The 56,630-nt window shown below is 70.4% G+C and carries 57 protein-coding genes (1 of these 57 running past the window's edge); 28 read left to right on the top strand and 29 right to left on the bottom strand.

Features of this window, described 5'->3' with window-relative positions; genetic code table 11:
• The 5 genes in view from echA20 to BST44_RS19235 are tightly spaced (at most 41 nt apart) and all read left to right on the top strand, a layout consistent with a single transcriptional unit that may run on beyond the window.
• Nucleotides 1-339: the 3' portion of a (7aS)-7a-methyl-1,5-dioxo-2,3,5,6,7,7a-hexahydro-1H-indene-carboxyl-CoA hydrolase gene (gene echA20 / locus BST44_RS19255; RefSeq protein WP_083178700.1), read on the top strand. 420 nt of this gene lie to the left of the window's left edge; 339 of the gene's 759 nt are visible here — the last part of the coding sequence; its start codon lies off the left edge, out of view; the stop codon is at nt 337-339.
• Nucleotides 336-1,220, top strand: coding sequence for a cholesterol ring-cleaving hydrolase subunit IpdA (gene ipdA, locus BST44_RS19250; RefSeq protein WP_083178699.1), 885 nt, complete (start codon nt 336-338; stop codon nt 1,218-1,220). Before echA20 ends, ipdA begins: the two co-directional genes overlap by 4 nt.
• The gene (gene ipdB / locus BST44_RS19245; protein ID WP_083178698.1) at nt 1,217-1,960 is read left to right on the top strand and encodes a cholesterol ring-cleaving hydrolase subunit IpdB; all 744 of its coding nucleotides are present in this window, start codon (nt 1,217-1,219) and stop codon (nt 1,958-1,960) included. Before ipdA ends, ipdB begins: the two co-directional genes overlap by 4 nt.
• Nucleotides 1,957-3,030, top strand: a complete 1,074-nt coding sequence (gene ipdC / locus BST44_RS19240; RefSeq protein ID WP_083178697.1) for a (3aS,4S,5R,7aS)-5-hydroxy-7a-methyl-1-oxo-octahydro-1H-indene-4-carboxyl-CoA dehydrogenase — start codon at nt 1,957-1,959, stop codon at nt 3,028-3,030. Before ipdB ends, ipdC begins: the two co-directional genes overlap by 4 nt.
• A gap of 41 nt (nt 3,031-3,071) precedes the next feature.
• Nucleotides 3,072-3,497 carry a PNPOx family protein gene (locus tag BST44_RS19235; protein ID WP_083178696.1) on the top strand — a complete coding sequence of 142 codons (426 nt, stop codon included), beginning with the start codon at nt 3,072-3,074 and terminating at the stop codon, nt 3,495-3,497.
• Nucleotides 3,498-3,596: 99 nt separating this feature from the next.
• Here the strand turns inward: BST44_RS19235 and fadA6 are convergent, their stop codons facing one another.
• The 4 genes from fadA6 to ipdE1 are packed head-to-tail and all read right to left on the bottom strand — an operon-like array spanning nt 3,597 to nt 7,371.
• Nucleotides 3,597-4,757, bottom strand: a complete 1,161-nt coding sequence (gene fadA6, locus BST44_RS19230; protein ID WP_083178695.1) for a steroid 3-ketoacyl-CoA thiolase FadA6 — start codon at nt 4,755-4,757, stop codon at nt 3,597-3,599.
• Nucleotide 4,758: 1 nt separating this feature from the next.
• The gene (gene kstR2, locus BST44_RS19225; RefSeq protein WP_142274574.1) at nt 4,759-5,361 is read right to left on the bottom strand and encodes a TetR family transcriptional regulator KstR2; all 603 of its coding nucleotides are present in this window, start codon (nt 5,359-5,361) and stop codon (nt 4,759-4,761) included.
• A 44-nt stretch (nt 5,362-5,405) separates the two neighbouring features.
• Nucleotides 5,406-6,194: a (5R,7aS)-5-hydroxy-7a-methyl-1-oxo-2,3,5,6,7,7a-hexahydro-1H-indene-carboxyl-CoA reductase gene (ipdF, locus tag BST44_RS19220; RefSeq protein WP_083178693.1), complete on the bottom strand. Its 789-nt coding sequence runs from the start codon at nt 6,192-6,194 to the stop codon at nt 5,406-5,408.
• Between the two features lie 28 nt (nt 6,195-6,222).
• The gene (gene ipdE1 / locus BST44_RS19215) at nt 6,223-7,371 is read right to left on the bottom strand and encodes an acyl-CoA dehydrogenase IpdE1 (RefSeq protein ID WP_083178692.1); all 1,149 of its coding nucleotides are present in this window, start codon (nt 7,369-7,371) and stop codon (nt 6,223-6,225) included.
• 106 nt (nt 7,372-7,477) lie between these two features.
• On the opposite strand from ipdE1, the gene fadD3 reads away from it, so the two are divergent.
• From fadD3 to BST44_RS19190, 5 genes are read left to right on the top strand one after another with little or no spacing between them, the layout of a single operon-like run.
• Nucleotides 7,478-9,013, top strand: a complete 1,536-nt coding sequence (gene fadD3 / locus BST44_RS19210) for a 3-((3aS,4S,7aS)-7a-methyl-1,5-dioxo-octahydro-1H-inden-4-yl)propanoate--CoA ligase FadD3 (protein ID WP_083178691.1) — start codon at nt 7,478-7,480, stop codon at nt 9,011-9,013.
• A 1-nt stretch (nt 9,014) separates the two neighbouring features.
• Entirely contained in the window at nt 9,015-10,160 is a 1,146-nt protein-coding gene (locus BST44_RS19205; RefSeq protein ID WP_083178690.1) for an acyl-CoA dehydrogenase family protein, read from the top strand.
• The gene (locus tag BST44_RS19200) at nt 10,157-11,101 is read left to right on the top strand and encodes an acyl-CoA dehydrogenase family protein (protein WP_083178689.1); all 945 of its coding nucleotides are present in this window, start codon (nt 10,157-10,159) and stop codon (nt 11,099-11,101) included. Before BST44_RS19205 ends, BST44_RS19200 begins: the two co-directional genes overlap by 4 nt.
• Nucleotides 11,098-12,048 (top strand): acyl-CoA dehydrogenase IpdE2, encoded by a 951-nt coding sequence (gene ipdE2 / locus BST44_RS19195; protein WP_083178688.1) that lies wholly within the window; start codon nt 11,098-11,100, stop codon nt 12,046-12,048. The genes BST44_RS19200 and ipdE2 overlap by 4 nt, the downstream gene beginning before the upstream one ends.
• Nucleotides 12,045-13,202, top strand: coding sequence for a pyridoxal phosphate-dependent aminotransferase (locus BST44_RS19190; protein ID WP_083178687.1), 1,158 nt, complete (start codon nt 12,045-12,047; stop codon nt 13,200-13,202). The genes ipdE2 and BST44_RS19190 overlap by 4 nt, the downstream gene beginning before the upstream one ends.
• Here the strand turns inward: BST44_RS19190 and BST44_RS19185 are convergent.
• Nucleotides 13,199-14,029 (bottom strand): arylamine N-acetyltransferase family protein, encoded by an 831-nt coding sequence (locus BST44_RS19185; RefSeq protein ID WP_083178686.1) that lies wholly within the window; start codon nt 14,027-14,029, stop codon nt 13,199-13,201. The two genes, BST44_RS19190 and BST44_RS19185, sit on opposite strands and share 4 nt — an antisense overlap.
• 91 nt (nt 14,030-14,120) lie before the next feature.
• Here BST44_RS19185 and BST44_RS19180 point away from each other — a divergent pair, with 91 nt between their 5' ends.
• Nucleotides 14,121-14,723: a mycothiol-dependent nitroreductase Rv2466c family protein gene (locus tag BST44_RS19180; RefSeq protein WP_083178685.1), complete on the top strand. Its 603-nt coding sequence runs from the start codon at nt 14,121-14,123 to the stop codon at nt 14,721-14,723.
• A 148-nt stretch (nt 14,724-14,871) separates the two neighbouring features.
• Nucleotides 14,872-18,021: a serine/threonine-protein kinase gene (locus BST44_RS19175; protein WP_083178684.1), complete on the top strand. Its 3,150-nt coding sequence runs from the start codon at nt 14,872-14,874 to the stop codon at nt 18,019-18,021.
• A 20-nt stretch (nt 18,022-18,041) separates the two neighbouring features.
• On the opposite strand, the gene BST44_RS19170 is transcribed toward BST44_RS19175, so the two are convergent.
• From BST44_RS19170 to hsaA, 5 genes are all read right to left on the bottom strand, one after another.
• Entirely contained in the window at nt 18,042-18,455 is a 414-nt protein-coding gene (locus BST44_RS19170; protein WP_244184871.1) for a DUF732 domain-containing protein, read from the bottom strand.
• Between the two features lie 137 nt (nt 18,456-18,592).
• On the bottom strand, nt 18,593-19,156 hold the full coding sequence (gene hsaB, locus BST44_RS19165) for a 3-hydroxy-9,10-secoandrosta-1,3,5(10)-triene-9,17-dione monooxygenase reductase subunit (RefSeq protein ID WP_083178682.1): 564 nt from the start codon (nt 19,154-19,156) through the stop codon (nt 18,593-18,595).
• Nucleotides 19,157-19,158: 2 nt separating this feature from the next.
• A complete protein-coding gene (hsaC, locus tag BST44_RS19160) occupies nt 19,159-20,073 on the bottom strand; it encodes an iron-dependent extradiol dioxygenase HsaC (protein ID WP_083178681.1) in 915 nt (304 codons plus the stop codon).
• Nucleotides 20,073-20,945 (bottom strand): 4,5:9,10-diseco-3-hydroxy-5,9,17-trioxoandrosta-1(10),2-diene-4-oate hydrolase, encoded by an 873-nt coding sequence (gene hsaD, locus BST44_RS19155; protein ID WP_083178680.1) that lies wholly within the window; start codon nt 20,943-20,945, stop codon nt 20,073-20,075. Before hsaD ends, hsaC begins: the two co-directional genes overlap by 1 nt.
• Before the next feature lie 3 nt (nt 20,946-20,948).
• Nucleotides 20,949-22,133 (bottom strand): 3-hydroxy-9,10-secoandrosta-1,3,5(10)-triene-9,17-dione monooxygenase oxygenase subunit, encoded by a 1,185-nt coding sequence (hsaA, locus tag BST44_RS19150; RefSeq protein ID WP_083178679.1) that lies wholly within the window; start codon nt 22,131-22,133, stop codon nt 20,949-20,951.
• Between the two features lie 156 nt (nt 22,134-22,289).
• On the opposite strand from hsaA, the gene BST44_RS19145 reads away from it, so the two are divergent.
• Nucleotides 22,290-23,372 carry a ferredoxin--NADP reductase gene (locus BST44_RS19145; protein WP_083178678.1) on the top strand — a complete coding sequence of 361 codons (1,083 nt, stop codon included), beginning with the start codon at nt 22,290-22,292 and terminating at the stop codon, nt 23,370-23,372.
• Nucleotides 23,373-23,422: 50 nt separating this feature from the next.
• The gene (locus tag BST44_RS19140; RefSeq protein ID WP_083178677.1) at nt 23,423-23,956 is read left to right on the top strand and encodes a hypothetical protein; all 534 of its coding nucleotides are present in this window, start codon (nt 23,423-23,425) and stop codon (nt 23,954-23,956) included.
• 73 nt (nt 23,957-24,029) lie between these two features.
• Here BST44_RS19140 and BST44_RS19135 read toward each other — a convergent pair whose 3' ends face one another.
• Together BST44_RS19135 and BST44_RS19130 are read right to left on the bottom strand one after the other, a co-directional pair.
• Nucleotides 24,030-24,905: a type IV toxin-antitoxin system AbiEi family antitoxin gene (locus BST44_RS19135; protein WP_083178676.1), complete on the bottom strand. Its 876-nt coding sequence runs from the start codon at nt 24,903-24,905 to the stop codon at nt 24,030-24,032.
• 105 nt (nt 24,906-25,010) lie between these two features.
• On the bottom strand, nt 25,011-27,131 hold the full coding sequence (locus BST44_RS19130) for an acyl-CoA dehydrogenase family protein (protein ID WP_083178675.1): 2,121 nt from the start codon (nt 27,129-27,131) through the stop codon (nt 25,011-25,013).
• Nucleotides 27,132-27,454: 323 nt separating this feature from the next.
• Here BST44_RS19130 and kstR point away from each other — a divergent pair, with 323 nt between their 5' ends.
• A complete protein-coding gene (kstR, locus tag BST44_RS19125; RefSeq protein ID WP_040621610.1) occupies nt 27,455-28,054 on the top strand; it encodes a cholesterol catabolism transcriptional regulator KstR in 600 nt (199 codons plus the stop codon).
• Here the strand turns inward: kstR and BST44_RS19120 are convergent.
• On the bottom strand, nt 28,051-29,130 hold the full coding sequence (locus BST44_RS19120; RefSeq protein WP_083178674.1) for an Rv3575c family transcriptional regulator: 1,080 nt from the start codon (nt 29,128-29,130) through the stop codon (nt 28,051-28,053). The genes kstR and BST44_RS19120 overlap by 4 nt on opposite strands.
• 130 nt (nt 29,131-29,260) lie before the next feature.
• On the opposite strand from BST44_RS19120, the gene BST44_RS19115 reads away from it, so the two are divergent.
• The 7 genes from BST44_RS19115 to BST44_RS19085 are packed head-to-tail and all read left to right on the top strand — an operon-like array spanning nt 29,261 to nt 35,623.
• Nucleotides 29,261-30,202 carry a metal ABC transporter solute-binding protein, Zn/Mn family gene (locus BST44_RS19115; protein WP_083178673.1) on the top strand — a complete coding sequence of 314 codons (942 nt, stop codon included), beginning with the start codon at nt 29,261-29,263 and terminating at the stop codon, nt 30,200-30,202.
• Entirely contained in the window at nt 30,199-31,023 is an 825-nt protein-coding gene (locus BST44_RS19110) for a metal ABC transporter ATP-binding protein (RefSeq protein ID WP_083178672.1), read from the top strand. Before BST44_RS19115 ends, BST44_RS19110 begins: the two co-directional genes overlap by 4 nt.
• Nucleotides 31,020-31,880 (top strand): metal ABC transporter permease, encoded by an 861-nt coding sequence (locus BST44_RS19105; RefSeq protein ID WP_083178671.1) that lies wholly within the window; start codon nt 31,020-31,022, stop codon nt 31,878-31,880. The genes BST44_RS19110 and BST44_RS19105 overlap by 4 nt, the downstream gene beginning before the upstream one ends.
• Before the next feature lie 37 nt (nt 31,881-31,917).
• Nucleotides 31,918-32,631: a sensor domain-containing protein gene (locus BST44_RS19100; protein WP_083178717.1), complete on the top strand. Its 714-nt coding sequence runs from the start codon at nt 31,918-31,920 to the stop codon at nt 32,629-32,631.
• 59 nt (nt 32,632-32,690) lie between these two features.
• Complete coding sequence (locus tag BST44_RS19095; protein WP_083178670.1) at nt 32,691-33,449, top strand: LamB/YcsF family protein; 759 nt, start codon at nt 32,691-32,693, stop codon at nt 33,447-33,449.
• Complete coding sequence (locus BST44_RS19090; protein ID WP_083178669.1) at nt 33,449-34,366, top strand: MBL fold metallo-hydrolase; 918 nt, start codon at nt 33,449-33,451, stop codon at nt 34,364-34,366. The genes BST44_RS19095 and BST44_RS19090 overlap by 1 nt, the downstream gene beginning before the upstream one ends.
• A gap of 15 nt (nt 34,367-34,381) precedes the next feature.
• On the top strand, nt 34,382-35,623 hold the full coding sequence (locus BST44_RS19085) for an SLC13 family permease (RefSeq protein WP_083178668.1): 1,242 nt from the start codon (nt 34,382-34,384) through the stop codon (nt 35,621-35,623).
• Here BST44_RS19085 and BST44_RS19080 read toward each other — a convergent pair.
• From BST44_RS19080 to carD, 6 genes are read right to left on the bottom strand one after another with little or no spacing between them, the layout of a single operon-like run.
• Nucleotides 35,620-36,525 carry a glycerophosphodiester phosphodiesterase gene (locus tag BST44_RS19080; RefSeq protein WP_083178716.1) on the bottom strand — a complete coding sequence of 302 codons (906 nt, stop codon included), beginning with the start codon at nt 36,523-36,525 and terminating at the stop codon, nt 35,620-35,622. The two genes, BST44_RS19085 and BST44_RS19080, sit on opposite strands and share 4 nt — an antisense overlap.
• 32 nt (nt 36,526-36,557) lie before the next feature.
• Entirely contained in the window at nt 36,558-37,490 is a 933-nt protein-coding gene (gene rlmB / locus BST44_RS19075) for a 23S rRNA (guanosine(2251)-2'-O)-methyltransferase RlmB (RefSeq protein ID WP_083178667.1), read from the bottom strand.
• Entirely contained in the window at nt 37,491-38,900 is a 1,410-nt protein-coding gene (cysS, locus tag BST44_RS19070) for a cysteine--tRNA ligase (protein ID WP_083178666.1), read from the bottom strand. It abuts the gene before it with no gap.
• Between the two features lie 50 nt (nt 38,901-38,950).
• Nucleotides 38,951-39,430 (bottom strand): 2-C-methyl-D-erythritol 2,4-cyclodiphosphate synthase, encoded by a 480-nt coding sequence (gene ispF, locus BST44_RS19065; protein ID WP_083178665.1) that lies wholly within the window; start codon nt 39,428-39,430, stop codon nt 38,951-38,953.
• The gene (gene ispD, locus BST44_RS19060) at nt 39,427-40,113 is read right to left on the bottom strand and encodes a 2-C-methyl-D-erythritol 4-phosphate cytidylyltransferase (RefSeq protein ID WP_083178664.1); all 687 of its coding nucleotides are present in this window, start codon (nt 40,111-40,113) and stop codon (nt 39,427-39,429) included. Before ispD ends, ispF begins: the two co-directional genes overlap by 4 nt.
• Nucleotides 40,114-40,129: 16 nt before the next feature.
• On the bottom strand, nt 40,130-40,618 hold the full coding sequence (gene carD, locus BST44_RS19055) for an RNA polymerase-binding transcription factor CarD (RefSeq protein ID WP_065132069.1): 489 nt from the start codon (nt 40,616-40,618) through the stop codon (nt 40,130-40,132).
• 299 nt (nt 40,619-40,917) lie between these two features.
• Here carD and BST44_RS19050 point away from each other — a divergent pair, with 299 nt between their 5' ends.
• Genes BST44_RS19050 through disA form a run of 3 tightly spaced genes read left to right on the top strand, consistent with a single transcriptional unit; the run spans nt 40,918 to nt 44,011 of the window.
• Nucleotides 40,918-41,448, top strand: coding sequence for a copper chaperone PCu(A)C domain-containing protein (locus BST44_RS19050; protein WP_083178663.1), 531 nt, complete (start codon nt 40,918-40,920; stop codon nt 41,446-41,448).
• A 59-nt stretch (nt 41,449-41,507) separates the two neighbouring features.
• A complete protein-coding gene (gene radA / locus BST44_RS19045) occupies nt 41,508-42,941 on the top strand; it encodes a DNA repair protein RadA (protein ID WP_083178662.1) in 1,434 nt (477 codons plus the stop codon).
• Nucleotides 42,938-44,011 carry a DNA integrity scanning diadenylate cyclase DisA gene (gene disA, locus BST44_RS19040; protein WP_083178661.1) on the top strand — a complete coding sequence of 358 codons (1,074 nt, stop codon included), beginning with the start codon at nt 42,938-42,940 and terminating at the stop codon, nt 44,009-44,011. Before radA ends, disA begins: the two co-directional genes overlap by 4 nt.
• Here the strand turns inward: disA and BST44_RS19035 are convergent.
• Entirely contained in the window at nt 44,008-44,817 is an 810-nt protein-coding gene (locus BST44_RS19035; protein ID WP_142274573.1) for a hypothetical protein, read from the bottom strand. The two genes, disA and BST44_RS19035, sit on opposite strands and share 4 nt — an antisense overlap.
• A gap of 123 nt (nt 44,818-44,940) precedes the next feature.
• Nucleotides 44,941-45,558, bottom strand: a complete 618-nt coding sequence (locus BST44_RS19030) for a carbonic anhydrase (RefSeq protein WP_083178659.1) — start codon at nt 45,556-45,558, stop codon at nt 44,941-44,943.
• On the opposite strand from BST44_RS19030, the gene BST44_RS19025 reads away from it, so the two are divergent.
• Entirely contained in the window at nt 45,557-46,468 is a 912-nt protein-coding gene (locus tag BST44_RS19025; RefSeq protein ID WP_083178658.1) for an iron-sulfur binding domain-containing protein, read from the top strand. The genes BST44_RS19030 and BST44_RS19025 overlap by 2 nt on opposite strands.
• Nucleotides 46,469-46,477: 9 nt before the next feature.
• Here the strand turns inward: BST44_RS19025 and BST44_RS19020 are convergent, their stop codons facing one another.
• The 8 genes from BST44_RS19020 to BST44_RS18985 all read right to left on the bottom strand — a co-directional run bounded on the left by BST44_RS19020 (nt 46,478) and on the right by BST44_RS18985 (nt 54,699).
• Nucleotides 46,478-47,929, bottom strand: coding sequence for a hydrogenase large subunit (locus tag BST44_RS19020; RefSeq protein WP_083178715.1), 1,452 nt, complete (start codon nt 47,927-47,929; stop codon nt 46,478-46,480).
• A 23-nt stretch (nt 47,930-47,952) separates the two neighbouring features.
• Nucleotides 47,953-49,419: a proton-conducting transporter transmembrane domain-containing protein gene (locus tag BST44_RS19015; protein WP_083178657.1), complete on the bottom strand. Its 1,467-nt coding sequence runs from the start codon at nt 49,417-49,419 to the stop codon at nt 47,953-47,955.
• On the bottom strand, nt 49,419-50,081 hold the full coding sequence (locus BST44_RS19010) for a hypothetical protein (protein WP_083178656.1): 663 nt from the start codon (nt 50,079-50,081) through the stop codon (nt 49,419-49,421). Before BST44_RS19010 ends, BST44_RS19015 begins: the two co-directional genes overlap by 1 nt.
• The gene (locus BST44_RS19005; RefSeq protein WP_083178714.1) at nt 50,078-51,028 is read right to left on the bottom strand and encodes a respiratory chain complex I subunit 1 family protein; all 951 of its coding nucleotides are present in this window, start codon (nt 51,026-51,028) and stop codon (nt 50,078-50,080) included. Before BST44_RS19005 ends, BST44_RS19010 begins: the two co-directional genes overlap by 4 nt.
• Nucleotides 51,029-51,033: 5 nt before the next feature.
• Complete coding sequence (locus BST44_RS19000; protein ID WP_439330739.1) at nt 51,034-52,926, bottom strand: proton-conducting transporter transmembrane domain-containing protein; 1,893 nt, start codon at nt 52,924-52,926, stop codon at nt 51,034-51,036.
• Nucleotides 52,927-53,006: 80 nt separating this feature from the next.
• A complete protein-coding gene (locus BST44_RS18995) occupies nt 53,007-53,486 on the bottom strand; it encodes an NADH-quinone oxidoreductase subunit B family protein (RefSeq protein ID WP_083178654.1) in 480 nt (159 codons plus the stop codon).
• A 6-nt stretch (nt 53,487-53,492) separates the two neighbouring features.
• The gene (locus tag BST44_RS18990; protein WP_083178653.1) at nt 53,493-53,828 is read right to left on the bottom strand and encodes a lsr2/espR transcriptional regulator; all 336 of its coding nucleotides are present in this window, start codon (nt 53,826-53,828) and stop codon (nt 53,493-53,495) included.
• Between the two features lie 100 nt (nt 53,829-53,928).
• Entirely contained in the window at nt 53,929-54,699 is a 771-nt protein-coding gene (locus tag BST44_RS18985) for an alpha/beta fold hydrolase (RefSeq protein WP_083178652.1), read from the bottom strand.
• Between the two features lie 63 nt (nt 54,700-54,762).
• Here BST44_RS18985 and mhuD point away from each other — a divergent pair, with 63 nt between their 5' ends.
• Both mhuD and BST44_RS18975 read left to right on the top strand, forming a co-directional pair.
• Complete coding sequence (gene mhuD / locus BST44_RS18980; protein ID WP_065445811.1) at nt 54,763-55,083, top strand: mycobilin-forming heme oxygenase MhuD; 321 nt, start codon at nt 54,763-54,765, stop codon at nt 55,081-55,083.
• On the top strand, nt 55,058-56,422 hold the full coding sequence (locus BST44_RS18975; protein WP_083178651.1) for a serine hydrolase: 1,365 nt from the start codon (nt 55,058-55,060) through the stop codon (nt 56,420-56,422). Before mhuD ends, BST44_RS18975 begins: the two co-directional genes overlap by 26 nt.
• Nucleotides 56,423-56,630: the final 208 nt, after the last annotated feature.

Raw genomic sequence — 56,630 nt, 5'->3', positions numbered from 1 at the left:
ACCCACCTGTCCCGGCTGGTGCCTCAGCACCTGATGCGGCGGCTGTTCTTCACCGCCGCCACCGTGGACGCCGCCACCCTGCACCACTTCGGTTCGGTGCACGAGGTGGTGCCGCGCGACCAACTCGACGAGGCCGCGTTGCGAGTTGCCCGCGACATCGCCGCCAAGGACACCCGCGTCATCCGCGCGGCCAAGGAAGCGCTCAACCTCATCGACGTGCAGCGGGTCAACTCGAGTTACCGCATGGAACAAGGCTTTACGTTCGAACTCAATCTGGCCGGTGTCGCCGACGAGCACCGCGACGCGTTCGCGGGTACGACGAAGGGTGAGAAGTCTTGACCGACAAGCGAACCACCCTCGACGAGGCCGTCGCGCAGCTTCGCAGCGGCATGACGATCGGCATCGGCGGTTGGGGTTCGCGCCGCAAGCCGATGGCGTTCGTGCGAGCCATGCTGCGCACCGACGTCAAGGATTTGACGGTGGTCACCTACGGCGGGCCGGACCTGGGACTGCTGTGCTCGGCCGGCAAGGTCAAGCGGGTCTACTACGGCTTCGTCTCGCTGGACTCCCCGCCGTTTTATGACCCCTGGTTCGCCAAGGCGCGCACCAGCGGCGCGATCGAGGCGCGCGAGATGGACGAGGGCATGCTGCGCTGCGGCCTGCAAGCCGCCGCGCAACGCCTGCCGTTCCTGCCGATCCGGGCCGGGCTGGGCAGTTCGGTGCCCGACTTCTGGGAGGGCGAGCTGCGGACGGTGACCAGCCCCTACCCCGCACCCGGCGGCGGTCACGAAACTCTGGTCGCGATGCCGGCCCTGCGCCTGGACGCCGCCTTCGTGCACCTCAATCTCGGTGACTGCCGGGGCAATGCCGCTTACACCGGGATCGATCCCTACTTCGACGACCTGTTCCTGATGGCCGCCGAGCGGCGCTACCTGTCCGTGGAGCGCGTCGTCTCCACCGAGGAGCTGGTCAAGGCCGTTCCCCCGCAGGCGTTGCTGGTGAACCGGATGATGGTCGACTCCGTGGTGGAGGCGCCGGGCGGCGCCCACTTCACTACGGCCGCGCCGGATTACGGCCGGGACGAGAAGTTTCAGCGGCATTACGCCGAGGCGGCGTCCACCGAAGAGGGCTGGCGGCAGTTCGTCGCGACCTACCTGTCCGGCGGCGAGGACGACTACCAGGCCGCGGTTCGCGCGTTCGCAGAGGAGGCCGCCAAGTGAGCAGCACCCGCGCCGAAGTGTGCGCAGTCGCCTGCGCCGAATTGTTCCGGGACGCGGGCGAAATCATGATCAGCCCGATGACCAACATGGCCTCGGTCGGGGCCCGGCTGGCGCGGTTGACCTTCTCCCCCGACATCGTGCTCACCGACGGCGAGGCGCAGCTGCTGGCCGACACCCCCGCGCTGGGCAAAGCCGGACCCGTCGAGGGCTGGATGCCGTTCGGCCGGGTGTTCGAGACGCTGGCGTGGGGGCGGCGACACGTGGTGATGGGCGCCAACCAGGTTGACCGCTTCGGCAATCAGAACATCTCGGCGTTCGGCCCGCTGCAACGCCCGACCCGGCAGATGTTCGGGCTGCGCGGCGCGCCCGGCAACGCCATCAATCACGCCACCAGCTACTGGGTGGGCAACCACTCGAAGCGGGTGTTCTGCGAGGCCGTCGACGTGGTCTGCGGCATCGGCTGGGACAAGATCGACCCGGACAACCCGGCGTTCCGGTTCGCCAACCCCTACCGGGTCGTCTCCAACCTGGGTGTGTTCGACTTCGGCGGCCCCGACCACACGATGCGCGCGCTGTCGCTGCATCCCGGGGTGGCGCCCGACGACGTCCGCGAGGCCACCTCGTTCGAGGTGCACGGCGTGGACGACGCCGTCGAGACCCGGCTGCCGTCCGACGAGGAACTCCGCCTGATGCGCGAGGTGATCGATCCGAAGTCGTTGCGCGACAGGGAGATACGGTGAAGCTGCGCACGCCGCTGACCGAGCTGGTCGGCGTCGAGCATCCGGTGGTGCAAACCGGGATGGGCTGGGTGGCCGGCGCCCGCCTGGTGGCCGCCACCGCCAACGCGGGCGGGCTGGGCATCCTGGCCTCGGCCACCATGACGCTCGACGAGCTGGCGACGGCCATCGGCAAGGTCAAGGCCGCCACCGACAAGCCGTTCGGCGTGAACATCCGCGCCGACGCCGCGGACGCCGGCGACCGCGTCGACCTGATGATCCGCGAGGGCGTGAAGGTGGCGTCGTTCGCCCTGGCGCCCAAGCAGGAGCTGATCGCGAGGCTGAAAGAGGCTGGCGCCGTGGTCATCCCGTCGATCGGCGCCGCCAAGCACGCGCGCAAGGTCGCGGCCTGGGGCGCCGACGCGATGATCGTGCAGGGCGGCGAGGGCGGCGGCCACACCGGCCCGGTCGCCACGACGCTGCTGCTGCCGTCGGTGCTGGACGCCGTGGCGGGCACCGGCATCCCGGTGATCGCGGCGGGCGGGTTCTTCGACGGGCGCGGGCTCGCGGCCGCGTTGAGCTACGGTGCCGCCGGCGTGGCGATGGGCACGCGCTTCCTGCTGACCTCCGATTCGACCGTGCCCGACTCGGTCAAGCGGCGCTACCTGGACGCGGCGCTGGACGGCACCGTGGTCACCACGCGCGTCGACGGGATGCCGCACCGCGTGCTGCGCACCGGGCTGGTCGAGCGACTGGAAAGCGGATCGCCGGTAAGGGGTCTCACCGCGGCCGTGCGTAATGCGGCGAAGTTCAAGCACATGTCGCAGATGACGTGGCGGTCGATGATCCGCGACGGCATGGCCATGCGCCACGGCAAGGAGCTGACCTGGTCGCAGGTGGTCATGGCGGCCAACACCCCGATGCTGTTGAAGGCCGGGCTGGTCGAGGGCAACACCGAGGCCGGGGTGCTCGCGTCGGGCCAGGTGGCCGGCATCCTGGAGGACCTGCCGTCGTGCGCCGAGCTGATCGATGCGATCGTCCGTGACGCGATCACGCACCTGCGGTCGGCGTCGGCCTTGGTCGAAGGCGACTAAAGACCCTGGCTTCGGCGCGGGCCCGCGGTCATCGTGGAGTCATGAGTGCGCTACTACCCGAAGCGTGGCCGAAGCCGTTGCTCGGCGCGATCCGTGTCTCCAACAGATACCTGCTCAACCCCCTGATGCTGCGCCTGGCCGGGCACAAACACTGGTACGCATCGGTCATTCGCCACACCGGGCGACGGTCGGGCAAGCAATACGCCACGCCGGTCGTCGCCGACCGGACGGCCGACGGGTTCCTCATACCGCTGCCGTACGGCACCGGAGTGGACTGGTTGCAGAACGTCCTCGCCGCGGGACAAGCGAACGTTTCCGCCCAGGGCGAGAGTTACGACGTCGCGCAGCCCGAGGTGATCGACGCCGAGGCGGCCTTGCCGATGCTCTCAGCCGACCGGAAACGCACCTTCGCCCGACTCGGCATCGCGCACTACCTCAGGGTCCGGGACGCTTCGCCGCCGAATTGAGTGCGGCGCCGTTCGTCGAGATATAAACGACGCGCATCTTTTTCGGCGTGTCGTCTCCGTAGGTTATGTGTCGTGGGACAGCAGACCGGGCCGCTTGTCCTACAGCCGCTCGATGATGGTGACGTTGGCGGTGCCGCCGCCCTCGCACATCGTCTGCAGGCCGTAGCGGCCGCCGACGCGCTCGAGTTCGTTGAGCATGGTGGTGAACAGCTTCGCTCCGGTGGCGCCCAGTGGATGCCCGAGGGCGATCGCGCCGCCGTTCGGGTTGACCTTCTCGGGGTCGGCCTTGATCTCCTTGAGCCAGGCCATGACCACCGGGGCGAACGCCTCGTTGATCTCGACGGTGTCGATGTCGTCGATGGACAGGCCGGCCTTGTCCAGCGCGTAGCGGGTGGCCGGGATCGGGCCGGTCAGCATGAACACCGGGTCGGCGGCGCGGGCACTGATGTGGTGGATGCGAGCGCGCGGGGTCAGCTTGTGGTCCTTGACCGCCTGCTCCGAGGCGAGCAGCACCGCGCTGGCGCCGTCGGAGATCTGGCTGGCCATCGCCGCCGTCAACCGGCCGCCCTCGACGAGCGTCTTCAGCCCGGCCATCTTCTCCAGCGACGACTCACGTGGCCCCTCGTCGACCCGGAACGGCCCGGACTCCGTTTCGACGGTGAGGATTTCGTTGTCGAAGTGACCGCCGCGGATCGCGGCGAACGCGCGCTCGTGGCTGGCGAGCGCGTACCGCTCCATCTCCTCGCGGGACAGGTTCCATTTCTCGGCGATCAGCTCCGAGCCGCGGAACTGGGAGATCTCCTGGTCGCCGTAGCGGTGCAGCCACTGCTTGGACTCGTTGGTCGGCGAGGTGAACCCGAATTGCTCGCCGACGGTCATGGCCGACGAGATCGGGATCTGGCTCATGTTCTGCACGCCGCCGGCCACGATGAGATCCGCGGTGCCGGCCATGATCGCCTGTGCCCCAAACGAAATCGCCTGCTGGCTAGACCCGCACTGCCGGTCCACGGTGACGCCGGGGACCTCTTCGGGGTAGCCCGCGGCCAGCCACGAAAGCCGGGCGATGTTTCCCGCCTGCCCCCCGATGGCGTCCACACAGCCGGCGATCACGTCGTCGACGGCGGCCGGGTCGACGTCGACCCGGTCGAGCAATCCGCGCCACGCGTAGGCGCCGAGGTCGACGGGATGCACCCCGGCCAGCGATCCGTTGCGCTTGCCCACCGCGGTACGCACAGCGTCGATGACGTACGCCTCCGGCATTTCAGACTCCTTCTTTGGTGATCCCGCCCAACACGATGGCGAGGTATTGCTGACCCACTTGCTGTGCCGTGAGGGGGCCGCCGGGCTGATACCAGCGGACCGACACCCACGTGGTGTCACGAATGAAACGGTAGACGAGATCGACGTTGAGGTCGGGCTGGAAGTAGCCCTCGTCGATGCCCTGGTTGATCACCTCGACCCACATCTTGCGCTGCTGGCGGTTCATGTCCTCGATGTAGGAGAACCGGGGCTGCGACAACAGCCGTTGCGCCTCGTCCTGGTAGATGACGACCTGCGCGTGCCGATGCTCGATCGCCTCGAACGAGGCCATGAACAGCCCCTTGAGCCGCTCCAGCGGATTCGCCTCGCTCTGCACGATCTCGCGGTAACGGGCGAACAACCAGTCCAGGAAGCTGCGCAGCAATTCGTCGACCATCTGCTCCTTGGAGGAGAAATGATGATAGAGGCTGCCGGACAGGATGCCGGCGCCGTCGGCGATGTCGCGCACGGTGGTGGCCCGCAATCCGCGGTCCGCGAACATGGTCGCGGCGAGCTCCAACAACTCGTCGCGGCGGCTGTTTGCCTGACCGGCCACTCGGTCCACCGGATCAGGATATCAACCAAGCGCTTGCTTGGCCAGCCAGTGGCTTACGGATGCTGACTGGAGACCGAGATGACTTCGCCGGTCAGGTAGCTGGAGTACTCGCTGGCCAGGAACGCGATGGTGGCCGCCACCTCCCAGGGCTCGGCGGCCCGCCCGAACGCCTCGCCGGCGGACAGCCGGTCCAGCAGGTCGGCCGAGGTGGTCTTGTCCAGGAACCTGTGCCGGGCGATGCTCGGGGACACCGCGTTGATCCGCACCCCGTATTCGACGGCTTCGATTGCGCTGCAACGGGTCAACGCCATCACGCCGGCCTTGGCGGCCGCATAGTGCGACTGCGAGTGCTGCGCCCGCCAGCCCAGGACGCTGGCGTTGTTGACGATCACGCCGCCGTGGCCGGCCTCGCGGAAGTAGCGCAGCGCCGCGCGGGTGGCCCGGAACACCGACGACAGCGTCACGTTCAGGACACGGTCCCACTCGTCGTAGGTCATGTCGACCACCGGGGTCTGGCCGCCGAGTCCGGCGTTGTTGACCAAGACGTCGAGCCGGCCCATCCGGGCGGTGGTCGACGCGATCAGCGCGTCCACCTGCGCGGTGGATGTCACGTCGCAAAGCACGCTCTCGACCCGGCCCAAGCCCAGCGCGGACAGCTCGTCGGCGGTCTCCCCCAGCCGCCGTTCGTGGTGGTCGGACACCACCACGTCGGCACCCTCCATCAGGGCCCGGCGCGCCGTCGCGGAGCCGATCCCGGTGCCCGCCGCCGCGGTGACGACGACCACCTTTCCTTGCAGAAGCCCGTGCCCGGCAACCTCTTTCGGAGCTTCGGACAGGCTCATGCTTCCTCCTCCGTCTTCGCGCAAGCGCTCATCCTCGACCTTCCCGGGGCAGGCCGAGCACCCGCTCGGCGATGATGTTGCGCTGGATCTCGTTCGAGCCGCCATAGATGGTGTCGGCGCGGGTGAACAGAAAAAGCCGCTGCCATTCGTCGAATTCGCCGTCCGAAAGGGTCAGGGCCGGCTTGCCGATCACGTCCATCGCCAGCTCCCCCAGATCGCGATGCCAGTTGGCCCACAACAACTTTGACACGTTGTCCTGGCCGGGCTGTTCAACGTCCATGGTGGCCAGCGCGTACGAACGCATGGCCCGCAACCCCGTCCACGCCCGGGCCAGCCGCTCCCGGATGAAGGGGTCGTCGGCGGCGCCGTTGCGCCGCGCGAGGTCGGCCAGATTGGATAGCTCACGGGCATAACGGATCTGCTGCCCGAGCGTTGAGACGCCGCGCTCGAAGGTCAGCGTGCCCATGGCGACCCGCCAACCGTCGCCGGGCTCGCCCACCACCAGTCCGGCCTCGGTGCGCGCGTCGTCGAAGAAAACCTCGTTGAATTCCGAGTCGCCGGTCAGCTGGATGATCGGGCGGACCTGCACCCCGGGCTGATCCAGCGGCACCAGCAGGTAGGACAGCCCGGCATGCCGCTTGGAGCCCTTCTCGGTGCGGGCCACCACGAAGCACCACTGCGCCCAGTGCGCCAACGAGGTCCACACCTTCTGGCCGTTGATCACCCACTCGTCGCCGTCCAGCTCGGCGGTGGTCGACACGTTGGCCAGGTCGCTGCCGGCGCCGGGTTCGGAGTAGCCCTGGCACCACAGCTCGGTGACGTCGAGGATCTTGGGCAGGAAGCGCTGCTGCTGCTCGGGCGTCCCGAAGGCGATCAGCGTGGGGCCGAGCAACTCCTCGCCGAAGTGGTTGACCTTGTCCGGGGCGTCGGCGCGGGCGTACTCCTCGTAGAAGGCCACCCGGTGCGCGGTGGACAGCCCGCGGCCGCCGTGTTCGACCGGCCAGCCCAGGCAGGTCAGTCCGGCCTTGGCGAGATGCTGGTTCCACGCCCGGCGCTCTTCGAACGCCTCGTGCTCGCGCCCCGGCCCGCCAAGGCCCTTGAGGGCCGCGAATTCGCCGACCAGATTGTCGGCGAGCCAACCGCGGACCTCCGCCCGGAACTCCTCGACGTCCTGCATGCCCTGTAGGCTAACCTACCAAGCACTTGCTTTGTCAGCTCGGTGACGATGCGCGCCGCGCAACGGCGTGAGGAGGAACCGAGCAATTCAGGTAGGAGCGTCGCCGATGACCCACGATCCGCGCACCGTAACCGCGGCGCTCGATCGGTTGGTGCGGCAACTGCCCGGTCACGACGCGTTGATCACCGACGAACGGTCGTTCACCTCGGCCGCCCTGCGCGACGAGGTGCACCGCGCCGCCGCCGCCCTGATCGACCTCGGCGTCGCCGCCGGGGACCGGGTGGCGATCTGGTCGCCGAACACCTGGCACTGGGTCATCGCCTGCCTGGCGATCCACCACGCCGGGGCGGCGATGGTCCCCCTGAACACCCGCTACACCGCCGAGGAGGCCGGTGACATCCTGGCCCGCACCGGTGCGCCCGTGCTGTTCGGGATGGGCCGGTTCCTCGGCCACGACCGCGTCGCCGATCTGGCTCGGGAAGCCCTGCCCGCGCTGAGGCACATCGTGCGCATCCCCGTCGAGGCCGACGACGGAAGCTGGGACGACTTCATCTTGCGCGGCACCGATCTCGACGCGGTCGAAGCCCGTGCCGCCGCCGTGACGGCCGACGACGTCAGCGACATCCTGTTCACGTCGGGCACCACCGGCCGAAGCAAAGGCGTGCTGTGCGCGCACCGGCAGTCGCTGTCGGCCTCGGCGTCGTGGGCCGCCAACGGCAAGATCACCAGCGACGACCGCTACCTGTGCATCAACCCGTTCTTCCACAACTTCGGCTACAAGGCCGGGATCCTGGCCTGCCTGCAGACCGGCGCGACGCTGATACCGCACCTGACCTTCGACCCGCTGTGCGCGCTGCAGGCGATCGAGCGGCACCGCATCACCGTGTTGCCCGGACCACCCACCATCTACCAGACCCTGCTGGACCATCCGCAACGCAAGGACTACGACCTGAGCTCGCTGCGGTTCGCGGTGACCGGGGCGGCCACCGTGCCCGTCGTGCTGGTCGAGCGCATGCAATCCGAACTCGACATCGACATCGTGCTGACCGCCTACGGGCTGACCGAGGCCAACGGCATGGGAACCATGTGCCGCGCCGACGACGACGCGGTCACCGTGGCCACGACCTGCGGTCGCCCGTTCGCCGACTTCGAATTGCGCATCGACGCAAGCACTCCCGACGAAGCCGGCGAGGTGCTGCTGCGCGGGCCGAACGTGATGCTGGGCTACCTCGACGACCCGGCCGCCACCGCGGCGGCCATCGATGCCGACGGTTGGCTGCACACCGGCGACATCGGCGCCGTCGACGCGGCCGGCAACCTGCGCATCACCGACCGGCTCAAGGACATGTACATCTGCGGCGGCTTCAACGTGTACCCCGCCGAGGTCGAGCAGGTGCTGGCCCGCATGCCGGGGATCGCCGACGCCGCGGTGATCGGCGTCCCCGACGAGCGCCTCGGCGAGGTCGGCCGGGCGTTCGTGGTCACCCGGCCCGGCGCCGACCTCGACGAACAATCGGTGATCGCTTACACCCGTGAACATCTGGCGAACTTCAAGGCACCGCGGTCGGTGCGGTTCGTCGACGCGTTGCCGCGCAATCCGGGCGGCAAGGTGGTCAAGCCACAACTGCGAGAGTGGACCTGAAGTGGATCTGCAACTGGACGAAGAGACCCTGGCGTTCGCGGCCGAGGTGCGGGACTTCTTGTCGGCCAACGCCGAATCGATCCCGACGAAGTCCTATGACAACGCCGAGGGCTTCGCCCAGCACCGGCACTGGGACCGCGTGTTGTTCGACGCCGGGCTGTCGGTGATCACCTGGCCGAAGAAGTACGGCGGCCGTGACGCCCCGCTGCTGCACTGGGTGGTGTTCGAGGAGGAGTACTTCCGCGCCGGGGCCCCGGGCCGGGCCAGCGCCAACGGCACCTCGATGCTGGCGCCGACGCTGTTCGCGCACGGCACCCCCGAGCAGCTGGACCGCATCCTGCCGAAGATGGCCAGCGGCGAACAGATCTGGGCGCAGGCGTGGTCGGAACCGGAGTCCGGCAGTGACCTGGCGTCGCTGCGGTCCACCGCGACCAGGACCGAGGGCGGCTGGCTGCTCAACGGGCAGAAGATCTGGAGCTCGCGGGCGCCGTTCGCCGAGATGGGTTTCGGGCTGTTCCGGTCGGACCCGCAAGCCGAGCGGCACAACGGCCTGACGTACTTCATGTTCGACCTGTTGGCCAAGGGCGTCACCGTGCGGCCCATCGTCCAACTGGGCGGTGACACCGGCTTCGGCGAGATCTTCCTCGACGATGTGTTCGTTCCAGACCACGACGTGATCGGCACCCCGAACGAGGGCTGGCGGGCCGCCATGAGCACGTCGAGCAACGAGCGCGGCATGTCGCTGCGCAGCCCGGCCCGCTTCCTGGCGACCGCCGAGCGCCTGGTGCAACTGTGGAAGGACAGCGGCTCGCCCCCGGCGTTCGCCGACCGGGTCGCCGATGGCTGGATCAAGGCGCAGGCCTACCGGCTGCAGACCTTCGGCACCGTGACCAGGCTGGCCGAGGGCGGTGAGCTGGGCGCCGAATCCTCGGTGACCAAGGTGTTCTGGTCCGACCTCGACGTCGAGTTGCACCAGACCGCGCTCGACGTCCTCGGCGCCGACGGTGAGCTTGCCGACCGATGGACCGATGGCCTGCTGTTCGCGCTGGGCGGGCCGATCTACGCCGGTACCAACGAGATTCAGCGCAACATCATCTCGGAGCGGCTGCTCGGGCTGCCGCGAGAAAAGTCCGGGGGCAAGAAGTGAAATTTGCGCTAGACGAACAGCAGCGCGACTTCGCGGCCAGCATCGACGCCGCGCTCGGCGCGGCCGACCTGCCCGGCGCGATCCGCGCCTGGGCCGCGGGCGACACCGCGCCCGGCCGCAAGGTGTGGGGGCAGCTGGCCGACCTCGGGGTCACCGCGCTGGCGGTGCCGGAGAAATTCGACGGCATCGGGGCGGACCCGGTCGACCTGGTGGTCGCGCTCGAACGCGTGGGGCGCTGGTGCGTGCCCGGGCCGGTGGCCGAATCCATCGCCGTCGCACCGGTTTTGCTGGCCTCCGACGATGAGGCCGACCGTTGTGCCGCGCTGGCCTCCGGCGAGCTGATCGCCACCGTCGCCCTGCCGCCGCAGGCGCCGCGCGCGGTGGATGCCGAGACGGCCGGCCTGGTGCTGTTGGCCACCGACGAGGGTGTGAGCGAGGCGACCCCGGGCGACCGGCACCAGTCGGTCGACCCGAGCCGGCCCCTCTCCGACGTGAGCGCCACCGGACCGGTTTGGCAGGCGGACGTCCGGCGCGCCTACGAGTTCGGGGCGCTTGCCACCGCCGCGCAACTGGTGGGCGCGGCCGAGGCGCTGCTGCGCGACACCGTCGAATACGCCAAGCAGCGCGCGCAATTCGGCCGGGTGATCGGTTCGTATCAGGCGATCAAGCACAAGCTCGCCGACGTGCACATCGCGATCGAGCTGGCCCGGCCGCTGCTCTACGGCGCGGCCCTGTCGCTGGAGCCCCGCGACGTCAGTGCGGCCAAGGCGGCGGCGTCCGACGCGGGCCTGCTCGCGGCGCGCTCGGCGCTGCAGACCCACGGCGCGATCGGGTTCACCCAGGAGCACGACCTGTCCCTGTGGTTGCTGCGGGTGCAGGCGTTGCGTTCGGCCTGGGGTACTCCCGAGGCGCATCGGCGGCGACTGCTGGAGGCACTGTGACTGAAGAACGGGAGATGCTGCGCGAGACCGTCGCGGCCCTGGTGGCCAAGCACGCCAACCCGGCGGCGGTGCGCGCGGCGATGGAGTCCGACCGCGGCTACGACGAATCGTTGTGGCAGCTGCTGTGCGAGCAGGTGGGCGCCGCCGCGCTGGTCGTCCCCGAGGAGCTGGGCGGCGCCGGTGGCGAACTGGCCGATGCCGCAACGGTCTTGCAGGAGCTGGGCCGCGCCCTGGTCCCCTCCCCGCTGCTGGGCAGCACGCTGGCCGAGCTCGCCCTGCTGGCCGCGCCCGAGCCCGACGCCGAGGCGCTGGAGAAACTCGCCGAGGGGGCGTCGATCGGCGCGCTGGTGCTCGACCGCGACTACGTGGTCAACGGCGACATCGCTGACGTGGTGGTCGCCGCCGGGGACGGTCAGCTGAGCAGGTGGACCCGCTTCAGCGCGCAGTCCGTCGTCACCATGGACCCGACCCGTCGGCTGGCGCGGGTGGCACCGGCGCAGACCGAGGCGATCGGCGCCGATCCCGGCATCGCCGAGGCCGCGGCCATCCTGCTGGCCGCCGAGCAGATCGGCGCCGCCGAACGCTGCCTGGAGCTGACCGTCGAATACGCGAAGAACAGAGTGCAATTCGGCCGGCCGATCGGCAGCTTCCAGGCGCTCAAACACCGGATGGCCGACCTGTACGTCATGATCGCCGCGGCGAAGGCCGTCGTGGCGGACGCATGCAACGCCCCCGGCCCGGCCACCGCGGCCACCGCGCGCCTCGCCGCCACCGAGGCGCTGTGCGCCGCGGCCGCCGAGGGGATCCAGCTGCACGGCGGGATCGCGATCACCTGGGAACACGACATGCACCTGTATTTCAAACGCGCCCACGGCAGCGCCCACCTGCTGGACACCCCGCAAGAACTGCTCGCGCGACTGGAAGCCGAGGTGCTCGAACCGTCGTGAACGACCACGTCGCGGGCCGCGCCGCCATCCCGCCGTTCTATGTGATGGACGTGTGGCTGGCGGCCGCCGAGCGCCAGCGCAGCCATGGCGACCTGGTGAACCTGTCGGCGGGCCAGCCCAGCGTGGGAGCCCCCGAGCCGGTGCGCGCGGCCGCTGCCTCCGCCCTGCACCTCAACGAGTTGGGGTACACCGTGACGCTGGGCACGCCTGAGCTGCGCGCCGCGATAGCGGCGGATTACCAACGCCAGCACGGGCTTTCGGTCGAACCCGACGACGTCGTGGTCACCACGGGTTCCTCCGGCGGGTTTCTGCTCGCGTTCCTGGCGTGCTTCGACGCGGGTGACCGGGTGGCGCTGGCCAGCCCCGGCTATCCGTGCTACCGAAACATCCTGTCCGCCTTGGGATGTGAGGTGGTCGAGATCCCCTGCGGGCCGGACACCCGCTTCCAGCCCACCGTGCAGATGCTCGCCGCGCTCGACCCGCCGGTGCACGGGGTGATCGTGGCCAGCCCGGCCAATCCCACCGGGACCGTGATCGCGCCGGCCGAGCTGGCCGCCATCGCGTCGTGGTGCGGGACGTCCGGGGTGCGGCTGATCAGCGACGAGGTCTACCACGGCCTGGTGTACGAGGGGGCGCCGCAGACCAGCTGCGCCTGGCAGACGTCTCGGGACGCGGTGGTGGTCAACAGCTTCTCGAAGTACTGGGCGATGACGGGCTGGCGGCTGGGCTGGATGCTGGTGCCGCCGGCGCTGCTGCGCGCGGTGGACCGCCTGACCGGCAACTTCACCATCTGCCCGCCGGTGCTCTCGCAGCTCGCCGGGGTGGCGGCCTTCACGCCCGAGGCGATCGCCGAGGCCGACGGCAACCTGCACCACTACGCGACCAACCGCGCGCTGCTGCTGGACGGCCTGCGCCGGATCGGCATCGACCGGTTGGCGCCCACCGACGGCGCGTTCTACGTCTACGCCGACGTCTCGGAGCGCACCGACGACTCGCGCGCGTTCTGCTCGAAGCTGTTGGCGGACACCGGGGTTGCCATCGCACCGGGCATCGATTTCGACACCGCGCACGGCGACTCGTTCGTCCGGCTGTCGTTCGCCGGGCCGACGGCCGACATCGAAGAGGCGCTGCGCCGGATCGGGCCCTGGCTCTAGGCGTCCAGGATCTTGTCGAGCCGGGCTTCGAGCGCGGCGCGGCCGCCCAGGTCGGCCACGTTGACGCCGAACCGGTCGGCGAGGGTGTCGACCACCGCCGCCGCGTCGTCCAGGCGGATCTTCTCGCTGGCGTCGGCCCGATGGATGGCCAGGTTTCGGCCGGCCAGGTTCAACCGGGCGTCGTCGGTGACGCGCGCGGCCGTCAGCCCGGTCACGAAGTGCGACGACGGGTTGGTGGAGACGAACCAGCTGCCCACCAACAGGTCGATGTCCGGCGCGGTCCGGGTGCCGAATTCGTAGAGCGGCTGCCACTCGCCGCGCACCCGGGCCGCCAGGACGAGGCCGTCGCCGCGGTCGTCCAGCCGGTAGGGCTCGTGGGTCGTCTGCTGGACGGTGCCGGTCTCGATGCGCAGTGGCGACGTCGGTGTCTGCCCGCCGAAGCCCACGTCCACCAGGTAGGCGCCGTGGGAGCCGGGAAACGTCACCGCCAACACGGTGTGCGTCTGCGCCGGCACCGGCGCGTCGGGCGGCCGCATCCACACCACCCGCCCGGCCAGGCGCCGCACCCGGAAGCCCAGTTCGGCCAGCACGTAGCCCATCAAGCCGTTCTGCTCGTAGCAATAGCCGCCGCGGCCGCGGCGCACCAGCTTGCCGGCGAGGACGCCCGGGCTCAGGTCGTCGACGGGCACTCCCGTCAGCGGATCGAGGTTCTCGAACGGGATCGCCTTGGTGTGCGAGCTCACCAAGGCCTGCAGCACCTCGAGGGTGGGCGCCGCGGCGCCGCCATAGCCGATCCGATCGAAGTACTCGCCCAGGTTCAGCGTCATAGGGCCATTCTGCTGCCAACGCCATCGCAGGCGTGCGACGGCCGCCAACGGGTATGCGTTCTTCGACCAAGCCCTAGCGAAGGAGGAGCCCATGGCTGCCGTCGACCTCTACCTCGACCCCGTCTGTCCGTTCTCCTGGGTGACCGCACACTGGCTGCTCGACGCCGCGCAGTCGACGCAGACGCCGGTCACCCTGCGCCAGATGAGCCTGGCGGTGCTCAACGAGGGCAAGGACGCCCACGCCGAACAGCAGCCCATGATGGAGCGGTCGACGCGGCTGGGCCGCCTGTTCGCCGCGGCCGTCGACGAGCGGGGGACGGACGCGTTCGCCGGTCTCTACGAGTCGGTCGGTCGCCGGCTCCACGTGCGCGGGGAGGACCTCACCGACGCCGCGATCCACGAGGCCCTCACCGAGAACGGCCTCCCGGAAACCCTGGCCGGCGCGCTCGACGACAGGGGCTTCGACGAAGCGGTCAGGCGCGCCCACCAGGCCAGCCAGGACGCCCTGGGTGACGAGGCCGGCAGCCCCATCATCGCGATCGACGGCCGCGCGTTCTCCGGGCCGGTCCTGACCCGATCGCCGGACGCGAAGGACGGTGTCCGGCTGCTCGATGCCGTGCTCGCCATGGCCGCCGTGCCGGAATTCGCCGCGCTGCAACGGCCGTACCAGGGTCCGCCGACCATCGAGGGCTGACCGCCGCCGACGGCGTCGTGGGCTAACTTCGCCCGACCCACCCCGGGGCCCGGCGAACGAAGGTTGCCGAAAGGCCCACCCGCGAGATTCTGAGCGCTAATCTTGAGCTCGCCAATCACATATTTCGCGGAGGGTTGAGCGCCAGCAAATGCCTGAAGAGCCCCGGCCCGACAGTGTCGCACCGGTACCGAGCGGCATCGCCGCGGAGCTGGCGGCCGCGGGTTTCGAGGACGCACGCCAAGTCGCCCGGGGCGGCGCCGGGGTCATCTACTGCTGCTACGAGACCGCGCTCGGCCGCAGCGTCGCGGTGAAGGTGCTGCCGTCGCACATCGACGACGACAGCCGGGAACGGTTCCTTCGCGAGGGTTACGCGATGGGCGGGCTTTCGGGGCATCCGAACATCGTCAACATCCTGCGGGTCGGCGTCACGCCGAGCGGCAAGCCCTACATCGTGATGCCGTACCACTCGGCCGATTCGCTGGCGGTGCGGCTGCGCCGGGAGGGGCCGGTCGCCTGGCCGGAGGCCTTGCACATCGGCGTAAAGCTTTGCGGTGCATTGGAAACCGCGCACCGCACCGGCACCTTGCACCGCGACATCAAGCCGGCCAACATCCTGGTGAACGACTACGGCGAGCCGCAACTGAGTGATTTCGGGATCGCCCACATCGAGGGCGGGTACGAGACGGCGACCGGGTTCTTCTCCGGCACCATCGACTTCACCGCGCCCGAGGTGATGACGGGCAACCCCGCGACGGTGGCCTCCGACATGTATTCGCTGGGCGCCACGCTGTACGCGCTCATCGCGGGCAACGCCGCGCACGAGCGCAAGAAGGGCGAGGACCTGATCGCGCAGTACCTGCGGATCAGCACGACCGGCATCCCGGACATGCGTCCGGACGGCATCCCGGACGCGGTGTGCTCGGCGATCGAGAGGGCGATGTCCATCGACCCGGCCGAGCGGCCCGCCTCGGCCGAAGAGTTCGGCCGCGAGCTGCAGGCCGCCCAGCGCCGCAACGGTCTCAAACCCGACGCGATGGCGATCACCGGACGGCCCTCCGCCGTCGCGGCGGACGTCCCGCATGCCGCGCCCGTCCCTCCCGCCAACCTCAGCGAGGTGGCGCGGCCGTCAGCCCTGAACACGTCGAGCATGCCCGCGCCGCCGCGGGGTGGGCACGACGACCCGACCTCCGCGATCAGCGCCCCGATCGAGCAGGACCACGCGCTACAGACCGCGGCTTTCGCGCAGTCGCCCGCCGAGCTGTCGGAGGCGGCCAGCCTGCTGCGCGCCGGGCACGGGGCGGCGACGCAACCGAAGGTGCGCCCGCCCAAGGCCTCCGCGCCGGCCGGCCCGAACGGCGGCGGCCAGGGCCCGCCGCGCGCCCCCCGGGAACGGGTGGCCGCGTGGTTCGCGGAGCCCGGGAGAAAGCGCAACCGCATCGCGCTGACCGCGGGGGCGCTCGCCGCGGTCCTGCTGCTGGTCGTCGCCGGTGTCTATTTCGCCCTCTCGCCCGACAACAAACCGGGGTCGACGGGCGCGTCGGGGCAATCGACTGCCCAGCCGCCCATGCAGTGGAAACCGATCACCAACGCCCGCATCTCGCGGGACGCGGCGGCCACCACGCAGGCCGACGGCACGATCTGGATCTTCGGCGGCATCCGCAGCGACGGCGCCCTCACCGGGCTGCAGGAGGGCTATGACCCCGTCATCGACAGCTGGAAGGGCGGCGACGACCTACCGGTCCCCGTCTCGCACGCGATGGCGGTCACCTGGCAGGGCAACCCCGTCGTACTCGGCGGCTGGAAATCCGAGGGCGGCAAACCCGTTGCCACCGACCAGGTTTGGCGGGTCGTCAACAGCCGCTGGGTGGAGCTTCCACACCTGCTGCAGCCCCGGGCGGCCGCCGCGGCGGCCGTGGTGGGCGACCGCCTGGTCGTCACGGGCGGAGTGGACGCCGGCGGCGCGCTGCTGAACACCACCGAGGTGTTCGACGGCAACGCCTGGACCCTGGCCGCGCCCATCCCGACCCCGCGCCAGCTGCTGGCCGCGGCCTCGGACGGGAAGCTGGTGTACACCGTGGGCGGGACCAACGGCACCGCGGACCTGGCGGCGGTCGAGGCCTACGACCCGGCCGCGAAGACCTGGACGCCGTTGCCGGCGCTGAGCCAGCCGCGCAGCGACCTCGGCGTGGCGATCGTCGACGGCCGCCTGGTCGCGGTCGGGGGCGTCTCGGCGGGGCAAGTGCTCAAGAGCGTCTCCGCGCTCGACCTGATGACGAAGGCGTGGTCCGGGCTGCCGGACATGACGACCGCGCGGCACGGCGTGGCCGTCGACGCGGTGGAGAAGTCGGTGTACGCGATCGGCGGGTCGACCGCCGTCGGCGACGGCCAGCTCACTTCGTCGGCGGAGGCGCTGAAGCTCCCGGCCCGCAGGATCCAGCCGGCGTCGCAGTGGCGCACGCTGCCGGACGCGCCGACGGCCCGGCTGATGACCGCGTGGGCCGTCGTCGGCGACAAGATCTGGATCGTGGGCGGCCTGCGCAACGGCGTCGCGCTGCAGACCGTCGAGAGCTACGACCCGCGCACCGGCGCCTGGCAGACGGGGCCGCCGCTGCCCATCCCGCTGCATCATGCCGCGGCGGCGGCCTACCGCGGCGAGGTGGTGGTGCTGGGCGGCACGAGCGACCAACTCGCCGACGCGTCCAACAAGGTGTTCGCGCTGCGCGGCGGGAACTGGGTCGAGCTGCCACAGCTGAAGCACGCCCGCGCGGCGCCGGCCGCGGCGGTGGTGGGTGACAAGCTCGTCGCCGTCGGCGGCCAGAACGCCAAACAGGTCGTTCCGCAGACCGAGGTCTTCGACGGCAGTTCGTGGCAGGACGCCGCCGACATGCCGACCCCCCGCGAACACCTCGCGGCGGTTTCGGATGGCACCTACGTGTACGCGATCGGCGGAAGGTTCCTCTCCGCCGACAAGAACTCCGCGGCCAACGAGCGGTTCGACCCGCAATCGGGCACCTGGACGAAGCTGGTGGGCATGCCGACGCCGCGCGGGAGTTACGGCGCGACCTACATCGACGGCCGGATCGTGGTGGTCGGCGGCGAGGAGCCCACGATGGTGCTCAACGTCGTGGAGATGTACGACATCGCCGACGCGAAGTGGAGCACCCTGCCCCCGATGCCCACCGCGCGCCACGCCGAGGTGGTGGCGACGGTCGGGAACACGGTCTACTGCATCGGCGGCGCGAACCGGCCGACCCATGAGGGGCCGATCGCGACGGTGGAGGCGCTCGACTTCATGTAGCGGCGGTGACCGCGCTCGGCTCAGTCGACCGGCGCGGGTGACGCGCTCGGCATTGCGCGCACGTCGGGGCAATAGGTGGAATGGGCGAGGCTCACCATGGATGCGACCTCTTTGAGCGATACCTTCCGCGAATCCACATTGGGGTGGATGGCCTGGGCGATCTGGTCGTACGAGTAGCCCCAGGCGATGTCGTCGCAGATGAGACGCCCCATCGTGGTGAGCGGGACGTCGTGATCGGCCGGCCAGGTGAGACCGAGGTTGTGCAGCCGGGCCAGGTAGGCGTCGTCGGCGGTGTCGGCGGTCGCCATGCCCGGGTTCGTCAACAGCACGGCCCCGGCCAGCACGGGGACGGTCAGCCCGGCGAGCCGGCGCGGTGAGAACATCTCTTTACCGCGGGATGCGGCAACAGCGTCGCGCGCGGGTAAAACTGCCATGCTTAGCAAACTAGATCAGGCGGTTGCGCGTGTCAGCGTTCGCAGCATTTGTATTCGATATGTGTTGAGCTCAGGGCATACACGTCCCCGAGCCGCGGGCAGGGCAGATTCCCTCCGGCGGCGCCGGCAATCGGCCCTCAGAGCCAGGTGTCCTGCGTGGTGGCGGTGAGGAACGCCTCCAGGTCGTCGCGCCACTGCGCGGGAGTGGTCTTGTCCGGTTCGATCCCGGTGTATTCGCCGCGGTAGAACAGCAGCGGCCGCGGCTTGATCTTGGGCGCCTCCGACAACGATCGGACGGCGCCGAACACCACGAAGTGGTCGCCGCCGTCGTGCACGGAAGCCACCGTGCAGTCGATGTAGGCCAGCGACCCGTCGATGATCGGTGATCCGAGTTCCGAAGCGTGCCAGTCGATTCCGGCGAACTTGTCGGGTTCCTTCGACCCGAAGCGCGCGGACACGTGCTTCTGCTTCTCGGTCAGCACGTTGACGCAGAACCGGCCGCTGGCCTCGATGGCCTTCCAGGACCGGGACACCTTGGTGGGGCAGAACAACACCAGCGGCGGGTCCAACGACAGCGCCGCGAAGGACTGGCAGGCGAAGCCGACCGGTGCGTCGTCGTGCACCGTGGTGATGATGGTGATGCCGGTGCAGAACTGGCCGAGCACCTGCCGGAAGGAACGCGGATCGATCGGTGCCGACATGGTCAGCCGCGGGCGCCGACCGTGAAGTCGTGGCCCCACAAACTCACGGCGGTGCTTTCCCGGGCGATCCAGCCGTTGTCTTCCACTTGCCTTCCCTCGCAGCCGAATTCGACGTCGAACCCGCCCGGTGTCTTCATGTAGAACGACAGCATCAGGTCGTTGACGTGCCGGCCGAGGGTGGCCGACATGGGCACCTTGCGGCGCAGCGCGCGGTCCAGGCACAGCCCCACGTCGTCGGCGTTCTCGACCTCGATCATCAGGTGCACGATGCCGCTGGGCGTCGGCAGCGGCAGGAAGGCCAGGCTGTGGTGGCGCGGGTTGCAGCCGAAGAACCGCAGCCACGCGGGCGCCCCGTCCGCGGGCCGGCCCACCACCTGCGGCGGCATCCGCATCGAGTCGCGCAGCTTGAAGCCGAGCACGTCGCGGTAGAAGTGCAGGGCCTCGTCGTCGTCGCGGGTGGACAGCACCACGTGCCCCAGCCCCTGCTCGCCGGTGACGAACTTGTGCCCGTACGGGCTGACCACGCGGCGGTGCTCGAGTGCCACCCCGTGGAACACCTCGAGGCAGTTGCCGGACGGGTCGGCGAACCGGATCATCTCGACGACCCGCCGGTCCGCCAGTTCGGTGGCGGTGGCCTCCTTGTAGGGCACGCCCTCGACGTCGAGCCGGTTTCGGATCTCTTGCAGCCCTTCGGCGTTGGCGCACTCCCAGCCGGCCTCCATCAGGTGGTCGCGCTCGCCGGGCACGATCACCAGCCGGGCCGGGAAATCGTCCATCCGCAGGTACAGCGCGCCCTCGGTGTTGCCTCCCGAAGCTGGGGAGCCCTCCACCATGCCGAGCACCTTCAGGCCGTATTCACGCCAGGCCGCCATGTCGGTGGCCTCGATGCGCAGGTAGCCCAGCGATCGGATGCTCATCACGCACCTCCCAGGAAATCGACGGTCAACTTGTTGAACTCGTCGAACTTCTCCACCTGCGCCCAGTGCCCACATTGCCCGAAGACGTGGAGCTGCGCACGCGGAATGGTCTTCAGCGCGACCAGCGCGCCGTCCAGCGGGTTGACCCGGTCCTCGCGGCCCCAGATCAGCAGGACGGGCTGGCGCAGCCGGTGCACCTCGCGCCACATCATGCCGAGCTCGAAATCGGCTCCCGCGAACGACATTCCCATCGCGCGGGTCGCCGCCAGCGACTCCGGCGTGCTGGCCAGCGCGAACCGCTCGTCGATCAGCTCGGGCGTGATCAGCTTCTGGTCGTAGACCATGACGCGCAGGAACGCCTCGAGGTTTTCCCGGGTGGGTTCGGCGGAGAACTTGCCGAGCCGTTTGACGCCCTCGGTCGGGTCGGGGGCGAACAGGTTGATGCTCAGCCCTCCGGGGCCCATCAACACCAGCCGGCCGGCCCGGTCGGGATAGTCGAGGGCGAACCGCACCGCGGTGCCCCCGCCCAGCGAATTGCCCACCAGCGGAACACGTCCCAGGCCGAGCTGGTCGAAGAGGCCCCTGAGCGCCCGCGCGGCGTAGCGGTTGAACTGGCCGTGCTCGGCGCGCTTGTCGGAGAGCCCGTAGCCGGGCTGGTCGACGGCCAGCACGTGAAACCGCTGCGCCAGCACCGGGATGTTGCGCGAGAAGTTCGTCCAACTCGCCGCGCCGGGACCGCCGCCGTGCAGCAGCACCACGGTCTGGTCGTTGCCGGCCCCGGCCTCGTGGTAGTGCAGCTTCAGCGGTCCGTCGACGTCGACTTCGGCAAAGCGCGAGGTGGACTCGAACGTCAGTTCCTCGGTAGCCGTCATGGCCTAAACCATGGTGTCGCCCGGCGGCAACCCGAACTCGTTGTTCCCGAAGATCTGGTAGGCCCGCTCGGGGTCGTTGGCCGCGTGCACCCGGCCGGCGTGCGCGTCGCGCCAAAAACGTTGCACCGGTTGGTCGTTGCCCAGCGCGGTGGCACCGGAAGCCTCGAACAGCCGGTCGATCGAGGCGATCGCGCGCCCGGTCGCCCGGACCTGGTCGCGGCGGGCGCGGGCGCGCAGCTCGAACGGGATCTCCTTGCCGGCGGACAGCAGCGCGTACTCGTCGGCGACGTTTCCGCTCAGCTGGCGCCAGGCCGCGTCGATGTCGCTGGCCGCCTCCGCGATGCGCACCTTGGCGAACGGGTCGTCCTTGGCCTTCTCGCCGGCGAACGCCGCGCGCACCCGCTTGCCCTGGTGCTCAACGTGCGCGTCGTACGCGCCGTAGGCCATGCCGACGATCGGTGCCGAGATGGTGGTGGGATGCATTGTGCCCCAGGGCATCTTGTACACCGGGGCGGTGTTCGTCCGGTATCCGCCGGCGGTGCCGTCGTTCATCGCCTTGTAGGACAGGAACCGGTGCCTGGGCACGAAGACGTCCTTGACCACCACCGTGTTGCTGCCCGTGCCGCGCAGGCCGACCACATGCCACACGTCGTCGATGCGGTATTCGCTGCGCGGGATCAGGAAGCTGCCGAAGTCGACCGGGCGGCCGTCCTTGATCACCGGACCGCCGAGGAAGGCCCACGTGGCGTGGTCACATCCGGAGGACCAGTTCCAGGAGCCGTTGACCAGGTATCCGCCGTCGGTCACCACGCCCGCGCCCATCGGCGCGTACGACGACGACACCCGCACGTTGCGGTCGTCGCCCCAGACCTCCTCCTGGGCCTGCTGGTCGAACAGCGCCAGATGCCAGTTGTGCACGCCGATGATGGAGCTCACCCAGCCGGTGGAACCGCACGCGCTGGCCAGCCGCCGCACCGCCTCGTAGAACAGGCCCGGATCGCATTGCAGCCCGCCCCACTGCTCGGGCTGCAGCAGGGTGAAGAAGCCGACGTCCTGCAGGTCCTGAACGGTCTCGTCGGGCAGCCGGCGCAAATCCTCCGTGGCCTGAGCGCGCTCGGAGATCCGCGGCAGTAGGTCGTCGATGCCGGCCAACACCGACTGCGCGTCACGCTGTTGAATGGACGTCACTAGGTTTGCCTCCTGGGCCAAACTTACTCAGTGGACTTACACCAGAGACTAGAACACGTTCCGATTTGTGTCGAGCAGGGTATTCCTGCGGCTGGTAGCGATACGGATCCACTTTTCTGTAACATGTTCTAGTTGCAACGAGAGGGAGGATGGGTCTTGGTCGAGGCCAATCTCGACGAGCCGCTCGGTGACCACGTCCTTGAACTGCAGATCGCCGAGGTCGTCGCCGAGACGGACGACGCGCGGTCGCTGGTCTTCGCGGTGCCCGACGAGCCGGGCGACCCCGGCATCCCGCCCGAACGCCTGCGCTACGCGCCCGGCCAGTTCCTGACGCTGCGCGTGCCCAGCGAGCGCACCGGTTCGGTGGCCCGCTGCTACTCGCTGTGCAGCTCGCCGTTCACCGACGACGCGCTGACCGTGACGGTCAAGCGGACCGCGGACGGGTACGCGTCGAACTGGTTGTGCGAGCACGCGCGGGCGGGCATGCGGATCCACGTGCTGGCCCCCTCGGGCAACTTCGTCCCGAAAACGCTCGACGACGACTTCCTGCTGATGGCCGCGGGCAGCGGGATCACCCCGATCATGTCGATCTGCAAGTCCGCGCTCGCCGAGGGCGGCGGGCAGGTGACCCTGCTCTACGCCAATCGCGACGAGAAGTCGGTGATCTTCGCCGACGCGCTGCGCGAACTGTGCGCCAAGTATCCGGACCGGCTCACCGTGGTGCACTGGCTGGAATCGTTGCAGGGGATGCCGAGCGTGGCCGCGCTGGCCAAGCTCGCCGCGCCCTATACCGACCGGCCCGTCTACATCTGCGGGCCCGGCCCCTTCATGGACGCCGCCCGCGAGGCGCTGGACTCGCTGAAAGTGCCTGCGCCGCAAGTGCACATCGAGGTGTTCAAGTCGCTGGACTCCGACCCCTTCGCGGCGGTCAAGATCGAGGACACCGCCCCGGGCGATCAGCCGCCCGCCACCGCGGTGGTCCAGCTGGACGGTGAGACCCACACCGTGTCGTGGCCGCGCAATGCCAAGTTGCTCGACGTCCTGCTGGCCAAGGGCCTCGACGCGCCGTTCTCCTGCCGCGAGGGCCACTGCGGCGCGTGCGCGTGCACCCTGAAAAGCGGCAAGGTGAGCATGGAGGTCAACGACGTGCTCGAGCAGCAGGACCTCGACGACGGCCTGATCCTGGCCTGTCAATCTCACCCGGAATCTGATTCGGTGGAAGTCACCTACGACGAGTAGTCGCGGGGCTAGGTTCACCTCAGGGTTGGCCGGACCGAAAGGGGAGCGGGATGAAGCGGCTGATAACGGTGTTCGCCGTCGCCGGATCGGCGTTGACGTTTCTGCCCGCCCCGGCCGCCGGCGCGGCCAGCAACACCGCCACCACGTTGTTCCCGCTGGACGGGCCCAACCAGCTGGAGACCCGCACCATCCTGAATTGCTTCAAGTCCGACGGCCACTGCGACTTCACCGCCGGCGCGGACATGCTGACGCCCGGCGGCGTGACCGGCTTCCCCAACGGCCTCTGGGCCCGGCAGACCACCGAGATCCGATCGTCGAACCGGCTGGCCTACCTCGACGCGCACGCCACCGGCCAGTACGAGCGGGTGATGAAGTCCATGGGGTCCGACGAGATCACCACCGTCTACATGGGTGAGGGCCCACCGGACAAGTACCAGACGACCGGCCGCATCGACTCCACCGACTGGCAGACGGGCCAGCCCAAGACCGACAACAACGTCATCGTCTGCACCCACATCCAGGTGGTCTATCCCGGGATCAACACGACCTCGCCCAGCACCTGCGCCCAGACCACGTTTTCTTAGCGCCGCCCGCTCGCCGAGCCGGTAGATCTGCAGACAAAGTGCGAGTGCTGGCCTGCTCGACGGGCATTTAGGGTTAGCCGGCCAAGGGGACTCCGAGATGTCCGTCGAGTCGGCAACCTCTGGCGATCAGCGCCCCCCTGACGCGCTCGATGATGTCTTGAGGCTTGTCCTCGGCGATCACCCGGATCACGACCCAGCCGAGTTCCGCGAGTCTTCGCAGCCGCCACTGATCCTTGACATACTGACGCCGATCGCTGCGATGATGGTCGCCGTCATACTCGGCGGCCACACCGAACTCCCGCCAGCCCATGTCGAGCATGGCCAGCAAACGGTAGCCCTCGACTACCGGAATCTGGGTGGTGAGGGCGGGCAAGCCCGCATCGTGAAGCAGCAGTCTCAGCCAGGTTTCCTTGGGCGAGGCAGCGCCACCGTCGATAAGGGGCAGTATTGACCGCAGCCGGCGCGTCCCTCGCGCGCCGGGGTATCGCTCGGCCAGCAGCGACACGTCCTCGATGGTGAACGGCGTCGCCCGCATCAATGCGTCGAGGCGCGCGACCGCCTGCTCACGCGGAAGGAATCGAGCCAAATCGTACGCCGTTCGCACGGGCGTGGTGACCGGTAGTCCTGCCACGCAAGCGATTTCGTCGTCGGCCAGCAACTGCTCACGCGCCACGATTCCCCGCGGTGGCCGCGTATTCGACCAGACCAACTCGATGGGGACGTCGTCGTCAACCCACCGAGCGCCGTGCAACGCCGAAGCCGCGACACCTGCGATCGTCGCCCTGCGACGAGACCACAACCACGCGCCTTCGGTTCGATGACGAAGCGAAAGCGGCTGATTCCGTGCGGCATACACTCCCGGGAAGATCGGCCTATGCCAGCGTTGCAGTTCATGCCGCGTCACGATGCCCCGCGCAACGGCTTCGCCACCGATCAACACCCCGGCCATGGGCCGAATAGTGGTCCGGGGCACCGACAACCCGCCGAGCCTGTAGATCTGCAGACAAAGTGCGAGTGCGGGCCTGCAGAATTACAGGCTCGACGGGGAGCCCCGTTAGCGCGGCAGCCCCAGCAGCCGCTCGGCGGCCACGGTGAGCAGGATCTGCTCGGTGCCGCCGGCGATGGTGAGGCAGCGCGTGTTCAGGAAGTCGTACACCGCGTGGTTGCGGACCAGCCCGCCGCCCTCGGAGACGTCCATCATGTACTCGGCCAGCGCCTGCCGGTAGCGCACCCCGATGAGCTTGCGAACGCTGGACTGCGCGCCCGGGTCCTGCCCGCCCACGGCGAGCTGGGCGATCCGCTGGTCGAGCAGCGCGCCGGTTTGGGCGATGGCGATCAACCGGCCGAGCCGATCCTGCTGCGCGGCATCGAGATCCAGCTCCGCGAGCACCTTGAGCAGCTCCTCCATCGGGTTGCCCAGCGCGGTGCCGCTGGCCATCGCGATCCGCTCGTTGGCCAGCGTGGTGCGCGCCAGCCGCCACCCGTCGTTCACGCCGCCGACCACCATCTCGTCGGGAACGAACACGTTGTCCAGGAAGACCTCGTTGAACAGCGAGTCGCCGGTGATCTCGCGCAGCGGCCGGATCTCGATGCCCGGCGCCTTCATGTCGACCATGAAGTAGGTGATGCCCTTGTGCTTCGGGGCGTCGGGGTCGGTGCGCGCCAGGCACACGCCCCATCGCGCCTTGTGCGCCGCCGACGTCCAGACCTTCTGGCCGGTGAGCAACCATCCGCCTTCACCCCGCACGGCCTTGGTGCGCAGCGACGCCAGGTCCGACCCGGCCCCCGGCTCGGAAAACAGCTGGCACCAGAGGAATTCGCCGCGCAACGTGCCCGGCACGAAGCGCTCGATCTGCTCCGGCGTGCCGTGCTCGAGGATGGTCGGCGCGGCCCACCAGCCGATCACCAGGTCCGGGCGGGCCACCCCGGCCGCCGCCAGCTCCTGGTCGATCAACAGTTGCTCCGCCGGGGACGCGCCGCGCCCGTGCGGCGCCGGCCAGTGCGGCGCCTGCAGCCCGGCCTCGGCCAGGGCCGGCTGCCGCTTGTCCTCGGGCAGCGCGGCGATCTCCGCGACCGTCGCGGCGATGTCCGCGCGCTGGTCCTCGACGTCGGTGAGGTCGATGCCCAGGCGCCGGCGCACGCCCGACTGGGTCAGTTCGGTGATGCGGCGCAGCCAGCGTTCGGCGCCGCCGAGGAACCGGCCGATGGCGTGCGCCCGCCGCAAGTACAGGTGCGCGTCGTGCTCCCACGTGCAGCCGATGCCGCCGAGCACCTGGATGCAGTCCTTGACGTTGGCCTTCGCGGCGGCGACGCCGATGCCGGCGGCCAGGGCGGCCGCGATCGAAAGCTGGTCGGCGTCGCTGTCCGCCGCGGCGCGGGCGGCGTCGGCCGCGGCCACCTCGGCCTGCTCGGCGCGGCACAGCATCTCCGCGCACAGGTGCTTGACGGCCTGGAAGCTGCCGATCGGCTTGCCGAACTGCTCGCGGACCTTGGCGTAGTCGACGGCGGTGTCCAGTGACCATCGGGTCACGCCGGCCGCCTCGGCGGCCAGCACGGTCGCCGCCAATTCCTCGACGCGCTCGGGGGATTCGACGACGCTGGCCGGCGCCGACGTCAGCTCCACCCGGGCCAGCGGGCGGGAGAAGTCGGTGGCCGGTAGCGGCTCGATCCGCACGCCGTCGCTCTCGGTGTCGACCAAAAGCCACTGTCCGTCGGCCGGCACGAGGACCACACCGCCGTCGGCCGCGCCGAGCGCCAGCGGCAGCGTGCCCGACGCCCGGGAGGTTTCGGCATCGAACCGGACGTCGCCCTCCAGCGCCACCCCGGCGAAGCGTTCGCCGGCGGCCAGCGCCGCCGACAGATCGGGGTCGGTGACGACGAGCGTCGCCAGGGCGGTGGTGGCCACCGGCCCGGGTACCAGCGCCTTGGCCGCCTCCTCGACCATCGCGCACAGGTCCTCGACGGTGCCGCCGGCCCCGCCGTGCTCCTCCGGGATGGCGACGCCGAAGATGCCCAGCTCCGCCAGCCGCGCGAACACCGGGCGCCATGCGTCCGCGTCGCCCTGCTCCACCGCGCGGATCGCCGCCGTCCCGCCCGGACCGGACGTCGAGTTGCGGGCCCAGTCGCGCACCAGGGCGCGCGCGGCGAACTGCTCGTCTGTGACGGTCGCAACCACTCTTGGGACCTCCGCGTCCTCGATTCGGCGTGACGTGGGGCCTACGACCCCTAGCTCTCGATTCTCCTGCTTGCCTCGGGTCGCTGCGCAACCCGCCTCGTCGCAGACTAGAACGTGTTCTAATAGTGCCAGCGATCGACCGTCAAGTCGAACGGCGTTACAGCAGCACACGCGGCTGTCCCGGCGGTACGGAGGTGGGAAATTCACACTCAGCGTGCGTATCGTTTGCAAGCGAGCCGCCAGGAACAGGAGCAACCCGTCACATGCCAGCCAGTGCCAACTCGAGCCGCGCTTCTGACTCGCAGCCGCGCGAGGTGGTGAACGTGGCGGTTTTGGCGGAGTCCGAGCTCGGCTCGGAGGCTCAGCGGGAACGCCGCAAGCGCATCCTGGACGCCACGATGGCCATCGCGTCCAAGGGCGGCTACGAAGCGGTTCAGATGCGTGCGGTGGCGGATCGCGCCGACGTGGCGGTGGGCACGCTGTACCGGTATTTCCCGTCGAAGGTGCACCTGCTGGTGTCGGCCCTGGGCCGCGAATTCAGCCGCATCGACGCCAAGACCGACCGCTCGTCGGTCGCCGGGGGCACGCCGTTTCAGCGGCTGAACTTCATGGTCGGCAAGCTCAACCGGGCGATGCAGCGCAATCCCCTGCTCACCGAGGCCATGACCCGCGCCTACGTCTTCGCCGATGCGTCGGCGGCCAGCGAGGTCGATCAGGTCGAGAAGCTGATCGATTCCATGTTCGCTCGGGCGATGGCCGACGGCGAACCGACCGAGGACCAGTACCACATCGCCCGGGTCATCTCCGACGTCTGGCTGTCCAACCTGCTGGCCTGGCTCACCCGGCGCGCCTCGGCGACCGACGTCAGCAAGCGGTTGGACCTGGCGGTGCGGTTGCTGATCGGCGACCAGAACGGCGGCTAGCCCGGCGGGCCCGCGGTGCGGCCGCGGATCAACTCGGTGTTCAACACCTCGACGACCGGCAGGCCCGACCGCGGCGGGCTCAACAGCAGCTCGCCCGCGCGGCGGCCCTTCTGCAGGCTCGGCTGCGACACCGTGGTCAACCCACGGCCGATCGCGTCGGGCACCCCGTCGAAACCCGTCACCGTCATCTGCCCGGGCACGTAAATGCCATGTGCGCGAAGGTAATCCATCGCTGACAGCGCCAAGATGTCGGCCGTGCACATCAGCGCGGTGATCCGCGGATTGGCCTCCAGCGCCGCCTTGGCGGCGGCGCCACCGGAGTCCGGCAGGTGCTCGTAGCTCTCCACCACGGTCAGCGCGTCGAGGTCGACGCCGGCCGCCCTCATCGCCTCCCACACCCCGACGATGCGTTCGCGCTGCACGTCGAAGGCCGGCGACCGCAACCGGTCGGCGTCCACCAGCCCCTGCCGGCGGTCGCGGCCCAGCCGCATGGTCAACAGTCCGATCTCGCGATGCCCCAGGCCGAGCACGTAGTCCGCCAGCTCGCGCATCGCCGCCCGGTCGTCGATGCCGACCCGGGAGACCCCGGCGAGCCCCTTCGGCTGGTCGACGACCACGACCGGCAGCCGGCGCTGCAAGACGACCTGCAGATACGGGTCCTCTTCGCAGACCGAATACACCACGAAGCCGTCCACGCCGGCGCCCAGCACCGCACCCATCCCGTCCTGGATGCTGCGACCGGGCCCGACGGCCACCAGTAGCAGTCCCTGGCCGAGCTCTTCGCAGGACTGGGCGACCCCGGCGACGAAATCCCGCGCGGCCGGGTCGCTGAAGAAGTAGGTCAGCGGTTCGGCCATCACCAGCCCGACCGCACCCGCCTTGCGGGTGCGCAGCGAGCGCGCCACCGGGTCGGGGCCCGGGTACCCCAGCCGCTTGGCCGTCGCGAGCACCCGTTCGCGTAGGTCGGCGGAGAGCTGATCCGGCCTGTTGAAGGCGTTCGAGATCGTGGTGCGCGAGACCTTCAGTTCGTCCGCCAACGATGCCAGAGTCGCACGCCGGCGCGATGCGGGACTCACGTTCGGTGACGCTACAACGAATCCGCATCGGCGCCTAAGCGGTGGCCACCCGCGGCTTTGTAGATGGAAACGATTTTCATTAGTATTGTGGGTCGGCCGGTCGGCCAGCGAGAGGAAATCGGACGTGCGCATGGCGCTCAAGCGGGGACGACGCGCGGTGGCCAGTCCGCTGCACGCGCTGCCCGCCGCGCTGGTCCTGCTGGCCGCCGCCGTCGCGCCCACCGGCTGCGCCAGCCCGGCGCATCCGCACGCGGCCGCCGTCGTGGCCTCCACCGGCGTCTGGGGCAGCGTGGCGAGCGCCGTCGCCGGCGGTCACATCGCGGTCAACTCCATCCTGACCGGGGGTGACACCGACCCGCACTCGTATGCGGCCAGCCCGGCGGACGCCGCCGCCATCGCCGACGCCACCCTGGTCGTCTACAACGGCGGCGGATACGACCCCTGGGCGGAACAGGTGCTCGCCGGGCACCCCGGCGTGAAATCGATCGGCGCCTATTCGTACCTGAGACCGGCCGTCCCCGGCGGGCAGCCGGCCAACGAGCACGTGTTCTACGACCTCGAGGTCGCCAAGTCGGTCGCATTCGCGATCGCCGAGCGCTTGTCCGCGATCGACCCGGCCCACACCGCCGACTACCGGGCGAACGCCGCCGAGTTCTGCCGCGGCGCGGACGCCGTCGCCATCTCCGAACACGCCATCGCCAGCGCCTATCCCGGCACCGGGGTGATCGCGACCGAACCGGTCGGCTACTACCTGCTGGCGGCGACCGGCCTCGTCAACCGCACGCCGTCGACCTTCACCGCCGCCAACGAGAACGAGACGGATCCCTCGCCGTCCGACATGGCGTTCGTCCTCGACCTGATCGGCCACCGTCAGGTGGCGGCGCTGCTGGTCAACCCCCAGACGTCCACCGCCGCGATCAACGCCGTGCGGGACGCCGCGCGGGACGCGGGCGTGCCCGTGACGAACGTGAGCGAAACGCTGCCCGACGGAAGCGACTACCTGACCTGGCAGCGCAGCACCGTCAACCAGCTGCTGGCCGCGCTGCAGTCCGGCCGGTCGGTACAACCGTGAGCCTCGACGCGGTACCCGCCCTCGACCGCTACCCCGACACCGTGTCGCTGCGCGGCGCCCGGCTGGCGTTCGGTGACCGCGTGCTGTGGGACCACCTCGACCTGTCGGTCTCGCGCGGCGAGTTCATCGCGGTCCTCGGCCCGAACGGCAGCGGCAAGACGTCGCTGCTGAAGGTGCTGCTGGGTCAGCTGTCGCTGTCCGCCGGGGTCGCGCTGGTGGACGGGAAGCCGATGGGCTCGGGCGGCGGCCGCGTCGGCTACGTGCCGCAACACCGGCCGATGGGCCACGACGTGATGCTTCGGGGGCGCGACCTGGTGCGGCTGGGCGTCGACGGGCATCGCTGGGGCGGCCTGCCACTGAGATCGGCCGACCGGGCCCGCCGGCGCGCGGCCGTGGCCGACGCGCTGCGACAGGTCAACGCCGAACACCTCGCCGATGTCCCGGTGGGCGTGATGTCGGGCGGCGAGCTGCAGCGCATGCGCGTCGCGCAGGCCCTGGTCAGCGACCCGATGCTGCTGCTGTGCGACGAGCCGCTGCTGGCCCTGGACCCGGCGAACGCGAGGCTGGTCTCCGCGCTGATCGAGCGCCGCCGCCGGGACGCCGGGACCACCGTCATCGTCGTCACCCACGACCTGAACGCGATGCTGCCGTACGTGGACCGGCTGGTCTACCTGGTCGACGGGCGGTTCCGGGTCGGCACCGTGGAAGACGTGATGACCACCGAGACGCTCTCCATGCTGTACCGGGCCGACATCCAGGTGGTGAAGGTCAAGGACCGCTACGTGGTGGTGGGCGACACGACCGACGGCGCCCACCCGTGAACCACCGGCTCACCGACGTCCTGGCTCATCTGCTCGACTTCGACATCACCGCCCACCTGCTGGGCCACCACTTCGTCCAGCAGGCGTTGCTGGCGGCCGCGTTGCTGGGGCTGGTGGCCGGGTTGATCGGGCCGTTCATCGTGATGCGTCAGATGTCGTTCGCCGTGCACGGGTCCAGCGAATTGTCCCTGACCGGTGCGGCTTTCGCGCTGCTGGTCGGCGCCGAGGTGGGGGTGGGCGCGCTGGTGGGCAGCGCTCTGGCGGCCGCGCTGTTCGGCGTCCTGGGGCGGCGGGCCCACGAACGCGATTCCGTCATCGGCGTGGTGCTGGCCTTCGGCCTGGGCCTGGCCGTGCTGTTCATCTACCTGTACCCGGGCCGGACCGCGACCAGCTTCGCGTTGCTCACCGGGCAGATCGTCGGCGTCGGCTACACCGGGCTGGCCATGCTGGCGCTGGTGTGCGTGCTGGTCATCGCCGTCATCGCGGCCTGCTACCGCCCGCTGCTGTTCGCCACCGTCGATCCCGACGTCGCCGCGGCCCGCGGCGTGCCCGTGCGCGCGCTCGGCATCGTGTTCGCGGCGCTGGTCGGCGTGGTGGCCGCCCAGGCCGTGCAGATCGTCGGGGCGCTGCTGGTGATGTCGCTGCTGATCACGCCGGCGGCCGCCGCCGCCCGCGTGGTGGCCTCCCCGGCGGCGGCGATGGTCGCCTCGATCGTCTTCGCCGAGGTTTCCGCCGTCGGCGGCATCGTGCTGTCGCTGGCGCCCGGCGTCCCGGTGTCGGTCTTCGTCGCGGGGATTTCGTTCCTGATCTACCTGTTCTGCTGGTTGCTCGGGCGCCGGCAGGGGGCCGCCGCCTAAGCTGGTCGGCACAGATCTGCCCGGCGTGCGAAAGGCTCTGGTGCGTAGGCGATTCCCGATCCTCCTGCAGGCGGCGGCGTGCGCCCTCACGGCCGGCTGCACCACCGTCGTCGGCGGTAGCGCCGCGCCCGCGGACACCCGCGGTCCGCTGACGCGGGCCCCGGTGCCCGTCACCGCGATGGACGGGTTGCTGCTCGACGACAGGAAGATCGACGACATCGTGGGCTTGGGAATGCGGGTCCGGTATCGCACACAGGAGATGTGGGACTCCAGCCAGACGTTCAGCGAGACGAGTTGCCTCGCGATGGCCGGGCCCGCCCAGCAGGCCGTGTATGCGGACACCGGCTGGATCGCGGTGCGCGGCGAGCGACTGGACGACAGCTTCGACGACCCCACGGTGCGCAACTACTCCGCCAACCAGGCCGTGATCGCCTACCCCACGGCCCGGCAGGCCAACGCGTTCTACGACGCATCGGTCCGGAGGTGGTCCGCCTGCGCCAACCGCCGGTTCGTCGACCGTCCACCGGGCCGGCCCGAGATCGCCTGGGCGGTGGCCGATTCCCACAAAGTCGGCGGCACGCTCAGCACGTCCGAAGAACAGGAAGGCAGCGAGGACAACTGGCGGTGCCAGCGCGCGCTCACCTCGCGCAACAACATCGTCATCGACGTGTCCACCTGCGGCTCCTTCCTGTCCGGTGGGTCCGCGGTCGACGTCGCCCAACAGATCGCGGCCGCGGTCGTCACCCGGTAGCGAAGCGGAAGGCGACGCCTCCGAAGGAGGGCGCCGGCGCCGCCCCATAAGCTGGGCGGGTGGCCCGCATCGACCTCAACGCCGACCTGGGCGAGGGCTTCGGCGTCTGGCGCCTCGGGGACGACGACGCCATGCTGCGGATCGTCACCAGCGCCAACGTGGCGTGCGGTTTCCACGCGGGCGATCCCGCCGGATTGTCACGGGTCTGCCGGTCGGCCGCCGAGCGCGGCGTCCGCGTCGGGGCGCAGGTGAGCTATCGAGACCTGGCCGGGTTCGGCAGGCGCTTCATCGACGTCGCCGCCGACGACCTGGCCGCGGATCTGGTGTATCAGATCGGCGCTTTGCAGGCGATCGCGCGGGCCGCCGGTTCCGCGGTGTCCTACGTCAAACCCCATGGCGCCCTGTACAACACGATCGTGACCCACCGCGAGCAGGCGGCGGCGGTCGCCGAGGCTGTGGCGATGGTGGACCCGGCGCTGCCGGTGCTGGGCATGGCGGGCTCGGCGTTTTTCGACGAGGCCGCCCGCCGCGGCCTGCGCACGGTGGCGGAGGCCTTCGCCGACCGTGCCTACCAGCCGGACGGCCGGTTGCTGTCCCGCCGCGAGCCCGGCGCGGTGCTGGGAGACCCGGCGGAGATCGCCGACCGCGTCGTCGGCATGGTGACCGCCGGCCGGGTCACCGCCGTCGACGGCACGCAGATCCCGGTCGACGTCGAATCGGTTTGCGTGCACGGCGATTCGCCCGGTGCGGTGCAGATCGCGACCGCCGTCCGCGATCGCCTCGCGGCCGCCGGCGTCGAGATCGGGGCGTTCAGCTGATGCGGCTGAAACCCTGTCGGCCCGACCTCGGGGGGTACGCGGACCGGTTCGACGCGCCCGCCGCCGAGCCGGGATCCCTGTCGGTGCTGTGGATGGGCGTGGCGACGCTGCTGATCGACGACGGGTCGTCGGCGCTGCTGACCGACGGCTACTTCTCCCGGCCGAGCCTGGCCCGGGTGGCCGCCGGCAAAGTGGCGCCGTCGCCGGCCCGCGTCGACGGCTGCCTGGCCCGGGCCAAGGTGTCCCGCCTGGAGGCCGTCGTCCCGGTGCACACCCACATCGACCACGCGCTGGATTCCGCCCTGGTTGCCGACCGCACCGGTGCGCGCCTGGTCGGCGGTGAGTCGGCGGCCAACGTCGGGCGCGGACACGGCCTGACCGAGGACCGACTCGTGGTGGCCGCCGGCGGCGAAACGATTGCGCTGGGCGCCTACGACCTGACCCTGATCGAATCGCAGCACTGCCCGCCGGACCGGTTCCCGGGCACGATCGACGCGCCGCTCACCCCGCCGGTCAGGGCGTCCGCCTACCGCTGCGGCGAGGCCTGGTCGGCGCTGGTGCACCACCGGGCGTCGGACCGGCGGCTGTTGATCCAGGGCAGCGCCGGTTTCGTCGAGGGCGCGCTGGCCGGCCGGCGCGCCGACGCGGTCTACCTGTCCGTCGGCCAGCTGGGGCTGCGGCCGAGGTCATACCTGGTCGACTACTGGACTGAGACCGTGCGCGCGGTGGGTGCGCGCCGGGTGACCCTGATCCACTGGGACGACTTCTTCCGGCCACTGTCAAAGCCGCTGCGCGCCTTGCCCTATGCGGGCGACGACCTGGACTCCTCCATCCGCATCCTCGACGAGTTGGCCGCACGGGACGGTGTCGCGCTGCACCTGCCGACGGTGTGGCGGCGCGAGAACCCCTGGGCGTGAAGCGGTTCTAGAACATTGACCCTGACCCTTGCGCTGGTGCTGCTCGCCGCCGTCCTGGCCTTCGCCGTCGTGCGTCCGCGGGGCTGGCCGGAGGCGGTGGCGGCGGTTCCCGCCGCGCTGATCCTGATCGCGGTCGGCGCCATATCGGTGCGTCAGGCGGCGGAGGAGGTCGCCGGGCTTTCCGGAGTGGTCGGGTTTCTGGGCGCGGTGCTGGTGCTGGCCAAGCTGTGCGACGACGAGGGCCTTTTCGAGGCGGCGGGCGCGGCGATCGCGCGGGGACGCGTCGGGTCGGGTCCACTGCTGCGGCGGGTGTTCGTCATCGCCTCGCTGATCACCGCCGTGCTCAGCCTGGACACCGCGGTGGTGTTGCTGACCCCGGTGGTGCTGGCGGCCGTCCGCCGGTTGCGGACCCCGGTGCGGCCGTACGCGTATGCCACCGCGCACCTGGCCAACGGGGCATCGCTGCTGCTGCCCGTGTCGAATCTGACCAACCTGCTGGCGTTTCACGCCGCCAACCTTTCGTTCACGCGGTTCACGCTGCTGATGGCGTTGCCGTGGGTGGGGGTGGTGGTCACGCTCTACGCGATATTCCGCTGGTTTTTTGCCAAGGACCTGCGCGTGCAGCCCCGCCCGGAGGAGCCCGGGCCCCCGCCGCGCCCCCCGGTGTTCGTGTTGGTGGTCATGGGGCTGACGCTGGCCGGGTTCGCGGTGGGCCAGACGGTCGGGGTGGCCCCGGCCTGGGTGGCCCTCGCCGGCGCCGTGGTGCTGGCCGCGCGCAGCCTGAGCCGCGGGCACACCTCGGTGGTCGACGTCGCCCGTTCGGCCCACGTGTCGTTCCTGGTCTTCGTGCTGGCGCTGGGCGTCGTGGTCCGGGCGGTCATGCTCAACGGCATGGACAGGGCCATGTCGGCAGTGCTGCCGTCCGGCGCGACGCTGCCCGCGCTGCTCGCCATCGCCGCCGTGGCGGCCGTGCTGGCCAACGTCGTGAACAACCTGCCCGCCACGCTGGTGCTGCTGCCCCTGGTCGCGCCGAGCGGACCGGTCGCCATCCTGGCCGTCCTGCTCGGGGTCAACATCGGGCCCAACCTGACCTATGTCGGTTCGCTGTCGAACCTGTTGTGGCGGCGGGTGCTCCGCCAGCACGACGTCGACGCCGGGGTGGGCGAATACACCCGCCTCGGGCTGTGTACCGTGCCGGCTTCTCTGCTCCTCGCGGTGCTCGCGCTGTGGGCGTCGGCGCGGCTGCTCGGTGTCTAGCCGCGGCGGTAGGCCGGCGGCAGCGGCATGCCGAGTTGTCCCAGCACGGCGCGCAACAGCGTCGGGTAGTCGGTGATGAGTCCGTCGACCCCGTCGGCGATCTGTTCACGCATGGTGTCGGCGTCGTCGACCGTCCACGGGATCACCTTGAGCCCCAGCGCATGCGCGCGATCGACGTACGGTTTGCCCGTGACCAACTGGTAGCTGGGCGCGACGACGTTCGCGCCCACCAGCTTCGCCCCGACCATCGGGTCGCCTCCGGTGTCCTCGTTGTACAACGCCACCAACGGAATCGACGGCTCGTCCCGGTGAACCAACGGCAGCGTCCGCCAGTCGAAGCTCTCGATCTCCACCACGCCGACCTTGCCGGCCGCCCTGACCGCGGCCAGTATCACGTCGACGAACTGGCGGGGATCGGCCGAAGTGCCGGGGTGGTCGGTCGCCACCTTGGTTTCGATGTTGTAGCGCACCGCGGCGTGATAGGAATCGGCGAGCGCGAACACCTCCGGCAGGATGGCTATCTTGTTGCCGCGCACCACCTCGGCATCGGGAAACTCGGCCAGCCGCCGTCCGCAGTCGAGCGTGCGGATCTGCGGCAGGGTGAGCTCGTGTACCAGCTTTCCGACGTAGGGGTACTGCGGATCCCCGGCGAACGCGGGGCCGGTGTCGGCGCACTTCTCGGGGTGGATCGCCGGGTCGTGCCACACCAGCGGTTGCCCGTCCCGGGTGATGTTGATGTCGAGTTCGAGTGTGCTGACGCCCAATTCGAGGGATTTCGCGAAGGCACGCAGCGACTCCTCGGTGGTCTCCCCGCGCCCGCCGCGATGGGCCTGCAGGTCGAACTCCGGGGCTTGGGCGGCCGCCGCGGGCGACGCCAGCACACCGACGACGGCCAGCGCCACACCGAGGCGCGCGGGCCAGCGGCGCACCGGGGTCACGTCCTGCGCTGGCGGGCGATCTCGGCGAGCACCACCCCGGCGGCCACCGAGGCGTTCAGCGATTCGGCGTGCCCGGCCATCGGGATGGACACCACCTCGTCGCAGTTCTGCCGCACGAGTCGCGACAGCCCTTTGCCTTCGGACCCGACGACCACCACCAGCGGGTCGGCGCCGTCCAGGTCGTCGACCACGGTGTCGCCGTCGGCGTCCAGCCCGATCACCCGGATTCCGCGGTCGGCCCAATCCTTCAGCGTCCGGGTGAGATTGGTGGCCCGGGCGACCGGGATGCGGGCCGCGGCGCCGGCGCTGGTGCGCCAGGCCACGGCCGTCACCGACGCCGAACGCCGCTGCGGGATCAGCACACCGTGGCCGCCGAAGGCCGCGACCGAACGCACGATCGCGCCAAGGTTGCGGGGATCGGAGATGTTGTCCAGCGCGACCAACAGCGGGGGCGGGGAGTCCAGGGCGGTCGCCAGCAAGTCGTCGGGGTGGGCGTAGTTGTACGGCGGGACCTGCAACGCGATGCCCTGATGCAGGTGGTTGCTGGTCATCCGGTCCAGGTCGGCACGCGGCACCTCGAGGATCGAGATGCCCGAATCCGCGGCGCGGGCAACGGATTCGGTGACCCGCTCGTCGGCGTCGGTGCCCAGCGCCACGTAGAGCGCCGTCGCCGGGACACCGGCGCGCAGGCACTCCAGCACCGGGTTGCGGCCGAGCACCGTTTCCGTCTCGTCGGTGGGCCGCTTGGCGGGCCGGCGCGGCGGGGACTGCGCGCGCTTGGCGGCGGGATGGTTGGGTCGCAGATGCGCCGGTGGCGTGGGACCGCGCCCCTCCAGCGCGCGTCGGCGCTGCCCGCCCGAGCCCACGGTGGGCCCCTTCTTGGTGCCCGCCTTGCGTATTGCGCCGCGGCGGCGCGAATTGCCGGCCATCTACTGGGTCTGACCGGCCTGCAGGGACCACTGCGGCCCGTCGGCTGTGTCGGTGACCTCGATGCCGGCGATCTTCAGCCGATCCCGGATCTCGTCGGCAAGCGCCCAATTGCGTTGCTCGCGGGCCTTTTCCCGGTTTTCCAGTTCGGCGCGCACCAACACCTCGACGGCCGCCAGCGCGGCCGAGGTCTCGTCGCGGGTTTCCCAGCGCTCGTCGAGCGGGTCGCAACCCAGGATCCCCATCATGGCGCGGATCGCCCGGGCGTGCTGCAGGGCGCCTTCGTGGTCGCCGGAGTCGAGGGCGCGGTTGCCCTCGGCCCGGGCGTGGTGCACCTCGGCCAGCGCGGCCGGGACCGCCAGGTCGTCGTCGAGCGCCTCGGCGAACCGCGAAGTCCACTCGCCCGGCTCGACCCCGCCGACGCGGACGCGGACGCGGTGCAGGAATTCCTCAACGCCCACATAGGCTTTCACCGCATCCTGCAGGGCGTTGTCGGAGAATTCCAGCATCGAGCGGTAGTGCGCGCTGCCCAGGTAGTAGCGCAGCTCCGCCGGCCGCACCCGCTGCAGCAACGCGGGGATGGCCAGCACGTTGCCCAGCGACTTGCTCATCTTCTCGCCGCCCATGGTGACCCAGCCGTTGTGCAACCAGTAACGGGCGAATCCGTCGCCGGCGGCGCGGCTCTGCGCGATCTCGTTCTCGTGGTGCGGGAAGACCAGGTCCATCCCGCCGCAATGGATGTCGAACTCCGGCCCCAGGTAGGTACGCGCCATCGCCGAGCACTCCAGGTGCCAGCCGGGGCGCCCGCGGCCCCATGGGGTGGGCCAGGACGGCTCGCCGGGCTTGGCGGCCTTCCACAGGGTGAAGTCGCGCTGGTCGCGCTTGCAGGTCGCGACGCCCTCACCCTGGTGGACGTCGTCGATCTTGTGCCCGGACAGCTGGCCGTACTCCGGATAGCTGAGCACGTCGAAGTACACGTCGCCGCCCGCCGGATACGCGTGGCCGGTTTCGATCAGCCGTTCCATCAACTCGACCATCTGGGTGATGTGCCCGGTGGCCCGGGGCTCGGCCGACGGCGGCAGCACGTCCAGGGCGTCGTAGGCGGCACTGAACGCGCGTTCGTAGGTGGCCGCCCACTCCCACCACGGGCGGTCGGCCGCCGCGGCCTTGTTGAGGATCTTGTCGTCGATGTCGGTGACGTTGCGGATGAACGCGACGTCGCAGCCGCGCGCCATCAGCCACCGGCGCAGGATGTCGAAGGCCACGCCGCTGCGGACGTGCCCGATGTGCGGCAGTCCCTGGACGGTGGCGCCACACAGGTAGATGGAGACGTGGCCCTCGCGTAATGGAACGAAATCGCGCACGGCGCCGGCCGCCGTGTCGTGTAGCCGCAAGCGGGCGCGATCGGTCACGACGTGCCAGCTTACCGGGTGGTTCCCAGTTGCCCGGCGCTGCGCGGGCCTCAGCCGGCGGGGAAGACCAATGCGGTGGCGATGGCGGCGCGGCCCTCGCCGCGACCGGTCAGGCCCAACCCGTCGGTCGTCGTCGCCGACACCGAGACCGGAGCCCCCACCAATTCGGAGAGCACGCGCTGGGCCTCGGCGCGGCGCGGACCGACCCTGGGCTGGTTGCCGATCAGCTGCACCGCGGCGTTTCCGACCCGAAGGCCCTCGCGTGCCACCAGCTCGCCGACGTGGCGCAGCATGTCGGCGCCGCTGACGCCCTTCCAGCGGGGGTCGTCGACGCCGAAGACCGCGCCGATGTCGCCCAGCCCCGCGGCCGACAGCAGCGCGTCGCACAGCGCGTGGGCGCCGACGTCGCCGTCGGAGTGACCGGCGCAGCCGTCGGCGCCGGGAAACAGCAGGCCCACCAGCCAGCAGGGTCGCCCGGGCTCGATCGGATGCACGTCGACGCCCAGGCCGACGCGGGGCGGCCCGCTCACGGGCGCACGATCGCTTCGGCCAGCAGCAGGTCGAGCCGGGTGGTGATCTTGAACGCCAGCGGGTCGCCGTCGACCACCTGGACCTGGCCGCCGACATGCTCGACCAGCGAGGCGTCGTCGGTGAAATCGGCCGTGCCCGCGCGCTGGTAGGCCCGCAGCAGCAAGTCCCGGGCGAAGCCCTGCGGTGTCTGTACGGCGCGCAGTCCGGCCCGCTCGGGCGTGCCCAGCACCACGCCGTTGGCGTCCACGGCCTTGATGGTGTCATGCAGGGGCAGCGCGGGGACCACGGCGTTGTGCCCGGCCCGCAATGCGTCCACCACCCGCACGATCAGGGCGGGGGGCGTCAGGGCGCGGGCGGCGTCGTGCACCAGTACGAACTGGGGGTCACCGGCGAGCGCGGCCAACGCGAGGCTGACCGATGTGGTGCGGTCGGCCCCGCCGGCGACGACGGTCGCGCGCTCCCCCAGGGCCCGCTTGGCCCCATCGAGCCGGGCCGCCGGAACGGCGACCACGACGTGGTCGACGACTCCGGATTGCAGCAAACCGTCGACCGCGCGGTCCAGCAGGGTGCGCCCGTCGACCTCGCAGAATGCCTTCGGGATGCCCGCGCCGAGCCGCTCGCCGGACCCCGCGGCCGGGACCACCGCGACAACCGTGCCCGAGGAGACCGTCCCCGTGACCACCGAAGTGTCAGGGCCTTCAGGAAGCGGCGGCCAGGACCTCGTCGAGGATGGTGTCCGCCTTGGCTTCGTCGGTGCTCTCGGCGAGCGCCAATTCGCCGACCAGGATCTGGCGGGCCTTGGCCAGCATGCGCTTCTCGCCGGCGGACAGGCCCCGTTCCTGGTCGCGACGCCACAGGTCGCGAACTACCTCGGCCACCTTGTTGACATCGCCGGAGGCCAGCTTTTCCAGGTTGGCCTTGTAGCGGCGCGACCAGTTGGTCGGCTCTTCGGTGTGCGGAGCCCGCAGCACCTGGAACACCTTGTCGAGGCCTTCTTGCCCGACGACGTCGCGGACGCCGACGTATTCGGCGTTGTCAGCGGGTACTCGAACGGTCAGGTCTCCCTGCGCCACCTTCAAGACGAGATATTCCTTTTGTTCCCCTTTGATGGTGCGGGTTTCAATCGCCTCGACTAACGCAGCACCGTGATGCGGGTAAACAACGGTGTCGCCGACCTTGAAGATCATCTGATTCGAGCCCCTTTCGTTACTTCAGTCTAACACGGCCGCCCAATCACGTGTGGAGCAACGATGCAGGTCAGGGGCACAACACGCGCAGATTAGGGGTTGACAGGGGGAGCAGAACGTGCAGTGACGCACATTACCAACGCCCTGACCTGGCGCCGAGGGCGGCCCCGCGGCCGCCATGGCGGGCCCCGCGGGAGGGCGCCCGGGCTGGTCTTACGCCCCGCGCTACCGCGCGCTGAGCCTTCCTACTACTGTGCATAGTTGCATCCCCGTCGAACCGGCCCAGCAGGAGGCAGTGAGTGAACCTCGTCAAGCGCGCCGCACTCATCGGCTTCGCCGCAGTGGTCGCGATTCTGCTCAGCGGCTGCGGGGCCGGCCAGGTCTCACAGATGGCCGTTCAGGAGCCCGCCATCAACGGCAACAAGGTCACGATCAAGAACGTGGCGCTGCGCAACATCCACATCCGGGCCGCGCAGACCGGTGACTTCGTGCAGCCGGGCCGAACGGTGGACCTGGTGCTGGTGGCCACCAACCAGTCGCCGGACATGCCGGACCGGTTGGTCAGCATCACCAGCGACGTCGGCTCGGTGGCCGTGAGCGGCGACGGGCGGCTGCCCGCCGGCGGCATGCTCTTGATCGGTACGCCGGAGGGCCAGAAGGTGGCGCCCGGCCCGGTGGGGTCAAGCAATGCGGCCAAGGCGACGGTCACGCTGGCCAAGCCGATCACCAACGGCCTGCTGTACAACTTCACCTTCACCTTCGAGAAGGCCGGCCAGGCCACCGTGCTGGTGCCGGTCTCGGCCGGGCTGGAACCGCCGCAGCAAAGCTAGCCGGGCCCAACCGCCTGTCATAGCGGGGATTTGTCGTACCGTCTCGATACCGTCATGGCGTGGCAAATCCGCGCTCCCAATACCGCTGCTCCGAATGCCAGCACGTCACCGCCAAATGGGTGGGCCGCTGCCTGGAGTGCGGCACCTGGGGCACCGTGGACGAAGCGCCGGTGCTGGCCGCGGTGGGCGGCCGTCGGACGGCCTCGGCGACGGCCTCCCCGGCGGTCCCGATCACGTCCGTCGAACCGAACGCCAGCAGGCACCGCTCGACCGGCATCGGAGAGCTCGACCGGGTGCTCGGGGGCGGTGTCGTGCCCGGTTCGGTCACGCTGCTGGCCGGTGATCCCGGCGTGGGTAAGTCGACGCTGCTACTCAAGGTGGCGCACCGCTGGGCGCTGACGGGCCGGCGCGCGCTCTACATCTCCGGTGAGGAGTCCGCCGGCCAGATCCGGCTGCGCGCCGACCGGATCGGCTGCGGCGGCAAGGATGCGCAGGACGTCTACCTGGCCGCCGAATCCGACGTGCACACGGTGCTGACCCACATCGCGACGGTGCGGCCCGCGCTGGTGATCGTGGACTCGGTGCAAACCATGTCCACCACGGAGGCCGACGGGGTGGCCGGCGGGGTGACGCAGGTGCGCGCGGTCACCGCCGCGTTGACCGCGGCGGCGAAGGCCGACGGTGTCGCACTGATCCTGGTCGGTCACGTCACCAAGGACGGGGCCATCGCCGGGCCCCGCTCGCTGGAACACCTGGTGGACGTGGTGCTGCACTTCGAGGGCGACCGCAACGGGTCGCTGCGGATGGTCCGCGGTATCAAGAACCGGTTCGGCGCGGCCGACGAGGTCGGCTGTTTCCTGCTGCACGACACCGGGATCGAGGACGTGTCCGACCCGTCGAACCTCTTCCTCGATCAGCGTCCGGCGCCGGTCGCCGGGACCGCCATCACTGTGACGCTGGACGGCAAGCGGCCGCTCATCGGGGAGGTCCAGGCCCTGCTCGCCACCCCCGGCGGCGGCTCGCCGCGCCGCGCCGTCAGTGGGATCGACCACTCCCGGGCCGCGATGATCGGCGCCGTGCTGGAGAAGCACGGCCGGCTGTCCATCGGCGTCAACGACATCTACCTGTCCACCGTCGGCGGCATGCGGCTGACCGATCCCTCCTCGGACCTGGCCGTCGCGATGGCGCTGGCCTCGGCCTACTCCGGTCTGCCGTTGCCGACCACGGCGGTGATGATCGGCGAGGTCGGGCTGGCGGGCGACCTGCGGCGGGTGAGCGGCATGGAGCGGCGGCTGGGTGAGGCCGCCCGTCAGGGATTCAGCATCGCGCTCATCCCGGACGGCGACGATCCCCGGCGCGAGATCGTGCCCGACGGGATGCGGGCGCTGCGGGCGCCGACGATCGTCGCGGCGCTGCAGCACATGAAAGCCATCGCCGAGCCCCGCGATGGCTGGACGCACAATGCGCTGGGGCCGCACAATGACACGCTGTGACTCGTCCGACACTGCGTGAGACCGTCGCCCGCCTGGCGCCGGGCACCGGGCTGCGCGACGGCCTGGAGCGCATCCTGCGCGGCCGCACCGGTGCGCTGATCGTCCTCGGCAACGACGAAAACGTCGAGGCGATCTGTGACGGCGGTTTTGCCCTCGACGTCCGGTATGCGCCGACCCGGCTGCGCGAGCTGGCGAAGATGGACGGCGCGGTGGTGTTGTCCACCGACGGCAGCCGCATCGTTCGGGCCAACGTGCAGCTGGTGCCGGACCCGTCCATCCCCACCGACGAATCCGGGACGCGCCACCGCTCGGCGGAGCGAGCCGCGATTCAGACCGGCTACCCGGTGATCTCGGTGAGCCACTCGATGAACATCGTCACCGTGTACGTCGGCGGGGAACGCCACGTGGTGGCCGACTCGGCGACCATCCTGTCCCGGGCCAACCAGGCGATCGCGACCCTGGAGCGGTACAAGACCCGGCTCGACGAGGTCAGCAGGCAACTGTCGCTCGCGGAGATCGAGGACTTCGTCACGCTGCGCGACGTCATGACGGTGGTGCAGCGGCTCGAGCTGGTCCGGCGAATCGGCCTGGTGATCGACGACGACGTCGTCGAGCTGGGCACCGACGGACGCCAGCTGCGGCTGCAGCTCGACGAGCTGCTGGGCGGCAACGACATCGCCCGGGAGCTGACGGTGCGCGACTACCACGCCAGCCCGGAGCCGCTGTCCAAGGCGCAGATGACGGCGACGCTCGACGAGCTGGACGCCCTCTCGGACACCGAGCTGCTCGAACTGACCGCGCTGGCAAAGGTTTTCGGCTATCCGACGACGGCGGAGGCGCAGGACTCGGCGGTCAGCCCGCGCGGTTACCGCGCCCTGGCCAGCATCCCGCGCCTGCAGTTCGCCCACTCCGACCTGTTGGTCCGGTCGTTCGGGACGCTGCAGGGCTTGCTCGCGGCCAGCGCCGGAGACCTGCAGTCGGTCGAGGGCATCGGCGCGATGTGGGCCCGCCACGTGCGGGAGGGTCTGTCGCAGCTCGCCGAGTCGACCATCTCCGACCCGCTGAGTTAGCCGGCGGGGACGGGTCCCGGCGCCGGCGCCTCGGGCGGCGGGGCGACGACCGGCTGGCCCGGCCCCGGCACCGGCCCCGGCGGCGGGGGCGGCTGGTTCATGATGAACGGCACCGGCTGCGAGCGCAGATTGCCCAGCTGCACGACCAGGTTGTAGGTGCCCGGTCCGATCGCCGGCCGCGGCAGCGGGCAGTGCGGCGCCGAACCCATCCCCGTCCACGTCACCGCGGTCGTCACCTGCTCGCCCGGGGTGAAGGTCTTGATCAGCGTCTCGTTGGACGGCGCGCAGTCCAGGTTCGACCACAGCCGTTTGTTGTCCAGCGAGTACACGTAGGCGGCCAGCACCGCGGCGCCGACGTCACGCTTGCAGGACACCAGGCCGATGTTGGTGACGACCATGGTGAACTTGGGCTGATCGCCGATGAAGTACTGGGGCGCATTGGTCAGACCCTTGACGGCCAGCGTCGAGTCCGGGCAGTCGTCGCCCTCCTTGAGCACCGGCGGCGGCTGCACCGCGGCGGTCGGGGTGGGCATCTCCGGGTTCTGCCCCTGCTGCGGGGCCGCCGGGGCGGGCTGCTCCCCCGGCGCGGCGGGCGGAGGCGCCTGCGGCGCGGGCGAACCGGGCTTGCTCTGAGCGGAATTCGGCTTGTCGGCACTGGCGGGCTTGGCGCCCCCGGTGTGCCCCATGAAGGCGATGACCGCGGCGACCACGATCCCCACCACGACGACCGCGACGCCCACGGCCAGGCCACGGCGCCGCCAATAGATCTCGGTAGGTAGCGGGCCACGCGGTTCCAGATCCAGCACGTTTGCAGCGTAGGCCCAGGTCACGTCGAGTTGGCTGACCCGCCCCGGCGTGTCGCGGTGTTTGCTGGCTGACCGCCGTGTTAGTGGCGGGCCGAAAAGCGGCGGCTTCCCGCCGTTGGCCCGCTATTCCCCGATGTCGCCGACGTGGTCGACCAGGGCCGCCCGCCCGTCGGCGAGGTGGTAGGTGGCGCCCGCTATCGCCAGGGTGCCGGCGGCCACCCGCTCGGCGATCGCGCTCGAACGCGACATGAGCTGGGCGATCGTTTCGCGCACGTGCCGTTCCTCGAACTCGTCGACGCGGCTCAGGCCGTCGCGGCGGCCCATCAGGATCGACGGGGCGACCCGCTCGACCACGTCGCGCACGAAGCCGCCCGGAATCGCGCCGTCGTCGATCGCGCCCAGGGCCGCCTTGACCGCGCCGCAGCTGTCGTGGCCTAGGACGACGATCAGCGGCACGTCGAGGACCGTCACGGCGAACTCGATCGAGCCCAGCACCGCCGAGTCGATGGCCTGTCCGGCGGTGCGCACCACGAACATGTCGCCCAGGCCCTGGTCGAAGATCAGCTCGGCCGCCACCCGGCTGTCCGCGCAGCCGAACACCACCGCGGTCGGCTTCTGGCCGCCGGCCAGGCTGGCCCGGTGTTCGACGCTCTGGCTTGGATGCTGGGGCTTCCCGGCGACGAATCGCTCGTTACCCTCTTTGAGTGCTTTCCACGCGGTTACCGGGCTGGTGTTAGGCATGGCTGACATCATGCCGCATCCGACGGTAAACGGCCCGGGACACATATCGGTTTCCGACCTTCTCGACTGGTACGACCGATCCCGCCGCGACCTGCCCTGGCGGGAGCCGGGCGTCAGCGCCTGGCAGATCCTGGTCAGCGAATTCATGCTGCAGCAGACGCCGGTGTCGCGGGTGCTGCCGGTCTGGTCGGAGTGGGTGCGGCGCTGGCCGACGCCGTCCGCCACCGCCGCCGCCAGCGCCGCCGACGTACTGCGCGCGTGGGGCAAGCTGGGTTATCCGAGGCGGGCCAAGCGCTTGCACGAATGCGCGACCGTCATCGCCCGCGACCACGACGACGTGGTTCCCGACGACGTCGACACCCTGCTGACCCTGCCCGGGATCGGCAGCTACACCGCGCGCGCCATCGCCTGTTTCGCCTACCGCCAACGGGTTCCGGTGGTCGACACCAACGTCCGCCGGGTGGTGGCCCGCGCCGTGCGCGGGCTGGCCGACGGCGGTCCGGCGTCGGCGGCGCGGGACCACGCCGCCGTCTCGGCGCTGCTGCCCTCCAACGGGATGGCGCCGACGTTCTCGGTGGCGCTGATGGAGTTGGGCGCGATCGTGTGCACCGCGCGGGCGCCGCGTTGCGGGTTGTGCCCGCTGCGCGGCTGCGCGTGGCGTGACGCCGGTTATCCGCCCGCCCAGGGGCCGCCGCGCCGGGTGCAGGCCTACGCCGGAACGGACCGGCAGGTGCGTGGCCGGTTGCTGGATGTGTTGCGCGCCAACGACGCCCCGGTCACCCGCGCGGAGCTGGACGTGGCGTGGCTGACCGACACCGCCCAGCGGGACCGGGCGCTGGATTCGCTGCTCGCCGACGGCCTGGTGACGAGGACGGTCGATGGCCGTTTCGCGTTGCTGGGCGAGGCGTAACCCCGCCGATCAAAGATCGTTGCCGGCGTAGGACTGGTTGAAGCTTTTGTTGGCCAGCGGGAAGTCGGGGACAATGGTGTCGGCCATCGCGACCGGCAGCGCGGGCCAGTTGAACCATGACGGGTCGACGATCTTCGCGCGGGAGATCGTGTCGGCGGCGTCGATCTCGACGCGGTGAACGATGGTGCCGCGCCAGCCTTCGACGATGCCGATGCCGCTGCGGGCCGCGCCCCGGACCGGCAGGCTCTCGACGTATTCGATTGGACCACTGTGTGATTCGGAAAGATGGCGGACCAGCTCGGTGGACGCGGCGAATTCGTCGCGCCGCAGCGTGTAGCGGGCCAGCACGTCGCCCGCGGCGGCGTGGACCTCGGTGACGGGCAACGCGGTGGTCGGGTGTTCGAGCCGGGCGTCGGTGCGCACGCCGCTGGCCCGCGCGACGTAACCGAGGCACCCGAGCGCGCGAGCGTCGTCTTGGAGCAGCACGGCCGTCCCGGCGAACCGGTCGTAGACGACGGTGTTTCGCAGGGTCAGTTCGGCTATTTCGGCGAGGTCGGCGGCAACCGATTGCAGCGTGGCGGCATCCGGCAGGGCGCGGACCGCCACCGCGCCGGGGCGCATCGCGCCCCGCAGCAGCCGGTGCCCGGTGACATCGGCGTTGACGCGGAGCAGCCGTTCGCGGATGCGCTGCGTGTGCGCGTGGGCGATCCCGAATCCGACGTCGTTGGCCAGCGCGCCCAGATCGGCGGCGTGGTTGTAGAGCCGTTCCAGTTCGACCAGCATTGCCCGCAACCGGTGCACCTCGTCGGGGAGTTCCACCCCCAGCGCGTCCTCGATGGCCAGGCAGTGGGCGAGCGCGTGCCCGGCGGAGGTGTCGCCGCTGACGCGTTCGGCCAAATCGACCGCGCCGTCCGGTGATCGCCCCTCGAACAGCCTTTCCACGCCGCGGTGCACGAACCACAGCCGGGCCTTGAGTCTCAGCACGGTTTCGCCGGCAACGGAGAAGCGGAAATGTCCGGGTTCGATCAACCCCGCGTGCACGGGACCCACCGGGATTTCGTACACGCCGGGTCCCTCGACAGTGACGAACGGAAAGTGGCCGGCGCCATCGAATTCCGGGGCGGGTGACGCGTCGTGGCGCATCGGGTGCCAGCCCTCGGGCCAGTGGGCGTGCCGCACCAATCGGCGCGCCTTCGGGTGCCCGACGCAGCGGATTCCGTACAGATCCGCCATCTCGCGTTCGAACCGGCTGGCCGGGAACGACAGGTAAGCCAGCGACCGGACCGCGGGATCACGCTTGGGCACAACGCATTCGAGCTCGACGCGGCGGTCCGGCCCACCAGCCAGGAACAGGTAGACGACCCGCAGGTCGGCGCCGTCGTCGTGGGCGGCCACCAGGCCCAGGCGAAAGCCCCTGCCCAGCAGCTCTTCCGCCACATCGGCCAGCCTGTCCTGCGACATCCGGTCGCGTTGCCACAGAGGTTTCACCGCGGTAACCCCAGGCCCGCCGCCGCGGCGGTGAACAAGTCGGTGAGCGGGCCGGCGGTGACACCCAGGGCGATCGATGCGCCGACGCCGACGAGCAGGGCCGCGGCGACCGTTCGCGGCACGGCGATTTCGGGCGCGGCGCCCGGGCCGCCCAGCAGGATGCGTCCGGCGTTGCGCGCCAGCGCGGCGAAGGCGACCGCGACGAAGAGCATGCCCGCAGCGAGGACCCACGCCAGCCGGGCGTCGGCGAGCGAACGCGCGATGGCGAGCTCGCTGGCGAACATCGCGAAGGGCGGCAGCCCGAGCAGCACGATCACACCGACGGCCAGCGACACACCGAGAAGTCGGGAGCGCCGCAGCACGGCGTTGATGTCGGCGATCGCGGTGGAGTTGTGGGCGGCCTGCAGTTGCCCGCTGGACAGGAAGAGCACCGTCTTGCCGATCCCGTGGGCGAGGACGTGTAGCAACAGCGCGGCGATGGCCAGCGATGTCCCCGCTGCGGCGGCAATCGCGATCAACCCCATGTTCTCCATCGAGGAGTACGCCAGCATGCGTTTGATATCCGCGGTGACCGTCAGCATCAGGGCCGCGATCACCAACGTCGCCAGCCCGATCAGCAGCAGGCCCGACCGCATGAAGGCGGGCCCGGTGGCCGTGCCGATGATCGGCTCGAGGCGAATCACCACCGAGAAGGCCACCGACAGCAGCACCCCGCTCATCAGCGCCGAGACGGGTGCCGGGGCCTGACTGTGGGCATCGGCCAGCCAGGTGTGGAACGGAAACAATCCGGCTTTGGCGCCGTAGCCGACGAGCAGCAGGCCGCCCGCCAGCCGCGCGATGTCGCGATCCAGGCCGCGGGCGTGGGCGGTCAACACATCGAGGTTCAGGGCCGCGGCGGCGGGCGCACCCGCGTGCTCGGCGGCGTAGTACAGCAGCACGGTGCCGAGGAATGCGACGGCGATACCGACCGAGCAGATCACGACGTATTTCCAGGTCGCTTCGAGCGCGCCGCGGGTGCGGCGGTGCCCGACCAGGAAGGCGGTGATCACCGTGGTCGCTTCGACCGCGATCCAGATCACGCCGATGTTGTTGGCGCACACGGCGACAACCATCGCCGCCAGGAAGCCGGCCGTCAGGGCGCCGTAGACGCGGGCCCCGGCCGGGTCGGTGTGACCCTGCTCCAGTTCGGTCTCGAGGTAGCCGACGCTGGCCCAGGTCGCCAGTGCGGCAACGGTTCCGATGACGATCAGCATGGTGACGCTCAGCGCGTCGAGCCGCAGCAGCCCGCCCAACGCCAACCGGGTGCCCGACCCGACGCGGAACGCGAGCCCCGCGCCACATGCCAGCACCGTCAGCGCAGAGAGCGCGATCAGCGTCGCGGTGGACCGCCGCCATCCGGCGACCAGGACGGCGACCGAGGCGCCGACCGGGGCGAGGATCGCGGCGAGCAGAAGAGCGGTCATCAGTCGCGCAGCTCCTGCAACGCGTCCAGGTCGGCGCCGCCGAAGGCGCGAGACAGCCGGCCCGTCAGCACGCCGATCACGATGATCGCGAACAGCACGTCCAGCGAGGCACCCAGCTCGACGATCAGCGGCACCCCCGCGGTGAGCAGGAAGGCGGTGGCGGCGATCCCGTTGTCCAGCATCAGAAATCCCGCGGCCTGCGACACCGCGTGGCGCCGCGTGACCATGACGAACAGCGCGATCAGCACGACCGCGGTGGCGGCCGGGACGGCGCTGGTGGTGGCGGCGGGCTGCAGGTTCACCAGGGGCCGCGCGGCGGCGAAGGCGGCCAGCGTCAGCCCGGCGGTGATCAGCAGCGACGTGGCCGTGTTCACCAACGGGGTGGCTTCGCGGCGCGACCGCGGCTCGGCGCCGACGGCGCGGGCCAGCAGCCGCGGCAGGACCGCGACCCGCAAGACCAGCACGGCCGCACCGACGCCGATCAGCGCGCCGTCGCCGTCGTACGCCCCGCGCAGGACGGGGATGGCCGCCAGTGCGGCGCCCTGCCACGCGAGCAGCCGGATGATCGCCACCAGGTCGCGGCGCCACACGACGAGCACCGCGGCCAGCAGCAGGCCGCCGGCGGCGAGGTCGACGAGTAGCGAAAACGTCCCGTACGTCACGCCGGCACCGCGAAGAAGTTGGCGGCGACGACGGCGAGCAACGCCAGCAGGAAGGATCCGGCCAGCAATTCGGGCACCCGGAACAGCCGCAGCTTGGCGACGAATACCTCCATGCTGGCCAGCAGCGCCGCCAGCACCCCGACCTTGGTCGCCACCAACGCGAGGCCGACGAGCACCGCGACGGCGCCGGGCTTGTCCCCGGCAATCCCCCACGGCGCGAACAGGTTTGCCAGCAGCGCCAGCAGCACGGTCAGTCGCATCCCGGCCGCCCACTCGACCAGGGCCAGCCGCGGGCCGGCGTATTCGAGGACCATCGCCTCGTGAACCATCGTCAGCTCGAGATGGGTCGCCGGGTTGTCCACCGGCAGCCGGCCGGTCTCGGCGACGATGACGATCACCAGGGCGGCGAACGCCAGCACCGCGGCCAGCGACACCACCTGCCCGGGATGGGTGATCGTATGCGACACCAGCGCACCGAGATTGGCCGAACCCGCCGGCATGGACAGGGCGAAGACCGCCAGCAAGATGGTGGGTTCGACCAGCGCGGCGATGGTGATCTCGCGGCTGGCGCCCATGCCCCCGAACGAGGTGCCGGTGTCGATGCCGGCCAGGGTCAACGCGACGGTGCCCACGAACAGCAACCCGACCACCGCGAACAGGTCGGCGCTGCCGTCCAGCGGCGACCCGGTGGCGACCAGCGGTGCGATGGCCGCGATCAGCAGGGTCGTCCCGGCGACGATCGCGGGTGCGGCCGCGAACACCACCGTCGTTCCGTCCGGGGTGATCTGTTGTTTGCCAAGCTGTTTGACGATGTCCCGCCATGGCTGCAGGACGCCGCCGCCGGCGCGGCCCTCCCAGCGGGCGCGCACCTGCCGGGTCAGGCCCACCACCAGCGGAGCCCCGGCCATCACGGCGAGGATCTGGACCGCACCCGCGACGCAGGACATGACGTTCATCGCGCCACCACCAACACGACCAACACACCGAGCGCGCCGTATGCCAGATACAGGTGAACGCTGCCGGTGTGGGCGCGCCGCACCAATGCGGCCGCGGCCGTGACCGATCGGATCACCGGCGGGTAGCAGCGTTCTTCGATCGCGTCGGCGATCCTGCTGCGGTAGACGATTCTGTCGGCCAGGTACCGCGACTCCGCCGGGTGGGTGACCTCGATGTCGGTGTCGGGGCGCAGGACGTCGTCGAAAACGCGTTGCAGCGGTTCGGCGAACGAGGTGGCGGTGTATTGCATCCGCTCGGTCAGGTCGTCCGCGCCGCAGGCCCAGAGCGGCGCCGCCGCGGGTGCCGGACGGCGGCGCCGCCGCCAGCGCGTCAGCAGCGCCGCGGTCAGCGTGGCCACCACCACGCAGGCGGCGATCGCGCCGGGCTCGATCGACCCCTGCAGGCCCGGAAGCCGCACCACGGCACCGAGTTCCGTGAACGGCGCCGAGTGGGCCGCCGGCAGCGCGGCGACTGCCGGGCGCAGCGCGGGCGAGAGCACCGCCGGCGCCACGGCCACCGTCAGGCAGGCCGCCGCCGCGATCGCCATGCCGGCCAGCATGGTGCGCGGGACCTCCCGGGCGTGGGCGGCCTGCTCGGAACGCGGCCGCGCCAAAAATCCGATCCCGAACGCCTTGACCATCGCCGCCACGCCCAGCCCCGCGGTGAGCGCGACCACGCCGACCGCCAACGGCGTGGTCAACGCCAGGACGGCGGAGTGCTCTTTAGCGGTGTGGATCAACGCCTGCACCAGTAGCCACTCGCTGACGAACCCGGCGCCCAGGGGCAACCCGGACGCGCCGAGCGCGGCCACCCCGAACATCGTCGTCGTCACCGGCATCCGGCGGGCCAGGCCGCCCAGCCGGTCGAGGTCACGCAGCCCGGTCGCGGTCAGGACCGAACCCGCGGCGAGGAACCCGAGACTCTTGAACGCCGCGTGCGCGACGAGGTGCAGCATGGCGGCGGCCGCGGCGATCGTCGCCGTTGCCCGCGCGCCGGCGGCCGCGAACAGGGTGGCGGCCCCGAGCGCCAGGGTGATCAGCCCGAGGTTCTCGGTCGTCGAATAGGCAAGCAGCCGTTTGAGATCGGTGGCCACCGAGGCCTGCACCACCCCGTAGAGCGCCGAAACCCCGCCGACGACCATCAGCGTCAGCCCCCACCACCGCGGCCCCGGGCCCAGCAGTTGCAGGTCGACCCGGCAAACGCCGTAGACACCGAGGTTGACCATCGCCGCGCTCATCAGCGCCGAAACGGGGCTCGGCGCCTCCGGGTGGGCGCGCGGCAACCAGGCGTGCAGCGGCACCAACCCGGCCTTGGAACCGAATCCGGCCAGCGTCAACAGGAACACCGCGGTGCGCGCGCCCTGCGGAAGCCGGTGCAGGTCGGTGAACCGGTCCGCGCCTCCGGCCGCCGACAAGACCATCAGGCCGACCAAGATCGCCACGAAGCCGAGCTGGGTCATCACCGCGTACACCAACGCGGCGGAGCGAACCCGCGGCTGGGTGTGGTGGGTCAGCACCAACACCAACGACGCGACCGCCATCAACTCCCACGCCAGCAGGAAGGTGGTGACCGACGCCGCGGCGGGCACCATCAGCATCGCCGCGACGAAGGCGGGCAGGACGGCCAGGGTGACCGGTCCCAGCCGCTCGCGCCGCGCGTACCCGATGGCGTACAGCCCGACCGTGACGGCGACCGCCCCGGTGAGCGCCAGGAAGAATCCGCCCAGCGGATCCAGACCCAGCCGGACGCCCGACAGGGGAAGCAACCATCCGATGCCCACCTCCCGCACCCGGCCGAACATTCCCAGTGCGCCCGCGCCCAACCCGGCCGCGCCCAGCAGCGCCGTCAGCGCGCCGGCGCACGCGGTCGCGGAGTCGTTGTGGCGCAGGGATTTACCGGCGGTCGGCGCACCGGCCGCCAGGGTTGCGGTCACTTGCCGGTCACCGAGCGCAGGGCCGCGACGATCTGCGCGGGGGTCGGCGGGCAACCCGGGATCTCGACGTCCACCGGCACCACTTCGCCGACCGCGCCCGCCACACCGTAGGCATCGGTGAACACGCCCCGATCGATGGCGCAGTCCCCGCAGGCGATCACCCGCCGCGGCCGCGGCGTGGCCTCGATCGTGGTGCGCAGCGGGGCCGCCATGTTGTGCGTCACGACGCCGGTCACCAGCAGCGCGTCAGCGTGCCGCGGCGACGCCACCAGCCGGGCGCCGAACCGCTCGGCGTCGTACACCGGGCCGAACGCGCCCGCGATCTCCACCTCGCACCCGTTGCACGAGCCCGCGTCGACGTGCCGGATCTGCAGCGAGCCGCGCACCCCGGCGGGCGGCTCGGTCACCGGGTCCGGTGCGGGCGGCGCGGGTTCGGCGATGCGACCGACCCGCAACGCTTTACTGATCCAGCCCATGGGGCGCTACCCCGCGCCGCCGGCGCGCAGGCCTTCCAGCATCGCCACGCTGTCGCTGAGCACCCCGGTGAGCACCTTGCGCGCCACCAGCAGCAGTTCGGCGATGTCCGGCGAGGCGATCGAGTAGATCATCGTGTTGCCGTCGCGCAGCGCGTCGACCACACCGGCTCGGCGCAGAACGCCGAGCTGCTGGGACAGGTTCGACGCCTCGAGCCCCACCTCGGGCAGCAATTCGGCGACCGACTTGTCGCCCGCCACGAGCAGCTCGAGGATCCTGATCCGCGCCGGGTGCCCCAGCGTCTTGAAAAACTCGGCCTTGAGCTTGTAGAGCGGCTCGGTCACGCCAGGACTCCTGAATACTACAAGATGTTTATGTTCGAACGATTGAAGAATTTATCATATGGTGCGGCGCGCGTCGTGCCGGCGGCCGGATGGGCGGCGCTCAGTCGCGCGGGGGCAGGGTCGCCAGGAAGGATTCGACCGCCTCGCGGTACACCCCTGGCGCCTCGTCGTGAATCAAATGTCCGGCTTCCGGAACACGCAAATACCTTGTGGTGGAGTGCATTTCGGCCATTCCACGCATCTGCCCGGGCGGTGTCACCGAGTTCCCCGCCTCGATGAGCAGCGCCGGGGCACGCACCGCACCCCACTGCCGCCAGTAGGCGCGGGTACCCCATTCGGCGGCGATCTCGATCCACCGCGCGGTGTGGCCGTGCAGGCGCCAACCGGTGGCGGTGCGGTCGAAGGCCTCCAGAAAATACCGCCCCGCGACGGGCCCGAACTCGTCGAAAACCCTTTCCTCGGAATCGAATTCGACCGGAAGCGCGTGCAGCCACGGCTCCCACGGACCGGTCGTGCGGCCGCGGAAGTCCGGGGCCATGTCCTCGAGTACCAGGGCGGAAACCAGGTCCGGGCGCTGCGCGGCCAGACACCACGCATGCAGGGCGCCCATCGAGTGGCCGACCAGCCGGACCGGGGTTTCCAGCGTCGTCACCGCGTCAACCAGGTCGGTCACGAACCGTTCGGTGCTGATCGGGTGGGCGTCGTCGACGTCGCGGCCCCGATGCCACGGGGCGTCGTAGGTGTACACGACGCCCAGCCGCCTCAGCCAGGGCAGCTGCCGCGACCACGTGCTGCCCCGCCCCATCAGGCCGTGCACCAGCACCAACGGCTCGCCCCGCCCCCCGCGGCAAGTCAGCAGATCACCGGGCATGTCACCATCCTGCGTGCCCCGCCCTGCAGTTGGACAGGGCGGGCGAAGGGGTAGCCTAGCGGCATGTCGCCAGTGGTGAAGATCAACGCAATCGAAGTACCCGCCGACGCCGGCCCCGAGCTGGAGAAGCGGTTCGCACACCGGGCGCACGCGGTCGACAACCAGCCCGGCTTTCTCGGGTTTCAGCTGCTGCGCCCGATCAAGGGCGAGAACCGCTATTTCGTCGTGACGCAGTGGGAGTCCGAGGAGGCATTTCAGGCCTGGGCGCAGGGGCCAGCCATTGCGGCCCACGCCGGCGAGCGGGCCAACCCGGTGGCGACCGGGGCATCGCTGCTGGAATTCGAGGTTGTGATGGACGTTGCCGGCAACAAGCAGGGTGGCTAGCGGGTTCTCGGCCCGGCGCCGCGCGGTGGCGTTGAGTGCCGCCACCGCATTGGTCGTCACGTTCGCGCCCGGTTGCGCCCCGTCCCCCTCGCCGCAGGCGAACGCGGCCAATCCCGGCCGGCAGATCGACGTCCGGACGCCACCGGGCATCCGTGCCCAGCAGACGCTGGACATGCTCAACTCCGACTGGCCCATCGGCCCGGTCGGCGTGGGCACGCTCGCCGCGCCGGGCATGGTGAAGTCGGTGGAGACCACCATGGAGGCGCTTTGGTGGGACCGCCCGTTCACGCTCGACGGGGTGGATCTGGGGGCCAGCGTGGCGACGCTGCACCTGACGTCCTCCTACGGTGCGCGGCAAGACATTCGCATCCACACCGATGACGGCGGCTGGGTCGACCGGTTCGATCTCGAGACGCAGGCGCCGAAGATCAACTCGTGGCACGACATCGACGCGGTGCTGGGCAAGACCGGCGCGCGCTACTCCTACCAGGTCGCCAAGGTCGACAACGGGCATTGCGACCCGGTCGCGGGCACCAACACCGCTCAATCCCTGCCGCTCGCATCGATTTTCAAGTTGTACGTGCTGCACGCGCTGGCCGGCGCGATCGAGGACGGAACGGCCTCCTGGGACGATCAGCTGACCGTCACCGACAAGAGCCGCGCGGTGGGGTCGTCCGGGTTGCAGCTGCCCGCCGGGGCGCAGGTTTCGGTTCGGACGGCGGCCGAGAAGATGATCGCCACCAGCGACAACATGGCGACCGACCTGCTGATCGACAAGCTGGGCACGCCGGCCATCTCCGAAGCCCTCGCCACGGCGGGCCACCACGACCCGGCCAGCATGACGCCGTTCCCCACGATGTACGAGTTGTTTTCGGTCGGCTGGGGAAAGCCGGACCTGCGCAGCCAGTGGCAGCACGGCTCGCCGCAAGTCCGCGCCCAGCTCCTGGCGCAGGCGAATTCGGCCCCCTACGAACCCGATCCGACGCGCGCGCACACCCCGGCCTCGTCCTACGGCGCGGAGTGGTATGGCAGCGCCGAGGACATATGCCGGGTCCACGCCGCCCTGCAGGCCGACGCCGTCGGCAAGGCCGCGCCGGTCAAAGAGATCCTCTCCGCGGTGTCGGGCATCCAACTGGACCGCAACATCTGGCCCTACATCGGCGCGAAAGCCGGCGGCCTGCCGGGTGATCTGACCTTCAGCTGGTACGCGGTCGACAAAACGCGGCAGCCGTACGTGGTCAGCTTCCAGCTCAACTGGCCGCGCGACCACGGGCCGACCGTCACCGGGTGGATGCTGCAGATCGCCAAGCAGGCCTTCGCGCTGATCGCGCCCCAATAGCCTGGTGCGCCTACGCATCGCTGCGCGGTGCCTTCCCGACGCGCATGCGGCCTGCCACCCCGCTCGGAACAACCGATCGACACGAATTTCGCTACGCGCCAACCGGTTCCATCTCCGATAGGGTGCTCGCCCTAGACGGTATGGGGGGCGGCGTGAGGCCGAAGGCCTCGGGCTGCAATCGGACGTGGGTTGCCTGTATCGAGTGAAC

Source organism: Mycobacterium scrofulaceum (genome assembly GCF_002086735.1).
In the GTDB taxonomy this organism is placed as follows: domain Bacteria; phylum Actinomycetota; class Actinomycetes; order Mycobacteriales; family Mycobacteriaceae; genus Mycobacterium; species Mycobacterium scrofulaceum.
Note: the sequence above shows the minus strand (reverse complement) of the source record. Positions and strands in the feature narration are given on the sequence as shown.

What these genes read in the sequence shown, in the direction of transcription:
- BST44_RS19235 (WP_083178696.1), top strand. Translation starts at nt 3,072, where the DNA reads ATGAGTGCGCTACTACCCGAAGCGTGGCCGAAGCCGTTGCTCGGCGCG.
- fadA6 (WP_083178695.1), bottom strand. Translation starts at nt 4,757, where the DNA reads ATGCCGGAGGCGTACGTCATCGACGCTGTGCGTACCGCGGTGGGCAAG.
- ipdF (WP_083178693.1), bottom strand. Translation starts at nt 6,194, where the DNA reads ATGAGCCTGTCCGAAGCTCCGAAAGAGGTTGCCGGGCACGGGCTTCTG.
- ipdE1 (WP_083178692.1), bottom strand. Translation starts at nt 7,371, where the DNA reads ATGCAGGACGTCGAGGAGTTCCGGGCGGAGGTCCGCGGTTGGCTCGCC.
- fadD3 (WP_083178691.1), top strand. Translation starts at nt 7,478, where the DNA reads ATGACCCACGATCCGCGCACCGTAACCGCGGCGCTCGATCGGTTGGTG.
- BST44_RS19185 (WP_083178686.1), bottom strand. Translation starts at nt 14,029, where the DNA reads ATGACGCTGAACCTGGGCGAGTACTTCGATCGGATCGGCTATGGCGGC.
- BST44_RS19180 (WP_083178685.1), top strand. Translation starts at nt 14,121, where the DNA reads ATGGCTGCCGTCGACCTCTACCTCGACCCCGTCTGTCCGTTCTCCTGG.
- BST44_RS19175 (WP_083178684.1), top strand. Translation starts at nt 14,872, where the DNA reads ATGCCTGAAGAGCCCCGGCCCGACAGTGTCGCACCGGTACCGAGCGGC.
- BST44_RS19170 (WP_244184871.1), bottom strand. Translation starts at nt 18,455, where the DNA reads ATGGCAGTTTTACCCGCGCGCGACGCTGTTGCCGCATCCCGCGGTAAA.
- hsaB (WP_083178682.1), bottom strand. Translation starts at nt 19,156, where the DNA reads ATGTCGGCACCGATCGATCCGCGTTCCTTCCGGCAGGTGCTCGGCCAG.
- hsaC (WP_083178681.1), bottom strand. Translation starts at nt 20,073, where the DNA reads ATGAGCATCCGATCGCTGGGCTACCTGCGCATCGAGGCCACCGACATG.
- hsaD (WP_083178680.1), bottom strand. Translation starts at nt 20,945, where the DNA reads ATGACGGCTACCGAGGAACTGACGTTCGAGTCCACCTCGCGCTTTGCC.
- BST44_RS19140 (WP_083178677.1), top strand. Translation starts at nt 23,423, where the DNA reads ATGAAGCGGCTGATAACGGTGTTCGCCGTCGCCGGATCGGCGTTGACG.
- BST44_RS19135 (WP_083178676.1), bottom strand. Translation starts at nt 24,905, where the DNA reads ATGGCCGGGGTGTTGATCGGTGGCGAAGCCGTTGCGCGGGGCATCGTG.
- BST44_RS19115 (WP_083178673.1), top strand. Translation starts at nt 29,261, where the DNA reads ATGGCGCTCAAGCGGGGACGACGCGCGGTGGCCAGTCCGCTGCACGCG.
- BST44_RS19090 (WP_083178669.1), top strand. Translation starts at nt 33,449, where the DNA reads ATGCGGCTGAAACCCTGTCGGCCCGACCTCGGGGGGTACGCGGACCGG.
- rlmB (WP_083178667.1), bottom strand. Translation starts at nt 37,490, where the DNA reads ATGGCCGGCAATTCGCGCCGCCGCGGCGCAATACGCAAGGCGGGCACC.
- carD (WP_065132069.1), bottom strand. Translation starts at nt 40,618, where the DNA reads ATGATCTTCAAGGTCGGCGACACCGTTGTTTACCCGCATCACGGTGCT.
- BST44_RS19025 (WP_083178658.1), top strand. Translation starts at nt 45,557, where the DNA reads ATGGCTGACATCATGCCGCATCCGACGGTAAACGGCCCGGGACACATA.
- BST44_RS19030 (WP_083178659.1), bottom strand. Translation starts at nt 45,558, where the DNA reads ATGCCTAACACCAGCCCGGTAACCGCGTGGAAAGCACTCAAAGAGGGT.
- BST44_RS19020 (WP_083178715.1), bottom strand. Translation starts at nt 47,929, where the DNA reads ATGTCGCAGGACAGGCTGGCCGATGTGGCGGAAGAGCTGCTGGGCAGG.
- BST44_RS19015 (WP_083178657.1), bottom strand. Translation starts at nt 49,419, where the DNA reads ATGACCGCTCTTCTGCTCGCCGCGATCCTCGCCCCGGTCGGCGCCTCG.
- BST44_RS19005 (WP_083178714.1), bottom strand. Translation starts at nt 51,028, where the DNA reads ATGTCCTGCGTCGCGGGTGCGGTCCAGATCCTCGCCGTGATGGCCGGG.
- BST44_RS18995 (WP_083178654.1), bottom strand. Translation starts at nt 53,486, where the DNA reads ATGGGCTGGATCAGTAAAGCGTTGCGGGTCGGTCGCATCGCCGAACCC.
- BST44_RS18985 (WP_083178652.1), bottom strand. Translation starts at nt 54,699, where the DNA reads ATGCCCGGTGATCTGCTGACTTGCCGCGGGGGGCGGGGCGAGCCGTTG.
- mhuD (WP_065445811.1), top strand. Translation starts at nt 54,763, where the DNA reads ATGTCGCCAGTGGTGAAGATCAACGCAATCGAAGTACCCGCCGACGCC.